The organism is Variovorax sp. UC74_104 (assembly GCF_044055375.1).
In the GTDB taxonomy this organism is placed as follows: domain Bacteria; phylum Pseudomonadota; class Gammaproteobacteria; order Burkholderiales; family Burkholderiaceae_C; genus Variovorax.
Map to the genome: position 1 here is coordinate 2,983,717 of NZ_CP171978.1, position 54,892 is coordinate 3,038,608.

Consider the following 54,892-nt stretch of genomic DNA (forward strand, 5'->3'; position numbering starts at 1 on the left):
ATCCGCGACCAGCCGCTGCCCTTCCTCGGCGCGATGCTGGGCGCAATGGCTGAGGCCACGATGGTCTTCGTCGCGCAGACGAAGAGCAGGAAAGGGCGCGCCGACTACTGCGAAGCCGGCTTCGAAACCTTCTGGCGCGGCATCGTCGTCGCCTGATTCCACGCACGCAGATTCCCACGAAAGAAAACCGCACCATGCCCAAGCTCAAGCGCCGCCATTTCGTCCTCGGCACCGTGGGGGCCGTCGGCGCCCTCGTCGTCGGCTGGTCGGCCACGCCGGTTGCCTCGCGGCTCGTGCCGGCGCAACCATTGCCCACCGCGCCGGGGCAGGTCGCGCTCAATGGCTGGGTCAAGGTGGGCAGCGACAACACGGTCACGCTGATGATGTCGCAGTCGGAAATGGGGCAGGGCACGCACACGGGCCTTTCGATGCTTCTGGCCGAGGAGATGGGCGCCTCGCTCGAACAGATCCGGCTGGAGACGGCCGGCTCCGACGCCATCTACAACAACCAGGCGGCGATCCTCGACGCGCTGCCCTTCCGGCCGGGCGACGAAGGCGCGATGAAGCGCTCGACCGAGCATGTGATGGGCAAGCTGCTGCGCGCGATCCCGGGGCTTTCGGGCACGGGCGGATCGTCGAGCATCACCGACCAGTGGATGCCGCTGCGCGAAGCCGGCGCGTCGGCGCGCGTCATGCTCGTGGGCGCCGCCGCCGCGCAGTGGCAGGTGCCGGCGGCCGAATGCCGCGCCGAGGCCGGGCGCGTGCTGCACCAGGCCAGCGGCAGGAGCGCCACTTTCGGCGAACTGGCGCCGAAGGCCGCGCAGCAGCCGCTGCCGGCGCAGGTGGCGCTGAAGAAGCCGGCCGACTTCAAGCTCATCGGCCAGCCCGCTCGGCGCATGGACGGCGCGGCCAAGCTCGATGGCTCCGCCACCTTCGGCCTCGACGTGCTTGCGCCGGGCCTGCTGTACGCGAGCATCGCGATGTGCCCGACCACCGGCGGCCGCGTGGCGAGCTTCGACGCCGCCGCCGCGCAGAAGCTGCCCGGCGTGCGCAAGGTGATGGCGCTGGAGCCGGTCGGCGCCACGCTCATCGGCACCGGCGCCACGCCCGGCGGCGTGGCCGTGATCGCCGACACGCCGTACCACGCGATGCGCGCGGTGAAGTCACTCGTCATCGAATGGGACCACGGCCCGGCCGCCAGTCTTTCCAGCGCGGAAATGATCGATCGCCTGTCACAGACCCTGCGCACCAGCCCCGGCAACGCCCGGCTGGACGACGGCGACGTGGCCGCCGCGTTCCGCTCGGCCGCCAAGACCATCGAGGCCGAGTACCGCGTGCCCTTCCTGGCCCACGCGACCATGGAGCCGATGAATTGCACCGTGCAGTTCAAGGACGGCAAGGCGACAGTCTGGGCGCCGACGCAGGCGCCGGGCTTCACGCGCAGCGCGGCGGCCAAGGCGCTGGGCATCGACGCGGACAAGGTCGAACTGCACGTGACCTACCTCGGCGGCGGCTTCGGCCGGCGCTACAGCACCGACTTCGTCACCCAGGCCGCCACGCTGGCGCGCGAGACCGCGGGCGCGCCGGTGCAGCTCTTCTGGTCGCGCGAGGAAGACATGGCGCACGACTTCTACCGGCCGGCCTACGTGGCGCGCTGCAGGGCGGGCTTCGACGCCGCCGGGGCGCTGGTCGCCTGGCAGACCACCACGGCCGGTTCGAGCATGGGCGCGCCCTCGCTGATGGACACAGCCACCGACGGCGCCTGGAACACGGCCTACGCCTTTCCCAATGCGCGCGTGGCCCACGTGCCGGTGGAATCGGCCATGCCCACCGGCGTGTGGCGCTCCGTCGCGCATTCGCAGAACGCCTTCTTCGTGGAGAGCTTCATCGACGAATGCGCGGCCGCCGCCGGCAAGGATGCGGTGGCCTTTCGCGCCGCGCTGCTCGCGAAGGACGAGCGGCACATGCGCGTGCTGAAGCGCGTGGCCGAGCTGTCGAACTGGGGCCAGCCGCCCGCGGCGGGGCCCGATGGAGCGAAGAGGGCGCGGGGCCTCGCGATCCATCGCTCCTTCGGCAGCATCGTCGCGCAGGTGGCTGAGGTGTCGGTCTCGCCCGAGAAGCAGGTGCGCGTGCACCGCGTGGCCTGCGTCATCGACTGCGGCGTGGCCGTCAACCCGAACCTCGTGCGCCAGCAGATGGAAGGCGCCATCGTCTACGGCCTCTCGGCCGCGCTGCACGGCGAGATCACGGTCGAGAAGGGGCAGGTGCAGCAGAGCAACTTCCACGACTACATGCCGCTGCGCATGAACGAGTGCCCCGTCATCGAGATCGACATCGTCGCCGGCAGCGAGGAGCCCGGCGGCGTGGGCGAGCCCGGCACGCCGCCCATCGCGCCTGCGGTGGCCAACGCCGTCTTCGCGCTCACCGGCCAGCGGCTGCGCAGCCTGCCGCTGCGGCTTGTCTGACTCCCGACATTCGTACCTTCCATCCAAGAGAGAGACGCCATGACCACCACGATCACCGTCAACGGCAAGACCACCACCGTCGATGCGGAGCCCGATACGCCCCTGCTGTGGGTGCTGCGCGGCGAGATGAAGCTCGTCGGCACCAAGTTCGGCTGCGGCAAGGCCCTGTGCGGCGCCTGCACGGTGCACCTCGACGGCGAGGCGGTGCGCTCCTGCGTCACGCCGATCGAGGCGGTGGGCGCCCGCGAGGTCACCACCATCGAGGGGTTGAAGGGCAAGGAGGCCGACGCCCTGCGCCGCGCCTGGACCGAGGTCGACGTGGTGCAGTGCGGCTACTGCCAGAGCGGCCAGCTGATGTCGGCCTGCGCGCTGCTCAGGAAGACGCCCAGGCCCAGCGACGAGGACGTCTCCAGCGCCATGAGCGGTAACATTTGCCGCTGCGGGACCTACCCGCGGATCCGGGCCGCGATCCACCTCGCGGCCGGGTCGACTGCGAGCTGACGGGCCGGTTTTTGGCCAGGATGGGGCCGAAAGCCGGGGGAAGAGCGCGGTAACGCTTTTTGCTGCGTGGCTGTTTACAAAAATTAAGAAAATTTCCGTATTCATCGAAAAAGTCGCGAAATAAAATTTTTACGGAAACAGGGGATATGAAGCTTTTGTACTCCGCCGTACCATCCGCGCGGCCTGCTTCCGGCCTCCCCCAGTTCCCGACTTTCGATGACTTCCCCAGATCCCTCCCGGACACGAGCGTTGTCCGTGGCCGATACGCTGCGTGACCGCATCTTCGACGGCGAGATCGCTCCCGGCTCCCACTTGATGGAAATATCGCTGGCCACCGAGCTCGGCGTCTCGCGCACGCCGGTTCGCGGCGCGATGGCACGGCTGGCGGACGAGGGGCTGCTGGTCTACCTGCCCAACAAGGGCTTCCAGGTGAGGCGCTTCAACGCGAAGGACGTGCACGACGCCTTCAGCGTGCGCGCCACGCTGGAGGGCATGTGCTGCCGGCTGATCGGCGATGTCGGCCTCGACGGCACGGCGCTGGCGCAGTTGACGGCCATGCTCGACGAGCAGCACGAACTGCTGCACCACACCGGGGAATGGTCCGAAGGCCGCGGCGCGCGCTGGCAGGACCTGGATCAGGCCTTCCACTACAAGCTGCTGGCGCTGGCGGACAACCGCTGGCTCACCGAGGCGGTGCAGCGCGCCAGCCAGCTGCCGATCATCTTCGACAGCAAGCTGCGGCCCCACAACCGCGAGGCCTCGATGCTGCTGCACCGGCACGAGCAGGCCCTTCAGGCGTTCGCGGAGCATTGCCGCATCGTCGAGGCGCTGGGCCGGCAGGAGGCCGCCGCCGCCGAGGCCGCCATGCGCGACCACGTCAATGCCAATCGCGACCTGCTGGTGCTCTACCTGAGCCAGAAGAACCCGACCCGCGTTCGGGCGCTGGTCTGAAAGAAGCTCAGGCGCTCCCCTGGCCGCCGCGCGCGGCCGGCGCCGCCAGGTAGGCCCCCGACTCGAAGAGCTGCGCCTCGGCCTGGTCGATGCGTTTGATCACCGGCTTGCCCGCGCGGCTGGCCAGCAGCTCGACCAGCGCTTCCGTCACCGCCACCCCGGCTGCGACCGAGGGGAAGAAAGAAGGGCTGTTGATCGTGAAGAGCAGCGTCTCGTCCGCCAGCAGCGACAGCGGCGACGTCACGCTGTCGGTGATGGCGACGATGCGGCAGCCGGCCGCCTTTGCGGCCTGCGTTACCTGCAGCGCCTCGCGCGAGTAGGGCGCGAAGCTCGCCACCACCAGTGCGTCGCCCTTGGCGAAGGCGCGCTGCTGCATCTCCAGCGAGCCCCCCTGGCCGTCGACCAGATGCACGCTGGCGCGGAAGATCCGATACACGTACACGAACGAGAACGCGATCGGAAAGCAGGCCCGGAACCCGGCGGCGTGCACGGTGGGCGCCTTCTCGATGAGCGCGCAGGCCTTCTGCAACGCCTGCTCGCTCTGCTGGTGCGTGGCCTCCAGGTTGCGCCGCTGCACCTCGAACATTTCGCCAGTCAGTGTCTGGTCGCTGGCGCGGCCGACGAGCTGCTTGGCCCGGCCGCCGTAGGTCTCGGAGCCCAGGCCCATGTCGGCGGCGAAAGCCTCCTTCAGCTGCGGCCAGCCCTCGAAGCCCATGTGCTGCGCGAAACGCACGAGCGTCGCGGGCGTGCTCTGCGAACGCGTGCCCACGTTGCGCATCGAGCCCGTGACCACCTCGTTCGGATGGTCGAGCACGTAGCGCGCCACCTGCTGAAGGGCGGGGCTCAGTTCGTTGAAACGCTGGCGGATCTGCTCTTTGGCGCCCATGGCGGTGTCTCTCTTTGGCCTGTCTGGAACAAATGTACCGGAGGCGTGGAACTCTGGAGGTTGACGGAACAAATGTTCCAAACAATAATTCGGCGGAAACGTTAGTTCCAAACCCCCATCCATGACACACGTCTTCCACCGCCATCTCCGCCAGACCCCGCCCGTCGCCGTGGGCTCCCAGGGCATGTTCATCCGCGACGCCGAGGGCCGCGAGTACCTCGACGCCTCCGGCGGTGCGGCCGTGTCGTCGCTCGGCCATGCGCACCCGGAGGTGATGGCCGCCATGCACGCGCAGATCGACAAACTGGCCTACGCCCACACCAGCTTCTTCACGAGCGAAGTGGCCGAGCAGCTGGCCGACGAGCTGATCGGCTCCGCGCCCGAGGGCATGAGCCACGTCTACCTGGTGAGCGGCGGCTCCGAGGCGGTGGAGTCGGCGCTGAAGATGGCGCGGCAGTACTTCGTGGAAATCGGCCAGCCGCAGCGCACGCACTTCATCGCGCGCCGCCAGAGCTACCACGGCAACACGCTGGGCGCGCTGGCCGTGGGCGGCAACGCATGGCGCCGCGAACCCTTCGCGCCCATCCTCGTGCCGGCCACGCACGTGTCGCCCTGCTACCCCTACCGCGAGCAGCTTGCCGACGAGAGCGCCGAGCAGTACGGCCTGCGCCTCGCGGCCGAACTGGAGGCGGCCATCGTCGCGCAGGGCGCCGACCGCGTGATCGCCTTCGTCGCCGAGACCGTCGGCGGCGCCACGGCCGGCGTGCTCACGCCGGTGCCGGGCTACTTCAAGGCGGTGCGCGCGGTGTGCGACAAGTACGGCGTGCTGCTGATCCTCGACGAGGTGATGTGCGGCATGGGCCGCACCGGCTCGCTGCACGCCTGCGAGCAGGAGGGCGTGGTGCCCGACCTCATGACCGTCGCCAAGGGCCTGGGCGGCGGCTACCAGCCGGTGGGCGCGGTGCTGGCGCAGCGCCGCATCGTCGAGGCGATGTCCAAGGGCAGCGGCTTCTTCCAGCACGGCCACACCTACCTCGGCCACCCCATGGCCTGCGCCGCCGCGCTCGCGGTGCAGCAGGTGATCCGCCGCGACGGCCTGGTCGCCAAGGTGCGGGAAGACGGCATCGCCTTCGGCGCGATGCTGGCCGAGGCGCTGGGCTCGCATCCGCACGTGGGCGACATCCGCGGGCGGGGCTTCTTCTGGGGCATCGAGCTGGTGGCCGACCGCGCGAGCAAGGCGCCTTTCGATCCGGCGCTGAAGATCAACGCCACCATCAAGAAGGACGCCATGTCGCGCGGCCTGCTGTGCTATCCCTTCGGCGGCACGGTCGACGGCCGCCAGGGCGACCACGTGCTGCTGGCGCCGCCCTTCATCGCCACCCGGGCCGATCTGCAGGAGATCGCCGCGCGGCTCGCGGCCTCCATCGACGCGGTCACGCGTGCCGCGGCGCGCTGAGCGCTCCCTTTTCCGTCCGTTCGTTTTCCCCCAACCATCGTTCCGAGGAGCGTTCCATGCCCAAGCTTCGTCCGCTGTTTTCCTTCGCCGCCGTGCTTGCGGCCGTGCTCATGCCCTTTGCCGCCGCCCAGGCGCAGGAGAACGACACGCTCGCCAAGATCAAGGCCAGCGGCTCCATCACCTTCGGCTACCGGGAGTCGTCCTTCGGCTTCTCGTACCTCGACGCCAACCTCAAGCCCATCGGCTACAGCATCGAGATCTGCAACCGCATCGTCGAGGCGGTGAAGAGCGAGCTGAAGATGCCGGCCGTCGAGATCAAGTACCAGGCCGTCACCTCGGCCAACCGCATTCCGCTGGTGCAGAACGGCACGGTCGACATCGAGTGCGGCTCCACCACCAACCTCGTCGAGCGGCAGAAGCTGGTGGCCTTCTCGCCGGACATCTTCCGCTACAACGTGCGCATGCTGGTGAAGGCCGATTCGGGCATCAAGAGCATCGCCGACCTCCAGGGCAAGACGGTGGCCACCACCAGCGGCACCACCTCGTTCCGACTGCTGCGCGAGGCCGACCGCGGCCGCAACCTGGAAGTGACCAACCTCGCGGGCAAGGACCACAGCGACTCCTTCCTGCTGGTGGAAAGCGGCCGTGCCCAGGCCTTCGTGCTCGACGACATCCTGCTGGCAGGGCAGATCGCGAACGCGCGCAACCCCAAGGACTTCGTCATCACCGGCGAGAGCCTGCGCACCGAGAACCAGTCGCTGATGTTCCGCAAGGACGACCCGGCCTTCAAGGCGCTGGTCGACCGCGTGGTCTCGGGCATGATGAAGTCGGGCGAGATGGAAAAGCTCTATGCGAAGTGGTTCATGTCGCCCATTCCGCCCAAGGGCATCAACATCAACTACCCGCTGAATGCCGAGACGAAGGAGGCCTTCGCCAATCCTTCCTCCAAGGGCATCTGAACGATTTCCCCTGAGCTCATGACCCGCATTGCCCTGATCCACGCGCTCTCGCACTCCGTCGCGCCCATCAACGAAGCCTTCGCGCGCGACTGGCCCGAGGCCGTGCGCATGAACCTGCTCGACGACAGCCTCTCGGCCGACCTGGCGCGCAATGGCAGGGGGCTCGACGACGCCATGCACGAGCGCTTCCAGCGCCTGGCGCAGTACGCGGTCGACACGGGCGCGCAGGGCATCCTCTTCACCTGCTCGGCCTTCGGGCCGTGCATCGAGGCGGTGGCGCGGCGGCACGCGGGCATTCCGGTGCTCAAGCCCAACGAGGCCATGATCGACGAGGCAGTGCAGGGGCAGGGCAGGCTGGGCCTCATCGCCACCTTCGCGCCCACGCTGGCGTCGATGCCGCCGGAGTTTCCTTCGGAGGTCGCGCTAGAAACCGCGCTTGCCGAAGGCGCGCTCGACGCCCTGAATGCAGGCGACACGCAGCGGCACGACGCCCTGATCGCCGCGCAGGCGGTCGCGCTGCGGGAGCGCGGCTGCACGCGCATCGCGCTGGCGCAGTTCAGCATGGCGCGCGCACGCGCGGCCTGCGAGGCGGCCAGCGGCCTGCCGGTGCTCACCACGGTCGACAGCGCGGTGCGCGCGCTGCGCCGGCGCACCGCTTCGGGCTCAGCGTAGGCGAGAGAACTCGATCACCGAGAACAGCGCCGTCATCGCGATCTGGGCTGCGTCGCTGCGCCCCAGGTTGCGGACCAGGCCGGTCTCGCGGTCGGTCGCTTCCAGCCCCTGCGACAGGCGCCGGTAGATGTCCGCCGAGGGCATGCACGCCGAGGTGCCCAGCGCGTCGCAGTACGTGTCGGCGAGCACGCCCGCGAGCTGCTCGCTCTGCTCGTTCGACAGCTTCATCGGATCGCCCGCGAACACCACGGCGATGCAGTGCATCAGGTAGGCCTGTGTCTCGAGCGAGAACGACTGCTGCCGCACGTAGCACTCCACGGCCGACCAGAAGAGCGGCTCGGAGGTGCGGCGCCAGCTCTCGAGCACCTTGCGCGCCTTCGCCACCAAATCGGCATGCGTGTCGCCGGGCTCTGTGGGGCGCAGCGCCAGGCCCTGCAGGGTGAGGGCGGCCTCGGAGCCGGCCGCGCCGAGGATGAAGCTCCAGAACTTCCAGCGCGCGTACCACTTCTTGTCGTGCGCGGGGTCCAGCGGCTCGAGCAGCCAGAAATCGATGGTCTGCACGGCGTCGCCGCGCTGCTCGGCCACGTTGCCGTCGCCCAGGTCGAGTGCCGCCATGCCCGACTGCATGCGGTCGGCCTCGATGTGCCCTTGCGCGACGATGCCCGCGCTGGAGCCCGAGCGGTCGATGTCGAGCAGCCGCTGCATCAGCTGCTGCAGTTCGTGGGCCGATGCGCCCGTGGCCTCGACCACGCGCCGCATCGAGGCGCGCTGCTCGCATTCGAGGTCCTGGGCGTTCTTGCGGCGGTCCTCGCCGTGATCGTCGAAAGTCGACGCGTGTTCTTCCAGCCTGTCGCTGCGCGTGAACGTTCGCATTACCGATGACTCCTGCGGGCGTCTCACACACACCCTGATACGTGACTGTGTGTCAATGCAGGGGGCCTGAACATCACCGAAACAGGGGATGCTGAGCCGGGGCTGACCTGCCCCCTCGTGATAATGGCTGCACTTGAAAAGGAGTACGCGTGGATATTGTTTTGCTGGTCAAGGCCGCCGTCATGGGCATCGTCGAAGGCCTCACCGAATTTCTTCCCATCTCTTCGACAGGCCACCTGATCCTTGCGGGCTCCCTGCTCGGCGGCTTCGGCGACAACCGGGGCAAGGTCTTCGAGATCGCCATCCAGACCGGCGCGATCTTCGCGGTGATCCTGGTCTACTGGCAGAAGATCCGCTCGACCGTCGTCGCGCTGCCCCGCCAGCCCAAGGCGCAGCGCCTGGCGCTCAACATCTTCATCGGCTTCCTGCCCGCGGTGGTGCTGGGCCTGCTGTTCGGCAAGGTCATCAAGGAGCACCTGTTCATCCCGACCGTGGTGGCCAGCACCTTCATCATCGGCGGCTTCATCATCCTGTGGGCCGAGAAGCGCCCGCCCGGGTCGGTGCGCGTCGAGCATGTAGACGACATGACGCCATGGGACGCGCTCAAGGTCGGCCTGGTGCAGTGCTTCGCGATGATCCCGGGCACCAGCCGCAGCGGCTCGACCATCATCGGCGGCATGCTGCTGGGCCTGTCGCGCCAGGCGGCGACCGACTTCTCGTTCTTCCTGGCCATTCCCACGCTGATCGGCGCGGGCCTCTACAGCATCTACAAGGAGCGCGCGGCGCTGTCGATGGGCGACGTGCCGCTGTTCGCCGTGGGCCTGGTGTTCTCGTTCATCAGCGCCTGGCTGTGCGTGCGCTGGCTGCTGAAGTACATCAGCAGCCACAGCTTTATTCCCTTTGCCTGGTACCGCATCGCCTTCGGCATCCTGGTGCTGGCCACCGCGTGGACCGGCACCGTGGTCTGGGCCGACTGATCCTGCTTCAGTTCGCGGCGCCCAGCAGGGCGCTCGCGGCCCTGGCTTCCTGCCGCACCGCAGCGGCGATGGGTCCGTCGATCGACGGATCGAAGCCGCCCGTGGCACCCAGCGCGGTGATCACGGCGCAGACCCTTCCCGCGTAGTCGTACACCGGCGCCGCCACGGCGCTGATGCCGCGCAGGTAGGTGTCCTTCACGCTCGCGCAGTGCGCCTGGCGCACCTCGCGGCGCAGCTGGCCGATCGGGTCCTTCGCATCGAGCTGCGCGCGCATCTCCGGCGTGGCCTCGCCCAGTTCCTGCTCGGCCAGCGCGACCACGCGCGATTCGTCGAGCAGCCCCAGGAAGGCGCGGCCGGTGGCCGACCACAGCATCGACATCACCGAGCCGGCGCGCACGTTCACCGTGACCGGCAGGCCCGGCTCCTCGAAGCGCACGATGGTCGGGCCCTTGTTGCCCATCACCGCCACGAAGCAGGTCACCTCCAGCGATTCGCGCAGGCGGATCAGGCAGGGCTCGGCCGCGCGGATCGGGTCGGCCTGGCGCATGGCGGCCAGGCCGATCTGGATGGCTTCCGTGCCCAGGTAGTAGTGCTGCGAGACGGCGTCCTGCAGCACCAGACCGGCTTCCATCAGGCTCGCGAGGTAGCGGTGCACCTTGGCTGGGCTCTCGGCGACGTGCGCCGACAGCGCGGTCAGGCTGCTGCGTCCGCCCAGGTGCGCCAGCCCCTTGAGCACCGACATGCCGGTCTCGGCGGACTGCACCCGCTGGCGGCGTTCGCGGGCTGGGGAGGAGAGGGAGGGATCGGATTCCGGAGGCTGCTTCATGACGGCTGGATGTTAGGTGCTCTACCGGTAAGGCCGGGTAAACCCGCGATCCGTGAATTACGCTATGCGTATGATAATTACGCAATACACAAAATCCCTCACGGAGACTCCCTCATGAAGAAGCACATCGCCCGCTGCCTCGCTGTTCTTTCGCTGGCTGCCGCGGCCGCCAGCGCCGGCGCCCAGCAGGCCTATCCCGCCAAGCCGATCCGCTGGATCGTTCCCTATGCAGCCGGCGGCGGTTCCGACTTCCTGGCGCGCACGGTTGCGCAGACGCTGTCGACCCAGGTCGGGCAGCCGGTGCTGGTGGACAACAAGCCCGGCGGCAACACCGCGCTGGCCGCTTCCGAGACCACGCGCGCCGCGGCCGACGGCTACACCGTGCTGTCGGCCGACAACGGCACTCTGGTGTTCAACCCCGCGCTCTACAAGTCGCTGAGCTACAACCCCACGAAGGATCTGGCGCCAGTCACGCTGATGGGCAAGTTCCCGATGATCCTGGTCGTCGGCGCCAACTCGGGCTTCAGCTCGGCCAAGGACTTCATCGCCCAGGCCCGCGCCAAGCCGGGCGGCATCAACTACGCCTCGGCCGGCGCGGGCAGCCCGCACCATCTGGCGATGGAGCTGCTGAAGGTGGAGGCCAAGCTCTTCATGGTCCACGTGCCGTATCGCGGCGCCGCGCCGGCGCTGGCCGACGTGGTCGGCGGGCAGCTGCCGGCCATGATGGTCGACCTGGCCGCGAGCTCCGGCTTCATCAAGGGCGGCAAGGTGCGCGCGCTGGCGGTGGCCAACCCAACGCGCCTGCCGCAGCTGCCCGACGTGCCCACCTTCGCCGAGCTCGGCTACAAGAATGTCGAGGCCGCCGCGCTGGTCGGCGTGGTGGTGCCCTCGGCCACGCCCGCTGACGTGGTCAGCACGCTCAACCGCCAGCTGGTCGCCGCCATCAACGAGCCCTCTGTGCGCACGCGCATGGTCGACTTCGGCGTGGAGCCGGTCGGCAACACGCCCGCGCAGTACGCCGCGCTGCTCAGGAGCGAAACCGAGCGCTGGCACAAGCTGATCCGCGACCTGAAGATCACCCTCGACTGAAGCTGCCTGCCATGTCCGATACCGTCACGCCATCGCGCGCCTCCGGCTGCCCCGTCGCGCACGGGCCGCTGTCCTCCGAGCGCACGCCCACCGGCTGCCCCGTGAGCCAGCGCGCCGCCGGTTTCGACCCCTTCGAGGACGGCTACCAGCAGGACCCGCCCGAGTACGTGCGCTGGGCGCGCGAACAGGAGCCCATCTTCTACAGCCCCAAGCTGGGCTACTGGGTGCTCACGCGCTACGAGGACATCAAGGCGGTGTTCCGCGACAACATCACCTTCAGCCCGTCGATCGCGCTCGAGAAGATCACGCCCACGGGCGAGGAGGCCAACGCGGTGTTGGCTTCGTACGGCTTCGCGCTCAACCGCACGCTGGTCAACGAGGACGAGCCCGCCCACATGCCGCGCCGCCGCGCGCTGATGGACCCCTTCACGCCCGAGGCGCTGAAGCACCACGAGCCCATGGTGCGCGAGCTGGCGCGCGAGTACGTCGACCGCTTCATCGACGACGGCCGCGCCGACCTCGTCGACCAGATGCTGTGGGAGATCCCGCTCACGGTGGCGCTGCATTTCCTCGGCGTGCCCGAGGAAGACATGGACACGCTGCGCAAGTACTCCATCGCCCATACCGTCAACACCTGGGGCCGCCCGAAGCCCGAGGAACAGGTGGCGGTGGCGCACGCGGTGGGCAACTTCTGGCAGTACGCCGGCAAGGTGCTCGACAAGATGCGCCAGGACCCCGACGCACCCGGCTGGATGCAGTACGGCATCCGCAAGCAGTTGCAGCATCCCGATGTGGTGACCGACTCGTACCTGCACTCGATGATGATGGCCGGCATCGTCGCCGCCCACGAGACCACGGCCAACGCCACCGCCAACGCGGTGAAGCTGCTGCTGCAGCACCCGCAGGTGTGGCGCGAGCTGTGCGAAGACCCGGGGCTCATTCCCAACGCGGTGGAGGAGTGTCTGCGCCACAACGGCTCGGTGGCCGCATGGCGCCGCATGGTCACCAGGGACACGCAGGTCGGCGGCGTCGACCTGCCGGCGGGCTCGCGCCTGCTCATCGTCACCTCGTCGGCCAACCACGACGAGGGGCATTTCTCGGATGCCGACCTGTTCGACATCCGCCGCGACAACGCCAGCGACCATCTCACCTTCGGCTACGGCTCGCACCAGTGCATGGGCAAGAACCTGGCGCGCATGGAGATGCAGATTTTCCTGGAGGAGTTCACGCGCCGTCTGCCGCACATGCGGCTTTCCGAGCAGCGCTTCACCTACGTGCCGAACACCTCGTTCCGCGGGCCCGAGCACCTGTGGGTGGAATGGGACCCGGCCGCCAACCCCGAGCGCAAGAACCCGGGCCTGCGCGACGTGCGCGTGCCGGTGCGCATCGGCGAGCCCTCGGCGCATTCCATCGCGCGGCCGGTGGTGGTGCAGGGCGTGACGCCGGTGGCCGAGGGCATCGTCAGGCTGCGCCTCGTGTCGCCCGACGGCAAGCCGCTGCCGCGCTGGACGGCCGGCGCGCACATCGACGTCGAATGCGGCACGCCCGAACTCTCGCGCCAGTATTCGCTGTGCGGCGACCCCGACGACGCGGGCGCCTTCGAGATCGCCGTGCTGCACGAGCCCGAGGGGCGCGGCGGCTCGGCATGGGTGCATGCGAACGTGAAGCCGGGTGACCGGCTGCGCATCCGCGGCCCGCGCAACCACTTCAGGCTCGACGAGTCGCTGAAGAAGGCCATCTTCATCGCCGGCGGCATCGGCATCACGCCGGTGAGCGCGATGGCGCGCCGCGCCAAGGCGCTGGGCATGGACTACGAGCTGCACTACAGCGGCCGCAGCCGCCGCAGCATGGCCTTCGTCGACGAACTCGCCGCGCTGCATGGCGACCGGCTGCACCTGCACGTCGCCGATGAAGGCCGGCGCAACGACCTGCAGGCGCTGCTCGCGCAGCCGGTGGCCGGCGCGCAGGTCTACGCCTGCGGCCCGCTGCGCATGCTGCAGGCGCTGGAAGACTGCTGCGCCGCGTGGCCCGAGGGTGCGCTGCGCGTGGAGCATTTCGAATCCACGCTGGCCACGCTCGATCCATCGAAGGAACATGCCTTCGAGGTGGAGCTGAAGGATTCGGGCCTCGTCCTCACCGTGCCGCCCGACCAGACCCTGCTGACCGCGCTGCGCGCCGCCAACGTCGACGTGCAGAGCGACTGCGAGGAAGGCCTGTGCGGCTCCTGCGAAGTGCGCGTGCTCGCCGGCAAGGTCGACCACCGCGACGTGGTGCTCACACGCGTGGAGCGCGAAGCCAACACGAAGATGATGGCCTGCTGCTCGCGCGCCTGCGAAGGCCGGCTGGTGCTCGAACTCTGAGGTCTCAGCCGGCGAGCGGCATCCGCAGCGCCACCCGGGTCTCGCCGGGGCGTGAGTGCAGGTGCAGCTCGGCGCCGAGTCGGCGGGCCCGCGTGCGCAGATTGCGCAGTCCTGCGCCCGCTGTCTGGTCATCGACCGCGAAGCCGCGCCCGTCGTCGCGCACGCTGAGCTGAAGCTCGGCGCCCGCGCGCTCCACCGTCACGTCCACGCGGCGGCTCGCGCTGTGCTTGAGCACGTTGGTCAGCGCCTCCTGCAGGAAGCGCATCAGGTCCAGGCTCTGCGACGGCGGCAGCTCCAGTGTCTCGATGCCCGACACCTGCCAGCGGCAGTCGATGCCGTTGGCGTCGAGCAGTTGCGCGCTGCGATGGCGCATCGGCACCAGCAGTTCGCCGAGCGCGCGGGCGCCGTGGTCGTGGCCGGTGGCGTCGATGATCAGCCGCAGGTCGTCGCGCAGGCGCTTGAGCATGACCAGCAGCTCCGGCGCGCTGAGGTTCTCGGGCTTGCGCTCCAGCGTCGCGATGCTGCCCACCAACATGCCGCCGAGCCCGTCGTGCAGGTCGCTCACCAGGTTCACCCGCTCGCCGATCCGCGCATGCGCCAGCTCCAGCGCATGCTGCTGCGCCAGCGTGGCGGCAAGCTCGGCCTTGGCCGCGTTCACTTCCTCGATCAGCTCGGTGTTGAAGTTCTCGATGCGCCGCAGGCTCTGCGCGAAGCGCGCGGCCTGCGTCAGCGCCATGCCCAGCAGCAGCACGTACGACGACATGTTGGTGTAGTAGACGTTGCTGTCGATCACCTGAGTGAACACCAGCAGGTCGTGCGCGCCCGTCACGGCCGAGATCGCCATGAACGGCGCGATGGAGCGCACCGGGCTGCCGCGGTGGCGCCAGCCGTACACGAGGGCGTAGCTGTTCACCGCGATGATGGTGAGGCCGCCCACCAGCGTCCAGATGGCCCGGTGCACCGCCAGCGACGGCTCGGGCGCCAGCCACAGGTCGAGCACGCCGGCCAGCGCCACCAGCGCGGCCGCGCCTTCGAGCCGTGGCAGGCGGCGCCCGCAGTAGCGCAGCACGAAGAGCAGGTAAGACACGCTGAACACCAGCAGCAGCGAGGTGTTGAGTGCCTGCCAGTGATGGTTGGAGCTGAAGGGCCAGGGGCTGGTCGCGATCTGGTTGTAGGCGAACAGCAGCCACAGCACCGACATCACGGCGAACCAGCCGTAGGCCGTCTCGCGCCGGCGCAGCCACCACCAGGCGGCGAAGAAGGCCGAGACCGCCGCGCTGACCGCGAGGCCAAGCACCTGCAGGTCGCGCCGCACCAGCCGCTCGCGTTCGAATCGCGACTGCATCGCCGCCGGCTCGCCGACCTCGACCGGCCCCAGCCCCGCCTGGTAGGGCGCCAACCCCGAAACGCGCACCAGCAGCGTGTTGGTGCCGGGCTTCAGCAGAGGCGGTGCCAGCAGCCAGTAGCGCGGCGTGTTCCAGGCGCGCGTGAGCGGCTCGACCAGGCTTTCGTCGCGCGAGATCGTCGTGCCGTTGAGCGACACCTCGCCGGCCATGTTCAGGTAGTTCAGCAGCAGGCCGGCTTCACGCAGCTGTTCGGGCTGCTCCCATGTCAGGCGGTACCAGACCACGCCGTCGAAGCCGGGCCAGCGGGTGGCCCAGCTGTCGGGCAGGGCGACGGGCGTCCAGCCTTCGGCGGGCGGGGCGGTGTCGTTCCAGCCTGCGCCGCGCGCGGCCTCCACGCGCAGCGCGGGAGCGGCGGCGTCACCGGCCGCGAGGGCCGAGAGGGCCGGGCAGGCCGCGAGAAGAAGCAGGACGACCGCGCCGGTCAGCGCAGCAAGCCATGCCTTCGCGCTTCGAAGACGGCTTCGGTGCGCGAACTGACGGCGAGCTTGCGGTAGATGTTCTTGGTGTGGCATTCCACGGTCAGTCTGGAGATCGATAGCGACTCGGCCATTTCGCGGTTGCTCAGGCCCTGCGAGACGAGCTCGAGTATCTTGCGCTCCCGGCGCGTGAGCGCGGCCGGTGCTTCTCCGGAGGGCTGTGTCGCCGTCTCGGCCGGCGGCGGCGGCTGGTGCGTCGCCACCCAGGCGAGGATGTGGCGCGCGATGCTCGGATCGATGGGCGCGCCGCCCTGCTCGATGCTGCGCAGCGCAATGCCCAGTTCGACGTCGTCGCGCTCCTTCAGCAGGTAGCCGATGGCGCCGGCGCGCAGCGCCGCGAAGATGACCTCCTCGGTGCGCCAGGCCGAGATCACCACCGCAGGAATGGCCGGCCGGTTCGGCCTGCAGCCAGCCGATCAGCTCGACCCCGCTGCCGTCGGGCAGGCCGATGTCCACCAGCACCACGCCGTAGTCCCGCCCGTCGAGCAGTTGCCGGGCGCCGGCGACGCTGTCGGTCACCGCGATGCGGTTCTCGTCGCAGCCGAGGGTGGACAGCACGTGGCGCAGGCGCTCCTGCATGGCCGGCTCGTCCTCGACGATCAGCGTGGGGCTCAGCGAAACGGGTTCGGCGTCTTCGACAGGGAGAGAGGACATGCGGCGGAATCTTCGGCCGACCTGGCGCGGCGAGTGGAACGTATCTACCAATTTTCCCGTTTGCTGCCGATTACTGCCGATTACTGCCGCGCCGGCCTGCACATGATCAGGTAGGCCGAGTTCGTGACCGGCTCCCGGTGCTCCGCCGCGCCCCGGAAACCCAGCCGCTCGTAGAAGGCCACGCTGCGCGGCGTGAAGGTCTCCAGGAAGCAGGGCACGCCCGCCGCGTCGGCCTCGGCCAGGGTGGGTGCCAGCAGTTGCGCGCCCAGCCCGCGCCCCTGCGCGGCCGGCGAGATGCCGAGGATCGACAGGTACCACGCTTCAGGCGGCACCACGTCCGGCGAGCGCGCGGCCATGAAATCGACGATGCGGCGATAGTTGCCGTGGCCGCGCGGGCCGAGCGTGGCGGCGAGGTATTCGCCCTTCGCCGCCGACTCGGCCGCGTCGACCGCTTCCGCGCGAGGCAGCAGCCAGGCCGCCGCGCCCAGCCGGGCATCCTCGGCCGTGAGGTAGCGGCCGGTGCGCGATGCCTCGCCCAGCGAGTAGGCGAAGTAGTCGGCGAGCACCGCCTTGCGGGCCGCCATGTCGTGCTCGAAATCGACGGAGATCGCCAGGTAGAACGGATCGACGATCAGGGCGTCGGCCAGCGCGGGCGCTGGCGGGAAGTCGGGCTGCATGCGGAATCGGCAGGGTTGGGGAATGACCCGGGCGATTCTAGGGAGCCGGGCCTGGCCCCGCGTCAGTCCAGCGTGATGCCCCCGCTCAGGTTCAGCACCGCGCCGGTCATCGCGCTGGCGCCTTCCGAGGCTGCGAACAGTGCGGTGGCGGCCATCTGGTCGAGCGAGGGCAGCCGCTTCACCAGCAGGCCGGGTGGCTTGGCTGCGAGCATCTGCTCGACCGTGAGCCCCATGCTCTCCGCCGCCGGGCGGAACACCTCGCGGGCGTGCGAGCCTGCGGTCACCGCCTCGGGAATGGCGTGCGAGCGGATGCACACGGTGCGGATGTTGAACGCCGCGAGCTCCCCCGCCATGTGACGCGAGAGCGCCTCCACGCCCGCGCAGGCCACCGCGTGGCCCAGGTAGCCCGGCCCCGGCAGGCGCGAGGCCGGCGTAGACACCGAAAGAACCACGCCGCCGCCGCGCCTGGCCATGTGCGGCGCCACGGCCTTTGCAGTCAGGAAGCAGGCGCGGATGTAAGCCTGTACGGGCAGGAAGAAGTCTTCCAGCGCCAGCGCCGATAGCGGCGTGCCCTGCACGTGCATCACGCCGATGGCGTTGAGCGCGATGTCGATGCCGCCGGCGCGTTCTGCAACTTCGGCGGCATGGCGCAGCATGGCCTGCTCGTCGAGCGCATCGACCACGGCCGCCTCGGCCCGCCCGCCCTCGGCCTCGATGGCTCGCGCCGCCGCCTCGAGCCTGGCCCGGTTCCGCCCCGTGACGAACAACCTGGCGCCTTCACGCGCAAAGGCGCGGGCCACCGCACCGCCGATGGCGCCGCTGCCACCGTGAACCACCACGCACTTGTCCTTGAATGCCTGCGACATCGTCTTTTCTCCTCGGATTGCCGCCCGCGACATGCGGGCGTTCCAACCAAGGACGCGGGGCGGCGGCCCGATCCGACATCGCCGGCAGGTTTTTTTCCGTCAGACCTGCGGAATGCGCGCCGGGATCACGCCTGGGTCGTACCAGGTGATCGGCCGGATCTCGAACACGCCGCCCTCGAAGGCCAGCCGGTGCGCGGCATGCGTGGCTTCCTCCACCGACTCGCACTCCACGACGTAGATGCCCATGAGCTGCTCCTTCGTCTCGGCGAAGGGGCCGTCGGTGACCAGCGGATGCAGGTCGCCCGCGCGGCGCACCGTGCTGGCCACGTTGGGCATCAGCCGCAGCACGGTGCCGAGCTTGCCCTGTCCCTGCAGGTCCTCGCGCAGGTCGGTGTGGCGTTCGAGCATTTCCTCTTCGACGCCGGGCTCCCAGGCGGCCACCGTGGATTCGGAGCCGTAGATGAGGATGGAATAGAGCATGGTCTTCCTTTTCTTTTCGTGGTTCGTGGCGGGCGGGTCGGTTCGGGTCAGCCGGGCGTGCCGAGACGGTCGAGCATCGCTCGGATGTGCGCGGCCTCGGCGGCGGTGCGGGCCATGCCGAGGGCGCGCGCGAATGCGGCGCGGGCTTCGTCGGCGCGCTCCAGCTGCATCAGCAGCGCGCCTCGCAGCCCGTGGAAGTGGAAGTAGCCGTCCAGCGCGCCGGCCAGCGGCTCGGTCAGCGCCAGCGCGGTTTGGGGCCCGTGCAGCTTGTGCACCGCCACCGCGCGGTTCAGCGTGACGACAGGGGAGGGCTGCAGCGCTTCGAGCGCGGCGTAGAGCCGGTCGATCTCGGCCCAGTCGGTGTCCTGGGCGCGCGCGGCCTGCGCGTGGGTGGCGGCGAGGGCGGCCTGCAGCTGGCAGGGGCCGGGCCTGCGCTGGCGCAGCGCGCCTTCGACCAGCGCCAGGCCTTCGTCGATGAGCGCGCGGTTCCAGCGCGCGCGGTCCTGGTCTTCGAGCAGCACGACCATGCCGCCGGCATCGAGCCGCGCGGCGGCGCGCGCATGCTGCAACAGGAGCAGGGCGAGCAGGCCCATCAGTTCGGGCTCGCCGGGGAACAGTTCGAGCAGCAGCCGCGCGAGGCGTATCGCCTCTTCGCACAGCGCGGCGCGCACATGCTCCTCGCCGCCGCTGGCCGAATAGCCTTCGTTGAAGAGCAGGTAGACCGTGGTGCCCACGGCTGCCAGCCGCTCGTCGCGCTCGCGCCGGCCCGGCGTGTCGAAGGGAATGCCGGCCGTGGCCACGCGCTTCTTGGCGCGGGTGATGCGCTGCTCCATCGCGCTTTCGCCGACCAGGAAGGCGCGCGCGATCTCGCGCACCGACAGGCCCGAGACGATGCGCAGCGCCAGCGCGATCTGCTGCGTCAGCGGCAGCTCGGGGTGGCAGCAGACGAAGAGCAGGCGCAGCACGTCGTCGCGGTAGTGCGCCTGGTCGAGCTGTTCGACGAGCGCGGCTTCGGTGTCGTCCAGGTCGGAGATGAGCGCGTCGTCCTCGGGCAGCGGCTTGTGCTGGCCGCGCCGGCGCACCTCGTCGATCGCCGCGTTGCGCCCCACGAAGATCAGCCAGGCCAGCGGGTCGCGCGGCGGGCCGCTCTCGGGCCAGTGGCGCAGGGCGCGCAGGCTGGCTTCCTGGAAGGCTTCCTCGGCCATGTCGAGCTCGCGGAAGTAGCGAAGCAGCGCGGCCACCGCGCGCGGGCGCGAGGCGGTCAGCGTGGTGGCGATCCAGGCGGTGTCGGTCATGCGGTGCGCTTGTTTGTCCTTCGTTCCTGCTCACCCAAGGACGGATGAGTATGCGTCGCGCCGACACGCTCGGCAAAATCGGACGCACTTTCCTCACCGAACAAGAAATGGAGCACTGCGAATGACGCTGGCAATGAGCTGGAGCGAATGGGCCGACCACGACGGCATCGGCCTGGCCGAACGGGTGCGCAAGGGCGAGGTGACGGCGACGGAACTGGCCGCGCAGGCGGCTGCCGGCATCGCGAGGCTCGACCCTCAGCTCGACGCGGTCGTCGAGGTCTTCGACGACGTGGTGGCCGATCCGCTCAAGGACGGCATGAACCCCGAAGGCGTTTTCGCCGGGCTGCCCTACCTGATGAAGGACCTGGGCCCCACGTTGAAGGGCCGCCTGCAGGAGTTCGGCTCGATGATGATGCAGGGCCACCGACCGGCGGCTGACAGCTTCCTCACGCAGCAATTGCGCAAGGCGGGGCTCAACATCGTGGGCCGCAGCACGACGCCGGAGTTCGGCGTGTGCAGCTCGGCGGAGAACGCCTTCCATGTCACGCGCAACCCGTGGGACCTCGAATACACCACCTGCGGCTCCTCGGCCGGCACGGCGGCGATCGTGGCCGCCGGCGTGCTGCCGCTGTCGCATGCCACCGACGGCGGTGGCTCCATCCGCATTCCGGCGGGCGTGAACGGCAACATCGGGCTGAAGGTGTCGCGCGGCGTGTTCTCGCTGGCGCCGGGGCTGTCGGATCTTTCGGGGCTGGTGTCGATCCAGGGCTGCCACAGCCGCACCGTGCGCGACACGGCCGCCTTCGTCGACCACTGCCGCGGCGGCGCGCCCGGCGAGTTCATGCCCTTCTGGTCGCCGGCCGAGCCGTACAGCGAGCTCATCAAGCGCGATCCGGGGCGGCTGCGCATCGCGCTGTCGCACGAGTGGGGCGACTTTCGCGCCACGCCGCATTTCGTGGCCGAGCTGGAGCGCACGGGCAGGTTCCTCGAAGAGCTGGGCCACCATGTCGAATGGGCGCTGCCGGAGGTGGACTTCCGCACCGCCTTCGACGCCCAGACCACCTGCTACATCAGCAACTTCGCGCAGGTCATCGACGGCCACCTGCACCGGCTGGGCCTGGAGCGCCCGCCGGCCGAGCTGCTGGAGCCGATCAACATCAAGATCTGGGAAGCCGGGCTGCACACCTCGTACACCGAGCGCGCGAAGATGCAGGCGGTGTTCAACACCACCTCGCGCGCCTTCGGCGATTTCTTCCAGCGCTGGGACATCATCCTCACACCGATCACCGCGCTGCCCACGCCCAAGGTGGGCACCAGCGAATACCTCACGACCAGCACGAACCCCTCGGTATACGACTGGTTCGCCAACCTCTGGCAGAACTTCGCCTACACGCCGCTGGCCAACCTGTGCGGCATGCCGGGCATCTCGCTGCCGATGGCCGAGCAGGAAAACGGCCTGCCGCTGGGCATCCAGGCGCAGGCGGCTCAGGCGAACGACGGGCTGCTGCTGCAGCTGGCCGCTCAGATCGAGCGGGCGCTGGGCGGCAAGTGGAACGCGGGGCGCCGGCCGGGCGTGCACGTCACGCAGGCGTGACGGGGGCCGTCGGCTGGTGGCTCAGAGCAGGTTGCGCAGCGCGGCCTCGATGGCCGCCGCGGTGGCCAGCGGCTTTTCCATGGGGAAGAGGTGCGTGCCGTCCAGCATGGCGATGCGACCCTTGGTGACTTGCTGCGTCATCGCCATGCCCACGCGCTTCATCTCGGCCGACTGGCGCCCGCCGATGAAGGCGGCCTTGCACTTGAGCGGGTGCGCGCGCAGCAGGGCGCCCAGGTTGTGGGGCAGGGTGTTGTAGATGGCGGTTTCGACGTCGCGGTCGAAGCTCAGCGCGCGAGCATCGTCGGCATCGAAGGTGCCGTGGTCGATGTAGTCGTGCAGCACCTGCTCGTCCCACTTCGCGAAGGCCTTCTTGCTGCGGAAGTGCTCGAACACGGCCTCGCGGTGTTCCCAGCTGTTCCTGCGCTTGCGGCTGATGGCGCCGGGCGACACGCTCTTCATGAGCGGCGTGCGCTTGACCACGTTGAGCGTGTTCGCGCGCCAGCCGCCGAGGATGGGCGAGTCGATCAGCAGCACGCCGCGCGCCAGTTCGGGGTGCAGCGCGGCGCACATGAGGCTCAGGAAGCCGCCGAGCGAATGGCCGATGAGGAATACCGGGCCGCCGGCGCGCTCGGCGCGTGGCTTGGCGAAGTCGGCCAGCTGCTGCACCAGGTGCGGCCAGTTGTCGGTGACGGGGTACTTCGGGTCGTGCCCGAATTTCTCGATGGCGTCGACCTCGAAGCCGCGGTTGCGCAGGCTGTCGAGGACGACTCGGTAGGTGCTCGCGGGAAAGCTGTTGCCGTGCGAGAAGACGACGGGCGGCACTGGATTAGATGAGCTTTTCGTCGGGGGTCGAGATCTTGCGCAGCGGGCTGTGGCGCGTGGCCGGCATCTTCAGGGGATGCTCGGTCTGGGCGTCGTCCCACACCGGGTCCTCGATGCTGTCGAACACCTCGCGCAGCTTCTGGCCCCAGCTGTTGTGCACCATGCGGTAGTAGGGGTTGTCGGCGTCGATGCAGATCACGCGGTCGGTTTCGAGCTTGTTGGCCTCGTACACCACCAGGTCGAGCGGCAGGCCGACCGACAGGTTCGACTTCATGGTCGAGTCCATCGACACCAGCGCGCACTTGGCTGCTTCGTCCAGCGGGGTCTCGGGGGTGAGCACGCGGTCGAGCACCGGCTTGCCGTATTTCGACTCGCCGACCTGGAAGTAGGGCGTCTCGGTGGTGGCCTCGATGAAGTTGCCGGCCGCGTAGACCAGGAAGAGGCGCATTCCCTCGCCCTTGACCTGCCCGCCGAAGATGAAGGAGACGTTGAAGTCGAGGCCCGCATGCTTGAGCGCCTCGGCATCGCGGTCGTACACGTGGCGCACCGCCGAGCCCAGCACGCGGGCGGCGTCGAACATGCTCTTGGCGTTCCAGATGGTGATGGGCGCGCCCTGGCTGCCGTCCTCGCGGGTTTCGCGCAGCTCCTCGATCTGGAGGATTTCGCGCACCGACTGAGAGATGCTCAGGTTGCCCGACGACAGCAGCACCATGACGCGGTCGCCCGGCTGCTCGTAGACGATCATCTTGCGGAAAGTGCTGATGTGGTCCACGCCCGCGTTGGTGCGCGAGTCGGACAGGAACACCAGTCCGGCGTTGAGTTTGATGCCTACGCAGTAAGTCATGGGTTCAGGTTCATCTGGCATGAACTGTGCCAGGTCATGCGGCGCCGAGTTCACGTTTGTTCAGCTTCTGGAGGGCATACAAGGCATCGAGCGCCTCGCGCGGGCTCATCGTGTCGGGGTCGAGCGCGGCCAGCGCGGATTCTACGGCGCTGGCCATGGGTGTTTCGGCCACCGGGGGCGGTGCGAACAGGTCGACCTGTGCACGAGTTTGCGCATGCTGCGATTCAAGCGCCTCCAGCGCCTGCCGCGCATGGTTGACCACCGCCGCGGGCATGCCCGCCAGCCGCGCCACCTGGATGCCGTAGCTCTTGCTGGCTGGGCCGGGCTGCATTTCGTGCAGGAAGACGATGTCGCGGCCCGCCTCGGTGGCGCTCACGTGCATGTTCACCGCGCCGTGGTGCGTGGCCGGGAACTCGGTCAGCTCGAAATAGTGCGTGGCGAACAGCGTGAAGGCCTTGCTGCGGTCGTGCAGCTGCGCCGCGATGCCGGCGGCCAGCGCCAGGCCGTCGAAGGTGCTGGTGCCGCGGCCGATCTCGTCCATCAGCACCAGCGACTGCGCCGTGGCGCTGTGCAGGATCTGCGCCGCCTCCGTCATCTCGAGCATGAAGGTCGACTGCGCGTTGGCCAGGTCGTCCGCCGCGCCGATGCGGGTGTGAATGGCGTCGATGGGCCCGAGCCGGCAGGCGGCGGCCGGCACGTGCGAGCCGATGGAAGCCAGCAGCACGATGATCGCCACCTGCCGCATGTACGTCGATTTACCGCCCATGTTGGGGCCGGTGATGACCTGCATGCGCTGCTGCGGCCCGAGCTGCGTGTCGTTGGCGATGAAGCCGCCTGACGACTTCTCGGCCAGCCGCGCCTCCACCACCGGGTGGCGGCCCTGCTGGATCTCGATGCAGGGATGCGACACGAAGCTGGGCGCGCGCCAGTGCAGCGTGTGCGAGCGCTCGGCCAGCGCGCACAGTGCGTCGAGCGTGGCGAGGCCGCCGGCCAGCTGCGTGAGCGCTGGCACCGAGGGCTGCAGCGCGTCGAGCAGCTGCTCGTAGAGCCACTTCTCGCGGGCCAGGGCGCGGTCCTGTGCGCTCAGGGCCTTGTCCTCGAAGGCCTTCAGCTCGGGCGTGATGAAGCGCTCGGCGTTCTTCAGCGTCTGGCGGCGGCGGTAGTTGTCGGGCACCTTCGACAGCGCGCTCTGCGTCACCTCGATGTAGAAGCCGTGCACCCGGTTGAACTGCACCCGCAGGTTGCTGATGCCGGTGCGCTCGCGCTCGCTGATTTCGAGCTTGAGCAGGAAGTCGTCGCAGTTCTCGCTGATGGCGCGCAGTTCGTCGAGTTCTGCGTCGTGGCCGGTGGCGATCACGCCGCCGTCGCGCACCAGCGCGGACGGATCGGGCTTGATGGCGCTGACCAGCAGGTCCGCGCAGCCCGGGGGCGGCGCGAGCCGCTCGGCGATCTGGCCCAGCAGCGCGGACGAACCCGGCAGCAGCGGCGCGAGCTGTTCCGCCTTCGCGAGCGCGAGCCGCAGCGCCAGCAGTTCGCGCGGACGCACCTGGCGCAGCGCGATGCGCGCGGCGATGCGCTCGACGTCGCTGGTGTTCTTGAGCTGTTCGCGCAGCGTGCGCCAGGGCGCGGCCGTGGCGCCGAGCACGGTGGCCTGCAGCGCGCCGATGGCTTCGAGCCGACCCTGCGCCTCGGAGCGGTCGCGCCGCGGCGAGAGCAGCCAGCGCTTCAGCAGGCGGCTGCCCATGCCGGTCATGCAGGTGTCGAGCAGCGAGAACATGGTGGGCGAGTCTTCGCCGCGCAGCGTCTGCACCAGTTCGAGGTTGCGCCGCGTGGTGGGCGGCAGCTCGATCAGGTCGCCGTCGCGCTCCACCGACAGGCGCTGCACGTGCGAGAGCGCGCGGCCCTGTGTGTGCTCGGCATAGCCCAGCAGCGCGGCGGCCGCGGCATGCGCGTTGGGGAGAGCATCGGCGTTCCAGGCGGCAAGGCTGTTGCTGCCCATCTGCTCGGCCAGCTTGCGCTCGCCCAGGCCGCCGTCGAACTGCCATGCCGGGCGCACCGACAGCGTGAAGGGCGTGGCGGCGCGCGCGGCCTTCAGGCGCTGCTCGAAGGCGGGCGTCACCTCGGCGCTGTAGAGCAGTTCGCTCGGGCCGATGCGGGCGATCCAGGCTTCGAGCGCGTCGGAAGGGCACTCGGCCAGCCGCAGCTCCGCGCCGGTCACGCTGAGCCAGGCCAGGCCGCAGAAGTTGCGCGCGCCCGCATGCACGGCCAGAAGCAGCGAATCGGCCTTGTCGTTGAGGAGCTCCGAATCGGTCAGCGTGCCGGGCGTGACCACGCGCACCACCTTGCGCTCGACCGGCCCCTTGGCCGCGCCGACTTCGCCCACCTGCTCGCAGATGGCGACCGATTCGCCCAGCTTGATGAGGCGGGCCAGGTAGGTGTCGACCGAGTGGAAGGGCACACCGCACATCACCACCGGCTGGCCGGCCGACTGGCCGCGCTGGGTGAGCGTGATGTCGAGCAGGCGCGCGGCCTTCTCGGCGTCGGCCCAGAAGAGTTCGTAGAAATCGCCCATCCGGTAGAACAGCAGGGTGTCCGGATGGTCGGCTTTCAGGCCCAGGTACTGGGCCATCATTGGCGTGTGCCCAGAGAGGTCTGTCTTGTTCATTTCAGTCAGTGGCTTGCGATCCATGCCGCCGGGCTCCGGGGCAGGTTGGGGACATTCGTAGGCATTCTCCGCGCGGCGCTCCGTTCAGCCGGCCCGGTGGCCGCGCTCGAGCGGCCACTGCCTCGTCTTGAGCATGAAAAGCTCGAAGAGGCCGGGCGCCATCGAGCGGTCGCCGGCCTCCCACTGCTGCCATCCGCGCAGCGAGGCCTGCACCGTCTGCGCGGCCTCGGTCTGCGTGAGGCCGGCAGCCATGCGGGCGTCGCGGACGGCGGCGGGCGAGGGGCTGGAGGGCTTGTTCGGGGAGGGCATGAAGGCATGGCGCATGGGGCCTGCGCGCACGGGTGAAAGTGCCGCGGGCATTCTACGTTCAATGCGCGTATCGCCAGCCCGTGCGCCGCACCGGAACTGTCCAAGGCCGAAGCGGGATTCCGTCGGTGCGGTGATCTATAGAGCGCGGCTTTGCGTACGACGGAGTCAACCACCGCCGACCACCTGCCATGCCAAGAGCCTCCAGCACCTCCGCCGCCATCCATTGGGTCGAACAGGGTCTGGTGCCCGATGCCGCCGTCCGGGTGGGCGTGCGCAGGCTGCTGCGGCAGCGGCTGGTCGAGCTCGACAGCGGCAACCCCGAGGCCGTGGCGCGCCATTCGCAGGCATTCTTCGAAGAGCTGCGCAATGCCCCGCTGGCCTTGCTGCCCGAGAAGGCCAACGAACAGCACTACGAACTGCCGGCCGAGTTCTTCGCCGCCGTGCTGGGGCCTCACCGCAAGTACAGCTGCTGCTGGTGGCCCGAAGGGGTCGACACGCTGGAGCAGGCCGAGGCGGCCGCGCTGGCCGAGACCTGCGCCCGCGCCGGCCTGGCGGACGGGCAGCGCATCCTCGAGCTCGGCTGCGGCTGGGGTTCGCTGAGCCTGTGGATGGCCGAGCGCTTTCCGGGCTCGCGCATCACGGCGGTGTCCAACTCGCATTCGCAGCGCAAGTTCATCACCGCCGAGGCGGCGGCGCGCGGCCTGGGCAACCTGGAAGTGATCACCTGCGACTTCAACGACTTCGAGACGGCCGAGCGCTTCGACCGGGTGGTGTCGGTGGAAATGTTCGAGCATCTGCGCAACTGGCCGCGCGCCTTCTCGAACGTCGCGCGCTGGCTCGATCCGCAGGGGCGCTTCTTCATGCACGTGTTCGTCCACCGCGAGGCGCCGTACCCCTTCGAGGTGCGCGATGCGAGCGACTGGATGAGCCGCTACTTCTTCTCGGGCGGCATGATGCCCGGCGACGACCTCGCCCTGCGCTGCCAGGACGACCTGCGCCTGCTGAACCAGTGGCGCTGGAACGGCCGCCACTACGCGAAGACCTCCGCCGCCTGGCTGTCGCGCATGGACGCCCGGCGCGACGAGCTCATGCCGCTCTTGGTTTCCGTCTACGGAGAGAGCGACGCGCCGATCTGGTGGACGCGCTGGCGCCTTTTCTTCATCTCGGTGGAAGAGCTGTTCGGCTATGCCGAGGGCGGCCAGTGGTGGGTCGCCCACTACCTGTTCGAGAAGCGCTGATGCCGGCGCGCGCCCTGGCTCTTGCCCCGGCACTTGCGATAGCGCTGGGGGCCGGCGTGGCCTGGGCGCAGGAAAGCGGGGTTGAAAGCGCGATCGAGGAGGGTGAGTGGAACTTCACCGCCACGCTCGACGGCAAGCCGATCGGCACGCATCGCTTCGTGGTCGGCGGCAGCGCGTCGGCACGCACCGTCGACAGCCGCGCCCAGTTCGTGGTGCGCCTGCTCGGCGTATCCGTCTACCGCTACCGTCACCAGAACGAGGAGCGCTGGGCCGGCGACTGCCTGCGCGAGCTGCGCTCCGACACCGACGACGACGGCACCCGGCAGCAGGTCGCGCGCCGCTACGACGACGAGTGCCTGATGAGCTTTGCCTACTGGAACCCCAGGCTGATGAAGCAGCAGCGCCTGGTCGATCCGCAGACCGGCAAGCTCGAGCCGGTGCGCTTCGAGCCGCTGCCCGGCACCAACATCGAGGTTCGCGGCCAGCCGGTGCGGGCGCGGGGCTGGCGCCTGCAGGCCGCGCAGCAGCGCATCCGCATCTGGTATGCCGCCGACAGCGGACGCTGGATCGGGCTGGACGCCGAGACCAAGGGCGACCGGCAACTGAGCTACCGATTGACTTCCACTTCCGGCGCACCATGAAACCTTCCGCCCGCACCTTGTCCATCGCCTACCTGTGGGCGCTCGTGAGCTTTCTGCTGCTCGATGCGGTGTGGCTGTCGCTCATGGGGCCGCGCCTGTACAAACCGGCGCTCGGCGACCTGATGGCGTCCGACGTCGACTGGCTCGCGGCGGTGCTGTTCTATGCCATCTACCTGGCCGGCCTGCTGGTTTTCGCCATCTCGCCGGCGCTGGCCGAAGGAGCCGCGGGCGCGGCGCTGCGGCGGGGCGCCTTCTTCGGGCTGGTCGCCTACGCCACCTACGACCTCACCAACCAGGCCACGCTGCGCGGCTGGCCCTGGGCGATCACCGCTGCCGACCTGGTGTGGGGCAGCTTCGTGAGCGGCGTGTCGGCGTGGGTGTCGGCGCGCCTCACATCCCGACGAGCGAACCCAGCACGCGCGCGATAGCGCTGTCGAAGCGCAGGCGGCCGTCCAGCGATGCGAGGCAAATGCACTCGCTGCCATCCTGGACCACGGGCTGGTGATGGATCTCGCCGTCCGCCGTATCGAAATCCCCGGGCCCGAACAGGGCTCGCCCGTCATGGAAACGGCCGTGCAGCACCTGGGTCAGCTCCTGTCCCTGGTGCGTGTGCTGCGGCAGGTACTTGCCGGCCGCGATGCGCAGCAGGAAGACGTTCGCATCCGGCGCCTCGGGCACGCTCACCCGGCTCCAGCGCATGCCCGGGGCGATCCAGCGCCAGGGCGTGGCGCTGCAGTGGGCGAGCGCGCTCGGCCAGCGCGCACCGGGCGGCAGCGGCGGCGGGGCACTGGCCCGCACGGGCGCAGGGCGGGCATGCTCCAGCGCGTCGATCGAGGCCAGGGTGCGCGCCAGCGCATCGTCGGCCATGGGCGCGGCTTCCATCTCGTCGAGCAGGATGCCGCCCAGGGCATCGAGCGTGCGCGCACGCTCGCGGCACAGCGGGCAGAGTTCCAGGTGGCTGGCCAGGACCAGCCGTGCGCCGGCAGGCAACTGGCCGGAAGCCCGGGCCAGCAGCAGGTCGTCGTCGGGGTGGTGTCGGATATCCATCATCAGCGTTCCAGCAGGCGGCGCAGCTGAGCGACCGCCAGGCGCACGCGCGACTTCACCGTGCCCAGCGGAATGCTCAGCTGGGCCGCGATGCGGGCATGCGGTTCGTCTTCGAAATAGGAAAGGTGCAGCACCTGCTGCTGCTCGGGCGGCAGCTGCCGAAAGGCGCTGCGCAGGCGTTCGTTCAGGCGCGAGGCGTGCAGCCCGTCGTCGAGCGAGGCGTCGTCCGCCTGGAGCAGGTCGAAATCGAACTCCTCCTCGGACGACTCTACGCCCTGGCGCCGCCGCAGCGCGTCCACGCGCAGGTTCCGCGCGATGGTGAATATCCAGGTCGAGACGGCGGCCTGCGCCGGATCGAACAGCGCGGCCTTGCGCCACACGCTGACCAGGGCTTCCTGGGCCAGCTCCTCGGCCTGCAGCTCCGGGCTGCCGATGTGCATCAGGTAGTGCTTGACGCGCGGCGCGAAGTGCGAGAACAGCCGGGCGAACGCCTCCCTGTCCTGCCGTTCGGCCACGGCGGCCAGGGCCTGCGCCCAGAGGTCGTCGGAGCGGCGCGGCTGCTTGAAATCGGTCACAACAACAGTCAAGTTGGGCGCTCGGCGGCCGCGGGGCACCGGAATGCCCGCAGGTTGGGTGGATGGGTCGGGAACGGCGGCCATGCTAACCCTTACGCAATCGGGCCGCGATCGGATCATCGCCGCAACGCGCCATGGTCCAAACGGTAATTTCCTGCGTACAAGCTCCAACACCTGGATACGCACCATGCCGCCCTTCGATCCCCAGCCCGCCCAGCCCACCGTCCTCGCGACACCCACTTCGCAGGGCCAGGGCCAGCGCATCGCCGTCGTCGGCACCGGCATCTCGGGACTTTCCTGCGCCTGGCTGCTGTCCCAGCGGCACGAGGTGACGGTGTTCGAGAGCGAATCGCGCCTCGGCGGCCACAGCAACACGGTGGACGCGCCCGGCCGCGAAGGCCCGGTGCCGGTGGATACCGGCTTCATCGTCTACAACGAGCCCGCCTATCCGAACCTCAGCGCCTTGTTCCGGCACCTGGGCGTGCCGACCGCGGCTTCGGACATGTCGTTCGCCGTCAGCCTGGACGCCGGCCGGCTCGAATACGCCGGCACCGACCTGCGCGGCCTGTTCGCCCAGAAGCGCAACCTGGCGAGCCCGCGGTTCTGGGCCATGCTGCGCGAACTGCTGCGCTTCTACCGCGAGGCGCCGCGCGACGCCCGTGAAGCCGGCGATCAGGCGCTGGACGACTACCTCGACGCCCGCGGCTACGGCCGCGCATTCCGCGACGACCACCTCTATCCCATGGCCGCTGCCATCTGGTCCACGCCGGCGGCGCGGGTGGGGCGCTATCCGGTGGCGGCCTTCGTTCGCTTCTGCGAGAACCACGGCCTGCTTCAGATCAGCGACCGGCCGGTCTGGCGCACCGTGACCGGCGGCAGCCGCGAGTACGTGCGGCGCCTGAGCCGGCCTTTCGCCGAGCGCGTGCACCTCGACCAGGCCGTGCTCGAACTGCATCGCGAGCCGGATGGCGTGCGGCTGCGCACGACCGAGGGCTGGTGGCCGCAGCGAATCGACCAGGTCGTGCTTGCCACTCACGCCGACCGGTCGCTGGCCCTGCTGCCCGACGCATCGAACACCGAACGCGCGCTGCTGGGTGCCTTCCCCTACAGCCGCAACCTGGCCGTGCTGCATCGCGACCCGGCCCTGATGCCCGCGCGCCGCGCCGTGTGGTCGAGCTGGAACTACCTCGGCACGCGCGGCAGCGGCGCAGCCCCGACCGTGACCTACTGGATGAATCGGCTGCAGCCCCATCTGCCACAGGGCCCGGCAGCCGACCCTCTGTTCCTGACGCTCAACCCCCTGACCGGCCCGCGGCCCGAGCACCTGATCCGCACCGAGGTCTACGACCATCCGCTGTTCGATGCCGCCGCCATGGCCGCGCAGCGCCACCTCTGGAACCTGCAGGGCCAGCGCCGCACCTGGTTCTGCGGGGCGTACTTCGGCTCCGGCTTCCATGAGGACGGCCTGCAGGCCGGCCTGGCGGTGGCCGAAGCGCTGGGCGGCGTCCGCCGGCCGTGGAGCGTGCCGGAGGAATCCGGGCGCATCCATCTGCTGCCCGGGATGCAGGCCGCGCAGGCCGTCGAATCATGAACGGGCAGGGCGGCTCGGCGCTCTATGTCGGGCGCGTCATGCACCAGCGGCTGCGGCCCAGGCGCCACCGGCTGGCCTACCGCATCTACAGCGTGCTGGTCGACATCGACGAGCTGCCGCAACTGCACGAGCGGCTGCGCCTGTTCTCGGTGGACCGCTTCAACCTGTTCAGCTTCCACGCCGCCGACTATGGCGACGGCTCGGGCCGCGACCTGCGCGCCCAGGTCGAGGCGCGCCTGCGCGAGGCCGGCCTGCCCACGGGCGGCGCGATCCGGCTGCTGACCTTGCCGCGGCTGCTCGGCCATGTCTTCAACCCGCTCAGCGTGTGGTTCTGCCATGCGCCGGGCGGCGCGCTGCGGGCGATGGTCTACGAGGTCAACAACACATTCGGGCAGCGGCACAGCTATCTGATCCCCGTTGACGACGCGGCCGCCGCTGTCATCGACCAGCGCTGCGACAAGCGGATGTACGTCTCGCCCTTCAACGGCATGGACCTGCGCTACCGCTTCCGCATCGCGCCGCCTGGCGAGTCGGTGTCGATCGGCGTGAGCGTGCACGATGCCGACGGCGCCGTGCTCAATGCGCGCCAGGACGGCCAGCGCACGCCGCTGAGCGACCTCGCGCTGCTGCGCGTGTTCCTGACTCATCCGCTGCTGACCCTGAAGGTCGTCGTGGCCATCCACTGGCAGGCACTGCGCCTGTGGATCAAGCGCGTGCCCCTGCATCCGCGTCCGGCAGCCCCGGAGCGCGACATCACCATCGTTTCCACGAGCGAGACTCCATGAGCCTGACCACGCCCTCCGCCCCCGTTCTCGACACCGCGCCGGCCTTCTCGCCGCTGCGGCGGCTGCTCGCGCGCACGCGCTTCGGCCGGCTGGCGCTGACGCTGCCCGGCGGGCGTTGCATCGAAGTGGCCGGCCGCGAGCCCGGCCCGCATGCCAGCCTGCGGCTGCTGAGCTGGCGGCCGATCGTGCGGCTGCTCATGCAGGGCGACCTCGGCCTGGCCCTGAGCTTCCGCGACGGCGAATGGGAGAGCCCCGACCTGCTGGCCCTGTTCGAATTCGGCCTGGCCAACGAGGCGGCCTGGGGCTCGCTGCTCAAGGGTCGCGGCCCCTCGCGCTGGCTGGCGCGGCTGCTGCACCTGGCGCGCAGGAACAGCCGCAGCGGCAGCCGGCACAACATCTCCTTCCACTACGACCTGGGCAACGAGTTCTACCGGCTCTGGCTCGACGACAGCATGTTGTATTCGAGCGCGCTCTTCAGCGAGGAAGCCGACGACACGCTGGAAGCCGCCCAGGCGCGCCGCCTGGATGCCATCCACCGCATGCTCGACACCCCGAAAGGCGCCGATGTGCTCGAGATCGGCTGCGGCTGGGGAACCCTGGCCGCGAGCCTGGCCCGCCGCCACGATGCGCGCGTGACCGGGCTCACGCTGTCTGCCGAGCAGCTGGCCTTCGCCCGCGAGCGCGGCCAGGAATGGGGCGTGGCCGACAAGCTCGACCTGCGCCTGCAGGACTACCGCGACGTGCAGGGCCGGTTCGACCGCATCGTGTCCATCGAGATGATCGAGGCCGTCGGCGAGGCCTACTGGCCCACCTACTTCGCGACCCTGCGCGACCGCCTGAAGCCCGGTGGCGTCGTGGTGCTGCAGGCGATCACCATCGCCGACGAGCATTTCGAAGGCTACCGCCAGGGCGCCGATTTCATCCAGCACTGCATCTTCCCGGGCGGCATGCTGCCCAGCCCGGGCGTGCTGCAGGAGCAGGCGCGGCGCGCGGGGCTGGTGATCGAGTCTTCGCGCTGCTTCGGCCCGGACTACGGGCGAACGCTCGCCGAGTGGCGCAGGCGCTTCCTCGCGGCGTGGCCGCAGATCGAGCCGCTGGGCTTCGACGCGGCGTTCAAGCGGCTGTGGACCTACTACCTGTCGTACTGCGAGGCCGGCTTTCGCTCCGGGCGCATCGATGTGGGGCTGTACCGGCTGCGCGCGGCCGATGCCTGAAGGCGGCGCGGGCGGACGGTGGCCCGGAGCTCCAGGTGTGATCGTCGCCAGGCGCTCGGGCCGGAGGAGTCGAAGCCGATGAACTCGCTGCCGCGCCGATACGGCCCCGTGTTTCTCAACCTCGCGGTGTTCCAGGTGGCCTGGTTCGCCTGCGTGCTGGGCGCCGCGCGCGGCGCGCCCGGCTGGGGCGTGGCGGCCTGCATCGGCGCCGTGCTGCTGAACCTGTGGTTCAGCGATGCGCGCCGGGACGAGCTGCTGCTGGCGCTGTGCGCGGTGCTCCTGGGCCTGGCGTGGGACACCGGCATGGCGCGCGGCGGCGTGCTCGTCTATGCCTCGCCCGGGCCCTGGCCGGGCCTGGCGCCCGCGTGGATCCTGGGGCTGTGGGCGCTCTTCTCGACCACGCTGCGTGGGCCGTTGCGCTGGCTGCATGGGCGCTGGCTGCTATCGGCCGTGGTCGGCGGCGTGGGCGGTGCCTTGTCTTACGCGGCCGCGGTGCGCATGGGCGCCGGACAGTTTCCCGACCCCACGCGGGCGATGCTGGTGCTGGGCGCCGGCTGGGCCGTGATGACGCCGCTGCTCGTGGAGCTGGCGCGCTGGCTGGGGCAGCGCGCAGCCCGCCGCATGTTGCGCTGAATCGGCTGAATCCGCCGAGTCCCGCTGCCTTCGAGCCGCATGGCGCTCAGCCAGCCGGCCATTCTTCCTGGCTGATCCAGCAGTTGCGCCCGTTCTCCTTGGCCCGGTACAGCGCATGGTCGGCCGCCTCGACGAGCCGTTGCTCCGGCTCGTGCAACCGAGGGCCCTGCAGGGTCGCCACGCCGATGCTGACGGTGACCTGTCCATGCGGACTCTCGCTGTGCGTGATGCCGAGCGCGCGGACCTGTTCGAGCAGCAGCTCGGCGACTTTGCAGGCGCCCTGCAGGCCGGTGCTGGGCAGGACGATGGCCAGCTCCTCGCCGCCGTAGCGTGCGACCAGGTCGCCCGGGCGCCTGATGCTGCGGCTCAGCGCCATTGCGACGGCCCGCAGGCACTGGTCGCCGGCCACGTGGCCGTATGCGTCGTTGAAGCGCTTGAAGTAGTCCAGGTCCAGCAGCAGCAGCGACAGGGCCGAGCCTTCGCGCGCCGCGCGCCGGGATTCCTGCGCCAGCACCTCGTCGAAGCTGCGGCGGTTGGCCAGGCCGGTGAGCTGGTCCTGCGTCGCCAGCACTGCAAGCCGCTGGTTGGCCTGCAGCAGGTCTTCGCGCGCGGCCAGCAGCGAAGCCTCGGCCCTGATCCGCCGCCCGATGTTGATGATCAGCCGCCAGCCCACGGCGGCCACTGCCGCCAGCAGCGCGCCCACGACGCCGACCGTGAGCAGCGCCTGGTGCCTCCAGGCCTGCAGCGCCTGGTGGCGGCCGACCGCCACGGTGGTCAGCACCGGGTAGCGGTCGCTCTTGCGGAAGGCGTAGAGCCGCTGCGTTCCATCCACGCTGGAGCGGAACGACGCGGTGCCCGACGTGCCGCCGAAGTGGCGCTGGAAGTTGGGCGAGCCGGAGAAATCGAGTCCGATGTCCTGCTCGCGGTAGGGGTAGAGCACCAGCATCTTCCCGTGGTAGGTGCTCAGGCCGATGGTGCCGCTGCCGGGCAGGGTGATGGTGCCGAATGCGCGCAGGAAGTTCTGCAGGCCCAGGCCGATGACGGCGACGCCGGCGAATCCGCCCGTGTCGTCTTCCAGGCGCCGGCTGACCGTGATTCCCCATTCGCCGGTGAAGGGGTTGCGGATCGGCGGGCTGATGAGGACGTCGTTCGAGCGCGTGTCGCGGTGGTGGATGAAGTAGGGCCGATCGGCGCTGTTGGTGCCCGGCGGGATGCGGCCCCTGGAGTGCATCAGCCAGTCGCCCCGGGCATCGAGCAAGGCGACGCCGTCGAGCGGGTCGAGCAGGCTCTTCTGCCGCTCGACCAGCGACTGCACGCGCTGCAGATGCTCCGCCTCCCAGTCTGGCGCCTTCAGCGTCTCGGCCACGCTCTGCAGCAGCATGTCGCTCTGGGTGAAGATGCCTTCGGCGTAGATGTTCAGCGCCTTGGCGAGGTTGAGGTTGTTGGTGTCGGCCGCCGCCAGCGTCTGGTCGCGCGCTGCCCACAGCTGCCAGCCCGTGGCCGCCGACACCGAGACCATGACGGCCGCGAGCAGGACCTTCGCAAGGCGAACGTCGCGCTTCACTTGAGCAACTCCTCGAACGAACCGGTTTCCATCCCTTGCTCCCCTTATTCGTCTTCTGCGTTGCGGCGTCTGTTGTCGTGGTTGTTGTTGCGTGCCGCTGTGCCGTCGGCCGGTTCCCGTGCCGGCCAGGCATGGCGAACTCTATCCGACCTGCCTGAAGCGCTGGTGGCAGGCGCAGCGGGAGTCTCGTGGCACCATCGATGGTTTCCACCCATGTGAACTCCCCGGGGGCATCGATGCTGATCAACTGCGTCGCCTACGAAAACGGCTCCAAGCTCGCCGACATATCGGTCGAGGACATCAGCGACTACATCGGCCGGCCCGGCTGCTTCGTGTGGGTGGCGCTCAGCGATGCCTCCGACGAGGAGCTTCGCGAGATGCAGAAGGAATTCGGCCTGCATCCGCTGGCGGTGGAGGACGCCCACCACGGCCACCAGCGACCGAAGATGGAGGAGTACGGCAACTCGCTCTTCGTCGTCATGCATCTTGTGGAGCCCTCGGAGGAGGGCGAGCACAGCATGAACGTGGGCGAGGTCGACGTCTTCGTCGGCGCCAACTACGTGCTGTCGGTGCGCAACCGCAGCAAGCAGGGTTTCCTGGGCGTGCGCGAGCGCTGCGAGCGCGAGCCGGAGCTGCTGCGCCACGGCGCGGGCTTCGTGCTGTATGCGCTGATGGACGCTGTGGTCGACCGCTACTTCCCGGTCATCGACGCGCTGGAGGTGGAGCTGGAATCCATCGAGCAGCAGATCTTCGGCCAGGGCGGCGCGGCGCGCGACAAGATCAAGCAGCTCTACGACCTGAAGCGGCGCAGCATGATCCTCAAGCGCGCGGTGGCGCCGCTGGTGGAGGCCGCCGGCAAGATGCACGGCGGGCGCGTGCCGCAGATCTGCATGAGCTCGCAGGAATACTTCCGCGACGTGGGCGACCACCTGGTGCGCATCAACGCATCGATCGATGCCATGCGCGACACCATCGCCACGGCCATACAGGTGAACCTGTCGATGGTCACCATCGAGGAGAGCGAGGTCACCAAGCGCCTCGCGGCCTGGGCCAGCATCTTCGCGGTGTGCACCGCCTTCGCGGGCATCTGGGGCATGAACTTCGAGAACATGCCGGAGCTGAAATTCCGCTACGGCTACGGCATTGCGCTGGGGCTGATCGTGAGCACCTGCGGCTATCTCTACTACCGGTTCAGGCGCGCGGGCTGGCTCTAGGAGCCTCGGACACCTGCGCTGCTAATGCCCAACTAATAAACATGTAGACAATCAAGTCCCTTATGAAAAGGGACTTCACGCAGCGCTTCGGCTTCCTCGTCAAGAGCGTGGGCAAGCTCTACGGCGAGGAGTTCGACCGCCTCGCGCGCGAGCGCATCGGGCTCACCAGCGCGCAGTGCCGCCTGCTGGGCGCGCTGGCGATGCACGGCGACGAAGAAGAGCCGCTCTCGCAGGCCGAACTCGCGCAGCGGCTCGACCTCACGCCCATGGCCGTGGCCGGCCTGTGCGACCGCATGGCGGCCGCCGGCTGGATACGCCGCGAGCCCAGTCCCACCGACCGCCGCGTCAACCGGATCCACCTGGAGCCCAGCGCCGAGAAGGCGCTCGACAGCGCCCTGAGCATCAGCGACGGGCTCAACGCCCGCGTGATGTCGGTGCTGTCGCAGGCCGAGCGCGCGCAGCTGCTGGGCCTGCTCTCCAGGGTGCACGGCAGCCTCGTGGAGATCACCTCCGGCGAAGGCCGCAAGCCGTGAGCGCCGCGCCCGGAACCGCCGTGCCGCACCGCGGCATGATCACCATCTCGATCATGCTGGCGACCATCATGCAGGCGCTGGACACCACCATCGCCAACGTGGCGCTGCCGCACATGCAGGGCAGCCTGCAGGCCTCGCAGGACCAGATCACCTGGGTGCTCACCTCGTACATCGTGGCCTCGGCCATCGCGCTGCCGCTCACCGGCTGGCTGTGCGGCCACTGGGGGCGCAGGCGAGTGTTCATCATCTCGGTGATCGGCTTCACCGTGGCCTCGGCGCTGTGCGGGCTGGCGACCTCGCTGGTGGGCATCGTGGCGGCGCGGCTGCTGCAGGGCGTGTTCGGGGCGGCGCTGGTGCCGCTGTCGCAGGCGGTGCTGCTGGACATCAACCCGCGCGAGAAGGTCGGCCAGGCCATGGCCATCTGGGGCGCGGGCATCATGGTCGGGCCGATCCTCGGGCCGCTGCTGGGCGGCTGGCTCACCGAGAACTTCGACTGGCGCTGGGTGTTCTTCTTCAACCTGCCGGTGGGCGTGTTCGCCTTCTGGGGCATCGCGCGCTACCTGCCAGAGAGCCGGCCGCAGGGCGAGCGGCTCGACATCTTCGGCTTCGTCACGCTGAGCATCGCCATCGGCATGCTGCAGCTGTTCCTCGACCGCGGCGAACAGCTCGACTGGTTCGAGTCGTGGGAGATCAAGCTCGAAGCGGCGGCCGCGCTGGTGGCCTTCTGCTTCTTCGTGGTCCACACCTGGACGGTGCAGGGCGTCTCATTCTTCGACCGCGACCTGCTGAAAGACCGCAACTTCGTCACCGGCCTGCTGTTCGCGTTCATCGTCGGCATGATCCTGTTCGCGACGATGGCGCTGCTGCCCAACTTCCTGCAGGGCCTGATGGGCTACCCGGTGGTCTACACCGGCGAGGTGACGGCGCCGCGCGGCGTGGGAACGATGATCGCGATGATCATCGTCGGGCGGCTGGTGCAGCGCATCGACGTGCGCGCGATCATGGCGCTGGGCTTCGGCCTCACGGCCTTCTCGCTCTACCAGATGACGCGGCTCACGCTGCAGATGGACAGCACGCTCATCGTGGTGTCGGGCTTCATCCAGGGGCTGGGCATCGGCTTCACCTTCGTGCCGCTGTCCACCGCCACCTTCGCCACGCTGGCGCCGAGGCTGCGCAACCAGGGCACGCCCATCTTCAGCCTGCTGCGCAACATCGGCAGCAGCGTGGGCATTTCGATCGTGCAGGCGCTGCTCACCGAGGGTTCGAGCAAGGCGCATGCGCAGATCGCGGCGACCGTGGCACCCGGCAACGCGGCGCTTGCGACCCTGCCGCAGATGATGTCGCCCGACACCGCCACGGGGCTCGCGCTGCTGAACGCCGAGGTGACGCGGCAGGGTGCGCTGATCGGCTACCTGGACGACTTCGCCATCATGATGATCATCACGGTGCTGGCGATTCCGCTGCTGTTGCTGATACGTAGCCCGAGGCGCAGCGCGGCGGCGTCGGGGCCTGCCGAAGTGCCGCACTGACCTGCATTTCTCCCTCCCCCGCTGGGGGAGGGCAGGGGGTGGGGGCAAGCGGCGCCTCCATCGGGCGCTCTGCTTGCCCCCATCCCAACCTTCCCTCAAAGGGGGAAGGAGCAAGTCAATTCACTCGTCGTGCGAATCGTGCGTGGCCACCGCTCCGCGGCGCCAGTAGCCCGAGGCCCGCGTCCACTTCGGGTTCGCGCCGCGCTCGCCCACCAGATGCGCGCGCAGCGCCTTGGCGATGGCCGATTCGCAGCCCACCCACGCGTGGAAGTCGCCGGCCGGCAACTGCATGGCCTTCAGCGCGTCGAGCAGCACGGGGCTCAGGCCCGGCTCGGCGCCGCGGCGGTGCACCCACTTCAGCGTGAGCTCGGCGTGCGTGTCGAAGGGAAGCTCGTCGGCTTCGCTGTCCACCTCGGCCAGCACCACCACGCGCGTGCCGGCGGGCAGCTCTGCAAGGCGCCGCGAGATCGCGGGCAGGGCGGTGTCGTCGCCGATCAGCAGGTGCCAGTCGAACTCCGTCGGCACGATGAACGAGCCGCGCGGGCCGCCAACGCCGAGGATGTCGCCGGGTTTCGCCTGCTCGGCCCACTGCGTGGCGGGGCCGGCCTCGTGCAGCGCGAAGTCGATCTCGAGCGTGCCCGCGGCTGCGTCGTAGCGGCGCGGCGTGTAGTCGCGCATGGTCGGGCGGCCGTCGGGCCACACCGGGCCGTCGGGGCCGGCCATGGGCAGCGCGAGCTTGCCGGAGGCGTCGGGAAAGAAGATCTTCGCGTGGTCGTCGAAGCCCGGGCTGGTGAAGCCCGCGAGGTCGTCGCCGGCGAGCGTGACGCGGATCAGGTGCGGCGTCACGCGCCGCACGGTCTTCACCGCGAGCTTGCGAAAGCGCAGCTCGTGGCGCACCCGGCGGGGCGTGCGGTCCGGCAGGGTGGGTGCCGTGGACGCTGGTGATGTACTGAAGTCAGTCATTGCGGAAATCCTGTTGCGAGACAGGGTTGGTTGGGATTCGGGTTGCGCTCGGCCCCTCAGATCCTTTCGATCTGCTGGGCCGCGGCGTCGAGCACCGCGGCGAATTCGTGGGCCTGCTGATCGGTCAGCGGCGCGCCCGTCAGGCGCATGCGCATCGCGAGCTTGAGGTTCTCGATGGCGCGCGTGACCTGCGGCGGGCGTCCGCCGCGCGGGCCGGCGCCGTCTACGCCGCCGCTCATGCGGGCCATCATGGCGTCGGCCATCTCGCGGTTGGCCGCGAGGAATTCGCGGCCGCTGTCGGTGATGCTGTAGCTCTTGCGGCCGCTGCCGTCGGCGGTGTCGACGCTGAGGTAGCCCATCTCCTCGAGCAGCGTGAGCGTGGGATAGACCACGCCGGGGCTGGGCGCGTAGCTGCCGCCGAGGCGCTCTTCGATGGCCTTGATCAGCTCGTAGCCGTGCGAGGGCTTGTCGGCAATGAGCTGCAGCAGCACGAAGCGCAGGCCGCCATGGCCGAACACGCGCCCGCCGCCACGTCCGCTGCGATGCCCGCGGCCGCCGGAAAGACCGTCTTCATGCTCGCCGCGGGCGACGCTGCAGTGGTGATGGCCGTGGCCGAAGTGGAAATGTCTCATGGTGGGTGTCCTTCTTGAAGTATGTCTGAATTATTTTAGATATATCTAAAACTTAGTCAAATCGATACCCAAGACGAAGGGCGGGCCTCTTCCTGGCCAAGGCCAGAATTCATCAGATGTCCGGACGTCCGTTCTGGTTAACATCTGCCCTTCCTCGGGGCTGCGGCGTGCCTGCCACGCCAATCCGGCGCCAGTTCGCCGCGCGTGCGGCCCCACCATTTGTCAACCTGCCTGGCATCCGCCGGATGCATGGGCGCTTAGAACACAGGGAGTTTCAATGGGGATGATGGACACGCTCGGCCACGCGTTGATGGACAACGACAAGCTTCACTTCGACACCGCCGAGGCGCCCTCGGGCCAAGAGCAATGGCTGGTCACGCTCAGCGCGCCTTTGTCCGCCTTCAACGGCGACTTCGTGAACGCGGTGGCCACCGGCAAGGACAACGACGTGCTGCGCGAAGGCATCGCCGACGTGTGGAGCGTGCACGACCGCGCCAGCTTCGAGCAGACCGCCCGATGGCTCGTCGAGGAAGGGCAGCGCTCGGCCTACCGGCCGCTGTGGAACGCCATCGCCGCGATCGACACGGCAACGCAGGAGACGCCAGCGGTCCTGCGCATGGTTATGGATGCCTTCTTCCCCTCGTTCTTCCAGATCAAGGCGCGCAAGAGCCTGGACTACCGCGAGCTCTCGGCGCAAAGCGGCAAGCCGATGGCGGACCTGGCCCAGCTGATGGCGGGCAGCCGCAGCTGGGTGGATGAGCTGCGCAAGCATTTCAAGGCCTCGCCCGCCGACATATCCAGCCTGGTCGCGTGGGACGCCGTGCGCCTGGCCAGCCTGTCGCGCTGGGCGGTGCAGCTCGGCTACATCGAGCGCGCGGAGTTCGCGGGCTTTGCCGGCGGGCTCACCAGGCAGGTGCGCGAGGCCTACGCCGGCTGGCCGCAGGTGAGCGCGGCCTACATCGCCGGCGGCCTGATCTGGAAGTATTCCGATGCGCGCGAAGAGCACCTGCTGCGCACCAACCGCCTGCTGCTGAGCGACGCGCGCAGTCCCTATCGCAGCGTGCCGTTTGCCGGCTGAAGCGGCGGCCGGTCGGTTGCCCGCCCGGACTCGGTTGGCGTCGTCGATGCCGCCGGCACCGGCAGGTGCAGCAGCAGGCTGGTTTCGCCGGGCTGCGAGCGCACGGTGAGCGTGCCTCCCAGCGCAACGGCGCGCGTGCGCATGTTCGCGAGGCCCTTGCCGGCGAACGCTGCTTGCGTGTCGAAGCCGCGGCCGTTGTCTTGCAGCTCGATCTCGATGGCTCGCTCTTCGGAGCCTTCCACCAGCCTCGCGCCAAGGCTGGCCTGCGTCGCCTGCGCATGCGCCATCAGGTTGCCGAAGGCTTCGAAGAGCAGCATCTGCAGCTGGTGCGATTCGCGCGCGGTCCAGCCCGTCATGGTGGGCAACGAGTCCACGTCCCAGCGCAGATCGATGCCGGCCGCCTGCAGACGAGGGCCGAGGCGGTAGCGCACGCTGCCGAGCGCGGAGGCCACGTCGCCTTCGCACCCGTGCATGGCGTCCACCGTGAGCTTGAGCTGGTCGACCGCGTCGCGCAGGTGCAGCGCCACGTCGTTCATGGCGGCGCCGGGCTGCTGGGCCATCTGAAGCAGGCCGACGAGCTGGCCGCCCAGGCCGTCGTGCAGGTCCTGCGTGAGGCGCTGGCGTTCTTCCAGCGCGCCGCGCGCCTTCTCGCCCTCGCGCTCGCGGGCGAAGACGGCTTCGAGCGCCGCGTTGCGCTCGGCCAGTTCGGCTTCGAGCGATGCGTTCATCTGCGCCACGGCGCGCATGTCCTTGCGCATGCGCTCGGCGATCACCCAGGCCAGCGAGATCGCGAAGCCCACCCACGCGAAGCGGATCCACGGCACCACCGCGTAGGCGTCGGGCGATGTGCGCATCACCCAGTTGTCGCGCGCGGCGCTCAGCACCACCAGCACCACGGCCACGCCCAGCACGCGGTGCTCCAGCACCGAGCTGCGCACCGCCACGCGCACGACCATCACCACCATGCCCAGCCCCGCCGTGAAGCACAACAGGTTCCACGCCGGCATCAGCCACAGCAGCGGCAAGGTGATGCCCAGCGTGGCCGTCACCGGCGACAGCAGCGCCAGCAGGCCCAGGAAGCGCGCGAGCCGCGTGTCTCCCTTGCCCACCACAGACAGCGCGAAGCGGCACAGCAGCGGCACAGCCGCCTGGAACGCCGCCAGCGGCACCACGCCCCACCAGGGCCAGGGCAGCGGCGCATGCGTGAAGAGCACCCGCGCCGTCTGCACCGACCAGAAAAGCTCGCCCAGGCCGTAATACAGGTACAGCGATTCGCGCTGCCGCAGCCACACCAGCAGCGACAGCGCCCCGAGCACCCCGCTCACGATGGCGATGAAGCGCCCGCCGCTGATCTGCCAGAACAGCGCGTTCTCATACAGCGGCAGGAGTTCGGCCTCCGTGCCCGCCACCACCGGCGAGAGCCCGCCCTGGCGCGCGGGCTGCGCGGCGATGACGATTTCCACGCGCTGCGAAGAAGCGGAGGAGGCCGGCAGCGCGAAGTACTGCGGCGTGAAGGAGGCATCGTCGTACGGCCCCGGCGGAAAGGTGCCGAAGCGCGCCAGCTCGTGGCCGTCGACCAGCACCCTGAAGCTGTTGCCGATGCGCGGCACGAAGAGCGCCTGCTGCACCTTCGGGTCGGTAACGGGAACATCGAACGCGAAGCTCGCCTCGCCATCGACCGCGCCTTGCCGCTGGTCCCAGTTGTAGGGCAGTTGCACCGCGTGCGGCTCCGGCGGCTGGGCGGTGGGGTGATCGCCATGCAGGGTCAGCGTGAGCTGCGCCTGTTCGACGAGCGTGGCGGCCTGTGCGCGGAAGCTCCAGCCGGTGCCCAGCAACACGAGCACCAGCAGCGCCAGCAGGCGCAGTCCAAGCATTTCTTGTTGTTGTCGTCGCATGACGCGTACGACTTTAGCAATCTTTTTTAACAATTCGGGGCAGGAATTGCCCGCCCTCGCTAGAAAGCAACGCCTCAGGGCTTCAGGCCTTCGCCTCGATGATCGGGTCGAGCTTGGCGCGCAGGCGCCGCACCGCCAGCTCGTGCCGCAGCGTCTGCGCCCCGCGCCCGTAGGTGGCCGCCTTGCGGATCAGCCGCAGCTGCTCGCGCTGCAGGTGCGTCTTCAGGCGCCTGGCGCGCCAGCCGTAGGTCCAGCCCATTTCGCGGCGCACCTTGTAGCGCTGCATGGGCGCGCCCAGCCGCACCCATTCGTCGTCGCGGATCAGGTCGCGCTCGGGCACGAACCAGGCCGCCAGCGCATGCAGGTAGGTGCCGTTCTCGCGCGCGGCCACCTGCCAGAAGAGCCCCGCCACGATGATCGCGGGCAGCCCCTTGATCACCAGCATGACGGCCATCTCGCCGTAGCCGCCGTCGAACAGGTCTTCGAGGAAGGGCGAGTTCCAGATGAAGTGCATCGCCCAGGCGAGAACGAAGCACAGCACCGCCACCGCGATGCGCGCCGCCATCGGCCGCCGCGGATGCAGCAGGAACCACGCGACGCCGAAGGAGGCGATGGTGGTGTAGGCCGCGTGGCTCCACAGCCCGCTCAGCAGCCCGCGCGTGAACAGGTTCAGCAGCACCGGATAGACCTGGTTCTCCAGCGGAAAGTGGATGGAGGAGCGCACCGTGTAGCTCAGGTTCTCGATCACCTGGAAGCCCAGCCCCGCCATGGCGCCCACGATCAGCACCGACAGGTAAGTCTGGAACTGGTTGCGCGCCACCAGCACCAGCAGGATCACGCCCATGAGCTTCAGGAATTCCTCGGTGACCGGCCCCGCGATGGCCGGCCCCCACACCGCCACGAACTCCGGCGACACCAGCTTGGCGCACAGGCTCTGTATGGCGATGTTCGCCGGCGCCGCGAAGTACACCGCCCCCAGCCCGCCCCACGCGAAGGCCAGCACATAAGCCTCGGGCGGATGCTGCTCCAGCAGGTCGAGCGTGCCGAAGGCCAGCACGAAAAGCAGCGTGTAGATGCCCCACACCGTCAGCCCCAGCAAGGCGGTGACCGGCACCACCCGCAAGCCCATCGAGAACATGTAGGCCAGGTAGAAGAGCCCGTTGACGATCAGCGCCACCAGCACCCAGAACGCCACGCGCCGCGGCTGGAAGAAGGAATCGGTGCCCACCGGCCACGCGCCGGTGTCCTGGTTGGTGGGAATGCCCTGGTCGTTCGGCTCGAAGACGGGGGCGTTCACTGCGGCGCCTCCAGGTCCATCGAGTCGAGCATGCTGCGCGCGTCAGCCAGCGCCTCTTCCATGCCGTCGCTGGCGCCGTAGAAGTCGATCTGCACCAGCGACTTGCGCCGCTGGTCGACCACCTGCCAGAAGCGGCCCGCCAGCTTCGAGCCGTAATACGCGAAAGTCTTGCCCTGCAGGCCCCAGGAGGTGATGAAGTCGGACACGTCGCCGTCCATCTGCAGCCGCTGGCCACGCTCCATCAGCCGCTGCTGGCGCACCAGCGGGCCGTCGGGCCCGCCCGCCCACGGGAAGGTGGAAACCAGGAACTTGTGGCCGCCCTTGAAGAGCATGAGCGACTGGCCCGCCTTGGAGCGCGACACGTCCATCTCCCACCCCTCGGCCGGCACGAAGCGGGCCTGGCCCGCCTCGACCGTCTTGCCCGCGGAAGAGGGCGGTTGCCCGGGGTGTGGCGGTCCCAGTACGTGAGGCCGCCCACGTAGGCCGCAATGGCGAGGAGCACCGCCAGCGCCCCCGGCCAGGTGCGATACGGTATGCGGCGTGAGGGCTCGTTCATCCTTTGATCGTGCCACACGAATGCCCGCGCCCGGGCGCCCGCGCCAGGCGATGCGGCATACTCCCCACCCCCTCAAACTCAGCAGAATTCCACTGAATGGACAAGGAAGTCGACCCCCGCGTACTCACTGTGATCGACGAGATGCGGCTCTCGGGCCCGCGGCTCACGCCGGTCGAGATCGTCGCCAAGATGGGTGTGTTCGACGCGCGCGACAAGCCATTCGAGCACGCATGGCTGGCCACCGGCGACAACGTCATCGCCACCATCTGGGCCGAATGGGTGAACGTGGCTGCCAACGGGCGCTGGTTCTATCTCGAGTCGCTCGACGTGCATCACCGCGCGGGCGGCGGCGAGCGCAGCGCCCAGCAGGTGCAGCGCGCCAAGGACCGCCTTGCGCTGCTCAAGCGCAGCCATGACGCCGGCAACGGCTTCCGCGCCTTGCTGCAGACCAATCGCATCGCCATCCTCGAAGTGGAAAGCAGCAAGGACGCCAAGGTGTCCACCCGCGTGCGCGACGACGACGAATGGCACGTCGCGAGTTGGGAGCCCGACCACAAACTCGCCGTGCTCGTACGCGGCCCGCGCGGCTGGGTGCCCAGCGAAGCCGAAATACAGGCTGCCCGCGAACGCGGCAACGTGCCGCAGAAACTCTCCGCAGCCGCCAAGGCTGCAGACGACGAAAAAGCCACGCCCCAGGCCGTGCAGGCCGCCGCCCTCGAATACGTGGTGAAGCACTTCACCGGCTACGGCTACAAGGCCGAGACCATGACCGGCAAGGGCTTCGACCTCGAAGTCTCCAACGCCAAGGGCCAGACCCTGCTGCGCGTGACCGTCAAGGGCACCGCGCCCGGCGTGCCCAGCTTCAAGCTCAGCAAGGAAGAAAGCGACTGCTCCCAGCGCGAGCCGCTGTGGCGCCTGCTGGTGGTAACAGATGCCGGCAGCGGCGTGGCCCAGCACAAGATCTACAAGCCGACCGAAATCAGCTCGGCGCCGGGGTTCGATCCCTCTTGACCTGAGGCTGCGCGGCCATTGCCCAACTGTTGTAAACAAGCCCTGAGGGAGTAACCAGACTATTCATCGCCTTCGCGGAAGATTACATTTCGCGGAATTGTCACAAGGCGATATGACCGAGAGCAGCCAAAAGACGTCCCATTCGATGATCTACCTGCCCGTATCGGGCAAGTTCTTCATCGCGTTGATCGGCTCGGTTGCTTGGGTTGCTTTCTCTATCTGGGCCGCACAGGCCTGGATGGCCGACCTGACCACCCATATCGGCATGGTGCTGGCCGTTTTCCTGGTCTATGGCATCGCCATCGTTCCGGGGTTCATGAATGCGTTCCTGGCCATCAGCCTGCTTCTGGACAAGAGGCCGCCGCATTCCCCGCTCTCCGTCTATCCGCCGATATCGATCCTGATCGCCGCGTACAACGAGGAAGCCTCCATCGAGGAAACCCTCGTCAGCATCGAGCGGCAGCACTACCCCGGCGAACTGCAGGTCATCGTGATCAACGACGGCTCCAGGGACGGCACCGCCACCGTCGTCGAGGGCGCCTGCGACCGGTATCCGTGGATCACCTTCGTCGACCTGAAGCAGAACGGCGGCAAGGCGCGTGCGCTGAACATCGGCTTCAAGCAGGTGCTGCACGACATCGTCATCACCGTCGATGCCGATTCATTCCTCTACAAGGGCGCGCTCACCAGCATCGTCGAGCGCTACCACTCCGACCCGCCCAACACGCGCGCCGTTGCCGGAAAGATCCTGGTGCGCAACTCGCGCTACAACTGGATCACCCGCTGCCAGGAGTGGGACTACTTCCACGGCATTGCGGCCATCAAGCGCGTGCAGTCGCTCTTCCAGGGCACGCTGGTGGCGCAGGGCGCGTTCTCCCTGTACGACCGCGACGCGCTGGAAGAGGTCGGCGGCTGGCCCGAATGCGTGGGCGAAGACATCGTGCTCACCTGGGCGCTGCTGAAGGCCGGCTACCGCATCGGCCACTGCGAAGATGCCTGCCTCTTCACCAACGTGCCCACCAGCATCCGCCAACTGGTGAAGCAGCGCCAGCGCTGGGCGCGCGGCATGACCGAAGCCTTTGCCAAGCACCCGGGCATTCTTCTGCAGCCGCGGCTTTCGACCTTCTTCATCTACTGGAACCTGCTCTTTCCGTGGCTCGACCTGGCCTACACCATCGGCTTCATGCCGGGGCTGGTGCTCGCGCTCTTCGGCTATTTCTGGATCGTCGGCCCCATGACCCTTGCGCTCATACCGGCCGCCTTCGCGCTGAGCCTGCTGATGTTTTCCATCGAGCGCCGCATGTTCAGGCAGACCGGGCTCGTCGTGCGCAAGAACTTCCAGGGCTTCTTCATCTACGTGCTGCTCTACAGCCTGATCCTGCAACCGGCCAGCGTTCTCGGCTATCTGGACGAGATATTGAAAAGACCCAAGTCCTGGGGCACCAAATGACCCGGGCATCGATGAAACCGATGAGACGACATTCGGCCGCCGCCCTTGTTTTCATTCCAGCGCTCGCGCTGCTTGCCGCCGCTTCCTGCCAGGCGCAGGAAGAAGAGAAGCCCAAGACCATGGCCTTCGGCCCCGAGTTCTACCTGACCAACGACAGCGACCACTTCCAGTCGCGCCGCGTGTCGGTCGAGTTCTTTCCGGCTTTTGAAAATGCCGACCGCTTCCTCGGCTTCAGGCTCGGCGACTACCGATACAAGCAGGACAGCTGGAAAAGAAGCGGCCAGAAGCTCACCTTCCTCGCGCGCGACATAGAAACCCGAACGGCCGACGGCGGTTCCATGGAAGCCGGCGTGTTCGAGCAGGGCGGCCACACGCTGCTCACGCTCGACGGCAGCTACCGCATATCGCCCACCAAGAGCACGGCGCTCGAATTCCTCATCACGCGCGACTGGGTCGAAACCCCGAAGTCGCTCGACCGGGGCATCGACTTCACCTTCGTCGGCGTCGCGGCCGACCAGCGCCTGGGCGAGCACGTCACCCTGGTGGGCCTCGTCGCGCAGCAGTACTTTTCAGACGGCAACCGCCGGGACCACGGCCGCCTGCGGCTCATCTACCAGCCATCGCTCGACCTCGGCCTCACGCTGCAGGCGCGCTACCGCACCTACCGAAGCACCCACGACGACGTCGACAGGGCCTACTTCAACCCCAAGAACTACAGCGAGTCGATGCTCGCCATCGGCTGGCGCCACCGCTTCCAGGGATGGACCGCCTCCGTGACGGCGGGCCTCGGCAACGAGACCATCAACCACGACACGAGCCAGCCCACGAGGCTCCTCGACGTGAGCCTGCAAAGCCCGGTGAGGGGCGCGCATGTGTTCCGCTTCGGTGCGGGGTACAGCCGCAGTACGACGTTTGCGGGGCCGAGCTATCAGTACCGGTATCTGCGGGGGGAGTGGATCATTCGGTTCTGAGGCTTTGCCGGCTGAGATACCGCCGCCCCGGCACTGCTCAGACGCGCGGTGCCCCGAAGCCTTGGCACTCCCTGCTACTCCCATGGAGGCAACTGCTCCAACAGGAACTCGTACAGGCACTTCGCGGCTCGTGGCAGCTCGCGATTCGCACGTTCCAGCCACATCTCGGAGGAGGGCAGCGCAGGAAAGCCATCTTCCGGCCCCAGGCTGCGAATTTCCGCCACCTCGCTGATCGTCGCTTCCTGGAAGACTCCGACTGCCAGCCCGGCAAGGACGGAAGCCCTCAGCACTTCCACGCTCGAACTCTCCTGCACGACCACCCAGCGCTTTCCGGCGGCCGTGAGCGTCTCTTCCGCCCATCGCCTGAGAAGCGAACCCTGCGGAAGCAATGCCAACGGAACGGGCTGCTTGAGATGCGGCGCCGCTTTTCTCGAAACCGCCCACACCACCGGGTCCTTGCGCAGCAGCACGCCGTTTCCTTCGCCTCCGCGGAAGGCGTTGATCGTGAGATCGAACGCAGGCCCCAGCTTTCGCTGCATCTCGTCTGCCACGCCCACTTCCAGGTCGATGTGGATGGCCGGATAGATGGAGGAGAACTCGGCCAGCAGCGAAGGAAGCACCCGCGTGGCGTAGAAGTTCGTCGCGCCCATCCGGACCTTGCCGCTGACGACGCCGGGCCGAAGCTTCTCCATGGTCTCGTTGTTCAACGCCAGCAGGCGACGCGCGTAGTCGAGCAGCACCTTGCCTTGCTCCGTCAGCTGCAACTGCCGCTTGGGCTTCTCGAACAGGTCGCAGCCGATGCAGTCTTCGAGCCGCGCGATCTGCTGGCTGATTGCAGCTTGAGTGCGATGCAGGTAGCGCGCTGCGGGCGTGTAGCCGTTGCACTCGACCACTGCAACAAAGGCGCGCAGCAACTCGGGCGCGAGCAGGCGCCCTCTGAGCATGTCTTTGCGGCCCGCAAGCTCGCTATCTGCACCTGAGCGCGGTGCCGGGTTTGATTGGTCTTCCCGTTTCATTTGTCTGTTTTCCCCGGCCGCTGACTGGTGATACACGAGAGATCAGTTTACGTGCGCCAAAGGCTCCTGAAATCAGCCGCTGAAAGGCTCGATCACGAGTCGTTATGCGCCCCATAAGGACTATTTGTTTGCCCGCGTCGACACACGTCAAATAGGATTCCCCGCGAAATCTTGCAGCCAGGCTGTTCTTGAAGGCGGTAATGAATGATCAATAAAACGGTGATCCTGTGCGGCGGACTTTTCTGGGCTGCGACTTCCTCTTCAGCAACAGCGACACCGCTCGACAGGTTCATCGCAGATCGAGAGTTCTGCGCGTACATGGTGTCGCCGCCAGAGAACGACTCGGAGGAGTTCTTGGCGCGATACCAAGCCGCGCTGCGTGCCGCAATTTCTTTCGTCAGCGCGAAGAAGAAAACGAAGACGCAGACGCAGGCAATATTTGAAATCAGGGCCAAATGCGATGCGGCCTTGAATTCAATGCTTCACTACAGATAGAGCTATCCAGGAATTTCACTGAGAGGCGGCTCTTTATTCAAGAGCCGTCTACCAGGGTACGCTGCAATTGGTGGGGGGATTGATAGGTGCATCTTCTCTGGCTTTGTCTCGATAGAACCTTCAGGCCAGCCGCTCACAAGCCTTCGAGATACCGCTTCAGCACCGAGTTGAACTGCCGTGGCGCCTCGAGCACAGTCAGATGCGCAGTGCCCTGAAGTACGAAGCTCTCGGCCCCGGGTATGCGTTGCGCCAGCACGCTGCATCGCTCCTGCAGAAGCGGCAGGTCAAGATCGCCCCACAGCACGAGCGTGGGTGCCCGAATCGCTTCTAAGCGCTCCCAGGCTGAAGGCTCTTCGGTTGCCGCGCCGGGGTGTGCGGACCGCAGGGCCTTGTCGTTCATCGACAGGAAGAGCTGGCGCGCGTCGCCTCTTACTCGCCCTGCCGGGCTCGAAGGGGCCGTCCAGCCACAGGCGCGCCCGTAGGTCGTTCTTCGCATCCAGATCGCCCAGCGCCTCGGCAGCGCTGATCGCGTCCATGATCGCCTTCACCGGTTCGCCATGATGCGGGGCGGGCGCGCCGCTCACGCCCGGCGTGGCAAGAACGAGCCCGATCACCCGGTCGGGCCGAGCCAATGTTGCATCGATGGCAACACGACCGCCCAGTGAGCAGCCGACCAGCACTGCCTTGTCGTAGCCCAGTGAATCCATCACCGCCCAGAGATCGGCCGCGTTGGAATGAGGCGTCGCGTGCAGCGTGCGCGAATCGCCGAAGCCCCGTCGGTCGTAGCGCGCTACCGTGTGCGCCGGCGTCAGCGCGGCCCATTGGCCGTGCCACATGCGCCGGTCCGCAACGTTGGCGTGCAGAAAAAGAACAGGCATGCCGGTGGCGCCGTCGTCCGCCTGGTGCTCGACCGCAAGCGACGCGCCGGGCACTTCGATCCATTGCAGTTTGCTCATGCTCGCGACGATAGTGATCGAAGGCGGTGTTGACCAGCCAACGAGACTGTCTTCAGCCTCCAACTGTCAGAGCTTTGTGTCCCGCCGCAGCGCCCCGGCAGATATCTCGCCGATTCGAGAATTTCTCGACGAAATCTTTTTCTCTTGAGCGGCTTCGCTTCTCTAAAGTGAATGCCCCTGTCGCAAGACGCCCCTCCTAGTGGGCGACGACCACCGATCGTGAAAGGAGCTCCCCCAACAGTTGACCCACTGACCTGATGAACCGCCCACCTCACGGCGGGTTGCCGGTGCTCCTCGGTGCACTGGTGCGAACGTGAGGCACAAAAGGCGACGGCCAGGGCGCGCAAACACCCTGACCGTCTGACCACATGACGTGCACTAACTTTTCAGAGAAAGCACACCACATGGCTGAGCGAATTATGGCCGGGCGTCCTACGCCCAAATCTTCCCGCCGCAGCGGCAGCAACAACAGCAGCACCACCACGCGCGGCACCACCACCAAGCCCACGGCGCCCACCCCGACGCCCGACGAGGCAAGGGAACTACTCGAAATCAAACTGGCGCAGCTGAACTCGCTGCTTTGGTGCTGTTATGGCGACGGCAACGGGTGGTTCGAGGAAGCGGGGGAGAAGCATCGGGACAACATGCTCTGGATTGCTGCTGATTTGGCGAGGGAGGCGGAGATGTTGTTGGAGGTGAGTGGGAGGGGGGGGCCGGATCGACCGATGTAACGGGCATCCCACAAAGACGGGATGCCGTGGACTCTCCCTCTCCATTACCGTGGCGATGAGGAGGGCCCAGTGCTGATCCCAAACTCGTTCTCTCTATCGGCACAGATGCCCTGATGTTCGCGTCGTCCGTGGCGCCTGTTGGGGCGATTTCTAGTTTTGATATCCCCTCGACAACTTGGCCGCCACCCAATGTGCGCTTTTTGGTCCTCCCATCGGAGGCAGATCGCCATCGCGGCACGATGTGTGTACTTATGCCGCGCGGTGATTGCTATCGCAACGGTAAGCGGACGAGTTCACGATGATCGGCGCACAGGTACTCGCCTCGCGTTTTGCTCCTCACCGGAAGCTATAGCGAGAGATCGGTGTCGCCACAACTAGACTACGATGTGCTATGGATCAATATGTAACAAGTGCGATTTAGGCTGCTGTTGAAGAGGAAAAATTGACTACGGAACAAATTGTTCTTCCATTCTTGAAATGGGCAGGTGGCAAGCGATGGCTGACTCATCTTTCCAGTTCGATGACTTCTAGCGGAACCTATATCGAACCTTTTGTGGGCAGTGGTGCAATGTTTTTTGCCATCAAGCCTAAAAAGGCCATGCTAAGCGACGCTAATCGTGAGTTGATCGAGGCCTATAAGTCCGTACGCGACGATCCAATCTTGATAGAGCATTTATTGCGCGAGCACCAAGCTGCTCATAATAAAGAGCATTACTACCGTGTCAGGAAAAATATTCCACTCGATGCGGTGGAGCGCTCGGCGAGATTCATATACTTGAACCGAACGTGTTGGAATGGCCTTTATCGCGTTAACAAGCGAGGTGAATTTAATGTGCCAATTGGGACAAAGAGCGCAGTATTAATGGCTTCGGATAATTGGAGTGGGGCTGCCGCGCTTTTGAGAAAAGTGCAATTAATCGCGGGCGATTTTGAGCAGGCAATTGACAAAGCTGTCTCCGGCGACTTGGTATTTGCAGATCCTCCGTACACTGTAAAGCATAATTTAAATGGATTCTTGAAATACAATGAATTTATATTTAGCTGGGAGGATCAATTGAGGCTATATGCGTGTCTATTGCGCGCGAAAAGGCGTGGGGTGAAGGTCGTTTCGACAAATGCAGCCCATCAGTCGATTTGGGAGCTGTATAAAGAGGAGTTTGATATTGAGTATTTGAGCCGAGCTAGTGTGCTCGCAGGAAAAGCCTCGGCGCGGGGCCGATATGAGGAATTTCTGATTACATCCAATCATGAATAATCCAAGCACGGAAAGCTTTGAGGGCGAGAGGAAGATACACAGCATTCGAAAGCCAAAGATTTGGCTTTTAGGGGCGTATTTCCAAAAAGAGTATTCTGGGCGAATTGTTGCTTTTTACGAAGTGCTCTTCAGTTTTATTATAGGGACATTGCCTTTTTGGATTGGCGGGATTGTGTTGGTGGCTAGGGGGAAGGGGTTGCCAGTGTCTGGAGATGGTTACTTCCTTGAGCAGTATTGGAACGCTACTCGCTCAACAATTGAGCGAGGGGAGCTTTTAATTTTTGCAATTTCTTTTCTTAGCCCAGCACTATGGTTAGCTGCGCATGAGCCTGAGGGAGGTGCTACTTTGCCGCATAGGCGGCCGATTATGGTGGGAACCCTGCTGATCGCTGTGATTGCAACCGCGCTTTTTGCTCTTATTCAAGCGCAGTTGGATCTTGATATGCCAGCTATATACAAAATCTCGCTTTGGCTTACAGCTGTAGCGGTTCTGCTGATGTATCTTGCACTCACTTATCACGGGTTTAGGACGCCGAAAATGAACTTGAACGAGACGGATCTACGAAGACCTCAAAATAAGTTCATGGACGAATTTGCTAAGCATCGGGGGCAATCATGAGCCAGATAACAATCTCGGCGACGAGTGAAGAGCCGATTAGCTTTGATATTCAAGCGATCCAAGTGGATCAGCCTATGGGAAGCTTTTTCATAGCTTCGATTCCGCATAATCGACTTTATAATATTGCGTACTTTGACGTTAGAAGAATGCTTAAAGAGAGAGACGTCGAAGAGTACCTGGGAATACAGCGCCCCTTGAGTGAGGCGCGTGCTCAGGAACTAAAACAATACGTTCGTACAGTGGATGCGTGTTTCCCTACGGCGATTGTTTTGGCTGTTGATCGGCGGTGTGCTTCCTACGATCCTACTAGTGGAAAATTAACGCTAAAAAACTATCTTTCCCCGGAGGAGGGTGAGCAGGCAATAGTCTATAGGCAGATCGCGAAAGTGCTTGACGGTCAACATCGAATTGCTGGTTTGGAAGATTTGCCTGCTGATTATAAATTTGACCTCAATGTAAGTATTTTTGTTGATATTGAATTGGAGGATCAGGCGTATATATTTTCAATTGTCAATTTGGCTCAAACAAAAGTGAATAAGAGTCTGGCGTATGATTTGTTTGAGTTGGCGAATTCTCGAAGCCCCCAAAAAACATGCCACAACATTGCTGTTTTGCTGGACAGGAATGAGGAAAGTCCTTTCCATCATCGAATAAAAAGATTGGGTTCTGCCACGCCAGGGCGAGTTAATCAAGAAGTTTTGACTCAAGCTACGGTGGTTGAAGGTCTAATGCCGTTTATATCCAAAACTCCAATCGTGGATCGAGATAGATTGAAGCGCGAGGGGAAAATTTCGACTCCTACTCGGGATGAGTTGAAGTCGATGCCATTACGAGGTCTTTTTGCTGATGAAAAAGATCTAATAATCGCCGATATTTTTTGGAACTACTTTTCTGCAGTGAGAAATACGTGGCCCCGCGCTTGGGGGTCCTCTGAAAAAGGCATGATCTTGAATCGAACGAATGGGTTTAGAGCGTTGATGCGTGTTTTTCGGCCGCTTTATGCTGACTTGGTAAAGCCTGGCGAAGTACCTCCCACTTTTAAGTTCGAGGAGCATCTGAGAAAAATATCTTTACGTGACGAGGATTTTAATACGGAGAATTTCAAGCCGGGCAGCAGTGGTGAGGCTCAACTGGCTGAATCCATGCTGTCGGGGATGGGGCTCCGGAGTGCGTAGGGTTAATTAAAAGCCGCATAAAAATATCGCAGCATGCTCTGTGGTATTTTTAATTGCGGCTTGGGTTGAATTAAAAGAGGTTGTTTTGATTGAAAGCGATGAGAGAAAGACTGGGAATCCCTGCT

The 54,892-nt window shown here is 67.3% G+C and carries 52 protein-coding genes and 1 pseudogene (1 of these 53 cut by a window edge); 29 read left to right on the forward strand and 24 right to left on the reverse strand.

The annotated features are described in order from the left end of the window. The 4 genes from ACHMXA_RS13865 to ACHMXA_RS13880 all read left to right on the forward strand — a co-directional run. A protein-coding gene (locus tag ACHMXA_RS13865) for a TetR/AcrR family transcriptional regulator (RefSeq protein WP_395321002.1) crosses the window boundary here: on the forward strand, positions 1-156 show its end. 426 nt of this gene lie to the left of the window's left edge; only the last 156 of its 582 coding nucleotides appear in the window; the start codon falls outside the window, past its left edge; it ends in the stop codon at positions 154-156. Between the two features lie 38 nt (positions 157-194). Continuing rightward, entirely contained in the window at positions 195-2,465 is a 2,271-nt protein-coding gene (locus ACHMXA_RS13870; RefSeq protein WP_395321004.1) for a molybdopterin cofactor-binding domain-containing protein, read from the forward strand. 39 nt (positions 2,466-2,504) lie between these two features. Further along, the gene (locus tag ACHMXA_RS13875; protein WP_395321006.1) at positions 2,505-2,966 is read left to right on the forward strand and encodes a (2Fe-2S)-binding protein; all 462 of its coding nucleotides are present in this window, start codon (positions 2,505-2,507) and stop codon (positions 2,964-2,966) included. Positions 2,967-3,221: 255 nt separating this feature from the next. Next, entirely contained in the window at positions 3,222-3,917 is a 696-nt protein-coding gene (locus ACHMXA_RS13880; RefSeq protein WP_395321008.1) for a GntR family transcriptional regulator, read from the forward strand. A 7-nt stretch (positions 3,918-3,924) separates the two neighbouring features. Here ACHMXA_RS13880 and ACHMXA_RS13885 read toward each other — a convergent pair whose 3' ends face one another. Further along, a complete protein-coding gene (locus tag ACHMXA_RS13885; RefSeq protein WP_395321010.1) occupies positions 3,925-4,803 on the reverse strand; it encodes a MurR/RpiR family transcriptional regulator in 879 nt (292 codons plus the stop codon). A gap of 121 nt (positions 4,804-4,924) precedes the next feature. Here ACHMXA_RS13885 and ACHMXA_RS13890 point away from each other — a divergent pair, with 121 nt between their 5' ends. Genes ACHMXA_RS13890 through ACHMXA_RS13900 form a run of 3 tightly spaced genes read left to right on the forward strand, consistent with a single transcriptional unit; the run spans position 4,925 to position 7,890 of the window. Continuing rightward, on the forward strand, positions 4,925-6,259 hold the full coding sequence (locus tag ACHMXA_RS13890) for an aspartate aminotransferase family protein (protein ID WP_176664924.1): 1,335 nt from the start codon (positions 4,925-4,927) through the stop codon (positions 6,257-6,259). A gap of 56 nt (positions 6,260-6,315) precedes the next feature. Further along, the gene (locus ACHMXA_RS13895; protein ID WP_395321012.1) at positions 6,316-7,218 is read left to right on the forward strand and encodes a transporter substrate-binding domain-containing protein; all 903 of its coding nucleotides are present in this window, start codon (positions 6,316-6,318) and stop codon (positions 7,216-7,218) included. 18 nt (positions 7,219-7,236) lie between these two features. Next, positions 7,237-7,890, forward strand: coding sequence for an aspartate/glutamate racemase family protein (locus tag ACHMXA_RS13900; protein ID WP_395321014.1), 654 nt, complete (start codon positions 7,237-7,239; stop codon positions 7,888-7,890). On the opposite strand, the gene ACHMXA_RS13905 is transcribed toward ACHMXA_RS13900, so the two are convergent. After that, complete coding sequence (locus ACHMXA_RS13905; RefSeq protein WP_395321016.1) at positions 7,882-8,763, reverse strand: hypothetical protein; 882 nt, start codon at positions 8,761-8,763, stop codon at positions 7,882-7,884. The two genes, ACHMXA_RS13900 and ACHMXA_RS13905, sit on opposite strands and share 9 nt — an antisense overlap. A 149-nt stretch (positions 8,764-8,912) precedes the next feature. Here ACHMXA_RS13905 and ACHMXA_RS13910 point away from each other — a divergent pair, with 149 nt between their 5' ends. Then, positions 8,913-9,740 carry an undecaprenyl-diphosphate phosphatase gene (locus tag ACHMXA_RS13910; RefSeq protein ID WP_395321018.1) on the forward strand — a complete coding sequence of 276 codons (828 nt, stop codon included), beginning with the start codon at positions 8,913-8,915 and terminating at the stop codon, positions 9,738-9,740. Between the two features lie 7 nt (positions 9,741-9,747). On the opposite strand, the gene ACHMXA_RS13915 is transcribed toward ACHMXA_RS13910, so the two are convergent. After that, positions 9,748-10,566, reverse strand: coding sequence for an IclR family transcriptional regulator (locus ACHMXA_RS13915; RefSeq protein ID WP_395321020.1), 819 nt, complete (start codon positions 10,564-10,566; stop codon positions 9,748-9,750). 114 nt (positions 10,567-10,680) lie between these two features. Between ACHMXA_RS13915 and ACHMXA_RS13920 the strand changes: the two genes are divergently transcribed. Beyond that, entirely contained in the window at positions 10,681-11,655 is a 975-nt protein-coding gene (locus tag ACHMXA_RS13920; RefSeq protein WP_395321022.1) for a Bug family tripartite tricarboxylate transporter substrate binding protein, read from the forward strand. An 11-nt stretch (positions 11,656-11,666) separates the two neighbouring features. Further along, entirely contained in the window at positions 11,667-14,015 is a 2,349-nt protein-coding gene (locus tag ACHMXA_RS13925; protein ID WP_395321024.1) for a cytochrome P450/oxidoreductase, read from the forward strand. Positions 14,016-14,019: 4 nt separating this feature from the next. Here ACHMXA_RS13925 and ACHMXA_RS13930 read toward each other — a convergent pair whose 3' ends face one another. The 6 genes and pseudogenes from ACHMXA_RS13930 to ACHMXA_RS13955 form a co-directional block, all read right to left on the reverse strand. After that, complete coding sequence (locus ACHMXA_RS13930; RefSeq protein WP_395321026.1) at positions 14,020-15,933, reverse strand: ATP-binding protein; 1,914 nt, start codon at positions 15,931-15,933, stop codon at positions 14,020-14,022. Further along, positions 15,843-16,551: pseudogene (locus ACHMXA_RS13935) on the reverse strand (response regulator). Before ACHMXA_RS13935 ends, ACHMXA_RS13930 begins: the two are co-directional and overlap by 91 nt. A gap of 80 nt (positions 16,552-16,631) precedes the next feature. Further along, positions 16,632-17,228 carry a GNAT family N-acetyltransferase gene (locus ACHMXA_RS13940; protein ID WP_395321027.1) on the reverse strand — a complete coding sequence of 199 codons (597 nt, stop codon included), beginning with the start codon at positions 17,226-17,228 and terminating at the stop codon, positions 16,632-16,634. A 62-nt stretch (positions 17,229-17,290) separates the two neighbouring features. After that, on the reverse strand, positions 17,291-18,094 hold the full coding sequence (locus ACHMXA_RS13945) for an SDR family NAD(P)-dependent oxidoreductase (protein ID WP_395321029.1): 804 nt from the start codon (positions 18,092-18,094) through the stop codon (positions 17,291-17,293). Between the two features lie 99 nt (positions 18,095-18,193). Next, positions 18,194-18,574, reverse strand: a complete 381-nt coding sequence (locus ACHMXA_RS13950; protein WP_395321031.1) for a YciI family protein — start codon at positions 18,572-18,574, stop codon at positions 18,194-18,196. 47 nt (positions 18,575-18,621) lie between these two features. Then, entirely contained in the window at positions 18,622-19,869 is a 1,248-nt protein-coding gene (locus ACHMXA_RS13955) for an RNA polymerase sigma factor (protein WP_395321032.1), read from the reverse strand. A gap of 121 nt (positions 19,870-19,990) precedes the next feature. On the opposite strand from ACHMXA_RS13955, the gene ACHMXA_RS13960 reads away from it, so the two are divergent. Continuing rightward, positions 19,991-21,463 carry an amidase gene (locus tag ACHMXA_RS13960; protein ID WP_176664937.1) on the forward strand — a complete coding sequence of 491 codons (1,473 nt, stop codon included), beginning with the start codon at positions 19,991-19,993 and terminating at the stop codon, positions 21,461-21,463. Positions 21,464-21,484: 21 nt separating this feature from the next. Here ACHMXA_RS13960 and ACHMXA_RS13965 read toward each other — a convergent pair whose 3' ends face one another. The 4 genes from ACHMXA_RS13965 to ACHMXA_RS13980 all read right to left on the reverse strand — a co-directional run bounded on the left by ACHMXA_RS13965 (position 21,485) and on the right by ACHMXA_RS13980 (position 26,103). After that, on the reverse strand, positions 21,485-22,285 hold the full coding sequence (locus ACHMXA_RS13965) for an alpha/beta fold hydrolase (RefSeq protein ID WP_176664938.1): 801 nt from the start codon (positions 22,283-22,285) through the stop codon (positions 21,485-21,487). A gap of 4 nt (positions 22,286-22,289) precedes the next feature. Continuing rightward, positions 22,290-23,129, reverse strand: a complete 840-nt coding sequence (locus ACHMXA_RS13970) for a proteasome-type protease (RefSeq protein WP_176664939.1) — start codon at positions 23,127-23,129, stop codon at positions 22,290-22,292. Between the two features lie 34 nt (positions 23,130-23,163). Continuing rightward, positions 23,164-25,794, reverse strand: a complete 2,631-nt coding sequence (gene mutS, locus ACHMXA_RS13975; RefSeq protein WP_176664940.1) for a DNA mismatch repair protein MutS — start codon at positions 25,792-25,794, stop codon at positions 23,164-23,166. Positions 25,795-25,878: 84 nt separating this feature from the next. Beyond that, positions 25,879-26,103, reverse strand: coding sequence for an XRE family transcriptional regulator (locus tag ACHMXA_RS13980; RefSeq protein ID WP_395321035.1), 225 nt, complete (start codon positions 26,101-26,103; stop codon positions 25,879-25,881). A gap of 188 nt (positions 26,104-26,291) precedes the next feature. Here ACHMXA_RS13980 and ACHMXA_RS13985 point away from each other — a divergent pair, with 188 nt between their 5' ends. From ACHMXA_RS13985 to ACHMXA_RS13995, 3 genes are read left to right on the forward strand one after another with little or no spacing between them, the layout of a single operon-like run. After that, positions 26,292-27,341, forward strand: a complete 1,050-nt coding sequence (locus ACHMXA_RS13985; RefSeq protein WP_176664942.1) for a cyclopropane-fatty-acyl-phospholipid synthase family protein — start codon at positions 26,292-26,294, stop codon at positions 27,339-27,341. Further along, positions 27,341-27,982, forward strand: a complete 642-nt coding sequence (locus ACHMXA_RS13990) for a DUF6134 family protein (RefSeq protein WP_176664943.1) — start codon at positions 27,341-27,343, stop codon at positions 27,980-27,982. Before ACHMXA_RS13985 ends, ACHMXA_RS13990 begins: the two co-directional genes overlap by 1 nt. Beyond that, on the forward strand, positions 27,979-28,410 hold the full coding sequence (locus tag ACHMXA_RS13995) for a DUF2177 family protein (RefSeq protein WP_176664944.1): 432 nt from the start codon (positions 27,979-27,981) through the stop codon (positions 28,408-28,410). Before ACHMXA_RS13990 ends, ACHMXA_RS13995 begins: the two co-directional genes overlap by 4 nt. On the opposite strand, the gene ACHMXA_RS14000 is transcribed toward ACHMXA_RS13995, so the two are convergent. Both ACHMXA_RS14000 and ACHMXA_RS14005 read right to left on the reverse strand, forming a co-directional pair. Then, the gene (locus ACHMXA_RS14000; protein ID WP_176664989.1) at positions 28,373-29,029 is read right to left on the reverse strand and encodes a ChrR family anti-sigma-E factor; all 657 of its coding nucleotides are present in this window, start codon (positions 29,027-29,029) and stop codon (positions 28,373-28,375) included. The two genes, ACHMXA_RS13995 and ACHMXA_RS14000, sit on opposite strands and share 38 nt — an antisense overlap. A 2-nt stretch (positions 29,030-29,031) precedes the next feature. After that, positions 29,032-29,604, reverse strand: coding sequence for a sigma-70 family RNA polymerase sigma factor (locus ACHMXA_RS14005; RefSeq protein ID WP_371132170.1), 573 nt, complete (start codon positions 29,602-29,604; stop codon positions 29,032-29,034). Positions 29,605-29,791: 187 nt separating this feature from the next. Between ACHMXA_RS14005 and ACHMXA_RS14010 the strand changes: the two genes are divergently transcribed. The 4 genes from ACHMXA_RS14010 to ACHMXA_RS14025 all read left to right on the forward strand — a co-directional run bounded on the left by ACHMXA_RS14010 (position 29,792) and on the right by ACHMXA_RS14025 (position 33,827). Continuing rightward, positions 29,792-31,195 (forward strand): NAD(P)/FAD-dependent oxidoreductase, encoded by a 1,404-nt coding sequence (locus ACHMXA_RS14010; protein WP_176664946.1) that lies wholly within the window; start codon positions 29,792-29,794, stop codon positions 31,193-31,195. Next, positions 31,192-31,980 (forward strand): DUF1365 domain-containing protein, encoded by a 789-nt coding sequence (locus ACHMXA_RS14015; protein WP_395321039.1) that lies wholly within the window; start codon positions 31,192-31,194, stop codon positions 31,978-31,980. Before ACHMXA_RS14010 ends, ACHMXA_RS14015 begins: the two co-directional genes overlap by 4 nt. Then, entirely contained in the window at positions 31,977-33,194 is a 1,218-nt protein-coding gene (locus ACHMXA_RS14020; protein WP_395321041.1) for a class I SAM-dependent methyltransferase, read from the forward strand. The genes ACHMXA_RS14015 and ACHMXA_RS14020 overlap by 4 nt, the downstream gene beginning before the upstream one ends. A gap of 78 nt (positions 33,195-33,272) precedes the next feature. Continuing rightward, positions 33,273-33,827 carry a DUF2878 domain-containing protein gene (locus ACHMXA_RS14025; RefSeq protein ID WP_176664949.1) on the forward strand — a complete coding sequence of 185 codons (555 nt, stop codon included), beginning with the start codon at positions 33,273-33,275 and terminating at the stop codon, positions 33,825-33,827. Positions 33,828-33,873: 46 nt separating this feature from the next. On the opposite strand, the gene ACHMXA_RS14030 is transcribed toward ACHMXA_RS14025, so the two are convergent. Continuing rightward, positions 33,874-35,391 (reverse strand): sensor domain-containing diguanylate cyclase, encoded by a 1,518-nt coding sequence (locus ACHMXA_RS14030; protein ID WP_176664950.1) that lies wholly within the window; start codon positions 35,389-35,391, stop codon positions 33,874-33,876. Between the two features lie 236 nt (positions 35,392-35,627). Between ACHMXA_RS14030 and ACHMXA_RS14035 the strand changes: the two genes are divergently transcribed. The 3 genes from ACHMXA_RS14035 (at position 35,628) to ACHMXA_RS14045 (ending at position 38,667) form a co-directional block, all read left to right on the forward strand. Then, the gene (locus ACHMXA_RS14035) at positions 35,628-36,605 is read left to right on the forward strand and encodes a magnesium and cobalt transport protein CorA (RefSeq protein WP_176664951.1); all 978 of its coding nucleotides are present in this window, start codon (positions 35,628-35,630) and stop codon (positions 36,603-36,605) included. A gap of 62 nt (positions 36,606-36,667) precedes the next feature. Then, complete coding sequence (locus ACHMXA_RS14040) at positions 36,668-37,138, forward strand: MarR family winged helix-turn-helix transcriptional regulator (RefSeq protein ID WP_176664952.1); 471 nt, start codon at positions 36,668-36,670, stop codon at positions 37,136-37,138. 35 nt (positions 37,139-37,173) lie between these two features. Then, positions 37,174-38,667, forward strand: a complete 1,494-nt coding sequence (locus tag ACHMXA_RS14045; RefSeq protein WP_395321304.1) for a DHA2 family efflux MFS transporter permease subunit — start codon at positions 37,174-37,176, stop codon at positions 38,665-38,667. A gap of 120 nt (positions 38,668-38,787) precedes the next feature. On the opposite strand, the gene ACHMXA_RS14050 is transcribed toward ACHMXA_RS14045, so the two are convergent. After that, positions 38,788-39,630, reverse strand: a complete 843-nt coding sequence (locus ACHMXA_RS14050; RefSeq protein ID WP_176664953.1) for a siderophore-interacting protein — start codon at positions 39,628-39,630, stop codon at positions 38,788-38,790. A 56-nt stretch (positions 39,631-39,686) separates the two neighbouring features. Next, the gene (locus ACHMXA_RS14055) at positions 39,687-40,262 is read right to left on the reverse strand and encodes a PadR family transcriptional regulator (RefSeq protein WP_176664954.1); all 576 of its coding nucleotides are present in this window, start codon (positions 40,260-40,262) and stop codon (positions 39,687-39,689) included. Positions 40,263-40,539: 277 nt separating this feature from the next. On the opposite strand from ACHMXA_RS14055, the gene ACHMXA_RS14060 reads away from it, so the two are divergent. Continuing rightward, positions 40,540-41,340, forward strand: coding sequence for a DUF1266 domain-containing protein (locus ACHMXA_RS14060; RefSeq protein WP_176664955.1), 801 nt, complete (start codon positions 40,540-40,542; stop codon positions 41,338-41,340). On the opposite strand, the gene ACHMXA_RS14065 is transcribed toward ACHMXA_RS14060, so the two are convergent. The 3 genes from ACHMXA_RS14065 to ACHMXA_RS14075 all read right to left on the reverse strand — a co-directional run bounded on the left by ACHMXA_RS14065 (position 41,313) and on the right by ACHMXA_RS14075 (position 44,894). After that, positions 41,313-43,214 (reverse strand): sensor histidine kinase, encoded by a 1,902-nt coding sequence (locus tag ACHMXA_RS14065; protein ID WP_395321046.1) that lies wholly within the window; start codon positions 43,212-43,214, stop codon positions 41,313-41,315. The two genes, ACHMXA_RS14060 and ACHMXA_RS14065, sit on opposite strands and share 28 nt — an antisense overlap. Before the next feature lie 103 nt (positions 43,215-43,317). Beyond that, on the reverse strand, positions 43,318-44,532 hold the full coding sequence (locus tag ACHMXA_RS14070) for a PrsW family intramembrane metalloprotease (RefSeq protein ID WP_395321048.1): 1,215 nt from the start codon (positions 44,530-44,532) through the stop codon (positions 43,318-43,320). Further along, on the reverse strand, positions 44,529-44,894 hold the full coding sequence (locus ACHMXA_RS14075) for a hypothetical protein (RefSeq protein WP_395321050.1): 366 nt from the start codon (positions 44,892-44,894) through the stop codon (positions 44,529-44,531). Before ACHMXA_RS14075 ends, ACHMXA_RS14070 begins: the two co-directional genes overlap by 4 nt. A 290-nt stretch (positions 44,895-45,184) precedes the next feature. On the opposite strand from ACHMXA_RS14075, the gene ACHMXA_RS14080 reads away from it, so the two are divergent. The 3 genes from ACHMXA_RS14080 (at position 45,185) to ACHMXA_RS14090 (ending at position 48,520) form a co-directional block, all read left to right on the forward strand. Continuing rightward, on the forward strand, positions 45,185-46,099 hold the full coding sequence (locus tag ACHMXA_RS14080) for a protein NO VEIN domain-containing protein (protein ID WP_395321052.1): 915 nt from the start codon (positions 45,185-45,187) through the stop codon (positions 46,097-46,099). A 145-nt stretch (positions 46,100-46,244) separates the two neighbouring features. Continuing rightward, positions 46,245-47,549 (forward strand): glycosyltransferase, encoded by a 1,305-nt coding sequence (locus ACHMXA_RS14085; protein WP_395321054.1) that lies wholly within the window; start codon positions 46,245-46,247, stop codon positions 47,547-47,549. Between the two features lie 20 nt (positions 47,550-47,569). Beyond that, entirely contained in the window at positions 47,570-48,520 is a 951-nt protein-coding gene (locus ACHMXA_RS14090) for a hypothetical protein (protein ID WP_395321056.1), read from the forward strand. Positions 48,521-48,594: 74 nt separating this feature from the next. Here the strand turns inward: ACHMXA_RS14090 and ACHMXA_RS14095 are convergent, their stop codons facing one another. The 3 genes from ACHMXA_RS14095 to ACHMXA_RS14105 form a co-directional block, all read right to left on the reverse strand. Then, positions 48,595-49,536 carry a LysR substrate-binding domain-containing protein gene (locus ACHMXA_RS14095; RefSeq protein WP_395321058.1) on the reverse strand — a complete coding sequence of 314 codons (942 nt, stop codon included), beginning with the start codon at positions 49,534-49,536 and terminating at the stop codon, positions 48,595-48,597. Positions 49,537-49,628: 92 nt separating this feature from the next. Beyond that, positions 49,629-49,991, reverse strand: a complete 363-nt coding sequence (locus ACHMXA_RS14100) for a hypothetical protein (RefSeq protein ID WP_395321060.1) — start codon at positions 49,989-49,991, stop codon at positions 49,629-49,631. 324 nt (positions 49,992-50,315) lie between these two features. Further along, positions 50,316-50,987 (reverse strand): alpha/beta fold hydrolase, encoded by a 672-nt coding sequence (locus ACHMXA_RS14105; RefSeq protein ID WP_395321061.1) that lies wholly within the window; start codon positions 50,985-50,987, stop codon positions 50,316-50,318. Positions 50,988-51,391: 404 nt separating this feature from the next. On the opposite strand from ACHMXA_RS14105, the gene ACHMXA_RS14110 reads away from it, so the two are divergent. The 4 genes from ACHMXA_RS14110 to ACHMXA_RS14125 all read left to right on the forward strand — a co-directional run bounded on the left by ACHMXA_RS14110 (position 51,392) and on the right by ACHMXA_RS14125 (position 54,767). Next, positions 51,392-51,718, forward strand: a complete 327-nt coding sequence (locus tag ACHMXA_RS14110) for a hypothetical protein (protein WP_395321063.1) — start codon at positions 51,392-51,394, stop codon at positions 51,716-51,718. Between the two features lie 442 nt (positions 51,719-52,160). Continuing rightward, positions 52,161-52,973, forward strand: coding sequence for a DNA adenine methylase (locus ACHMXA_RS14115; RefSeq protein ID WP_395321065.1), 813 nt, complete (start codon positions 52,161-52,163; stop codon positions 52,971-52,973). Further along, positions 52,966-53,592, forward strand: a complete 627-nt coding sequence (locus ACHMXA_RS14120) for a hypothetical protein (RefSeq protein WP_395321067.1) — start codon at positions 52,966-52,968, stop codon at positions 53,590-53,592. The genes ACHMXA_RS14115 and ACHMXA_RS14120 overlap by 8 nt, the downstream gene beginning before the upstream one ends. Next, positions 53,589-54,767 (forward strand): DGQHR domain-containing protein, encoded by a 1,179-nt coding sequence (locus tag ACHMXA_RS14125; RefSeq protein ID WP_395321069.1) that lies wholly within the window; start codon positions 53,589-53,591, stop codon positions 54,765-54,767. The genes ACHMXA_RS14120 and ACHMXA_RS14125 overlap by 4 nt, the downstream gene beginning before the upstream one ends. Positions 54,768-54,892 lie beyond the last annotated feature (125 nt).

Bases quoted from the DNA above. Each gene is read 5' to 3' on its own strand.
- ACHMXA_RS13870 (WP_395321004.1), top strand. From the start codon at position 195: ATGCCCAAGCTCAAGCGCCGCCATTTCGTCCTCGGCACCGTGGGGGCC.
- ACHMXA_RS13875 (WP_395321006.1), top strand. From the start codon at position 2,505: ATGACCACCACGATCACCGTCAACGGCAAGACCACCACCGTCGATGCG.
- ACHMXA_RS13885 (WP_395321010.1), bottom strand. From the start codon at position 4,803: ATGGGCGCCAAAGAGCAGATCCGCCAGCGTTTCAACGAACTGAGCCCC.
- ACHMXA_RS13890 (WP_176664924.1), top strand. From the start codon at position 4,925: ATGACACACGTCTTCCACCGCCATCTCCGCCAGACCCCGCCCGTCGCC.
- ACHMXA_RS13895 (WP_395321012.1), top strand. From the start codon at position 6,316: ATGCCCAAGCTTCGTCCGCTGTTTTCCTTCGCCGCCGTGCTTGCGGCC.
- ACHMXA_RS13900 (WP_395321014.1), top strand. From the start codon at position 7,237: ATGACCCGCATTGCCCTGATCCACGCGCTCTCGCACTCCGTCGCGCCC.
- ACHMXA_RS13905 (WP_395321016.1), bottom strand. From the start codon at position 8,763: ATGCGAACGTTCACGCGCAGCGACAGGCTGGAAGAACACGCGTCGACT.
- ACHMXA_RS13915 (WP_395321020.1), bottom strand. From the start codon at position 10,566: ATGAAGCAGCCTCCGGAATCCGATCCCTCCCTCTCCTCCCCAGCCCGC.
- ACHMXA_RS13920 (WP_395321022.1), top strand. From the start codon at position 10,681: ATGAAGAAGCACATCGCCCGCTGCCTCGCTGTTCTTTCGCTGGCTGCC.
- ACHMXA_RS13925 (WP_395321024.1), top strand. From the start codon at position 11,667: ATGTCCGATACCGTCACGCCATCGCGCGCCTCCGGCTGCCCCGTCGCG.
- ACHMXA_RS13930 (WP_395321026.1), bottom strand. From the start codon at position 15,933: ATGCCACACCAAGAACATCTACCGCAAGCTCGCCGTCAGTTCGCGCAC.
- ACHMXA_RS13940 (WP_395321027.1), bottom strand. From the start codon at position 17,228: ATGCAGCCCGACTTCCCGCCAGCGCCCGCGCTGGCCGACGCCCTGATC.
- ACHMXA_RS13945 (WP_395321029.1), bottom strand. From the start codon at position 18,094: ATGTCGCAGGCATTCAAGGACAAGTGCGTGGTGGTTCACGGTGGCAGC.
- ACHMXA_RS13950 (WP_395321031.1), bottom strand. From the start codon at position 18,574: ATGCTCTATTCCATCCTCATCTACGGCTCCGAATCCACGGTGGCCGCC.
- ACHMXA_RS13955 (WP_395321032.1), bottom strand. From the start codon at position 19,869: ATGACCGACACCGCCTGGATCGCCACCACGCTGACCGCCTCGCGCCCG.
- ACHMXA_RS13960 (WP_176664937.1), top strand. From the start codon at position 19,991: ATGACGCTGGCAATGAGCTGGAGCGAATGGGCCGACCACGACGGCATC.
- ACHMXA_RS13970 (WP_176664939.1), bottom strand. From the start codon at position 23,129: ATGACTTACTGCGTAGGCATCAAACTCAACGCCGGACTGGTGTTCCTG.
- mutS (WP_176664940.1), bottom strand. From the start codon at position 25,794: ATGAACAAGACAGACCTCTCTGGGCACACGCCAATGATGGCCCAGTAC.
- ACHMXA_RS13980 (WP_395321035.1), bottom strand. From the start codon at position 26,103: ATGCCCTCCCCGAACAAGCCCTCCAGCCCCTCGCCCGCCGCCGTCCGC.
- ACHMXA_RS13985 (WP_176664942.1), top strand. From the start codon at position 26,292: ATGCCAAGAGCCTCCAGCACCTCCGCCGCCATCCATTGGGTCGAACAG.
- ACHMXA_RS13990 (WP_176664943.1), top strand. From the start codon at position 27,341: ATGCCGGCGCGCGCCCTGGCTCTTGCCCCGGCACTTGCGATAGCGCTG.
- ACHMXA_RS13995 (WP_176664944.1), top strand. From the start codon at position 27,979: ATGAAACCTTCCGCCCGCACCTTGTCCATCGCCTACCTGTGGGCGCTC.
- ACHMXA_RS14000 (WP_176664989.1), bottom strand. From the start codon at position 29,029: ATGGATATCCGACACCACCCCGACGACGACCTGCTGCTGGCCCGGGCT.
- ACHMXA_RS14010 (WP_176664946.1), top strand. From the start codon at position 29,792: ATGCCGCCCTTCGATCCCCAGCCCGCCCAGCCCACCGTCCTCGCGACA.
- ACHMXA_RS14015 (WP_395321039.1), top strand. From the start codon at position 31,192: ATGAACGGGCAGGGCGGCTCGGCGCTCTATGTCGGGCGCGTCATGCAC.
- ACHMXA_RS14020 (WP_395321041.1), top strand. From the start codon at position 31,977: ATGAGCCTGACCACGCCCTCCGCCCCCGTTCTCGACACCGCGCCGGCC.
- ACHMXA_RS14025 (WP_176664949.1), top strand. From the start codon at position 33,273: ATGAACTCGCTGCCGCGCCGATACGGCCCCGTGTTTCTCAACCTCGCG.
- ACHMXA_RS14035 (WP_176664951.1), top strand. From the start codon at position 35,628: ATGCTGATCAACTGCGTCGCCTACGAAAACGGCTCCAAGCTCGCCGAC.
- ACHMXA_RS14040 (WP_176664952.1), top strand. From the start codon at position 36,668: ATGAAAAGGGACTTCACGCAGCGCTTCGGCTTCCTCGTCAAGAGCGTG.
- ACHMXA_RS14045 (WP_395321304.1), top strand. From the start codon at position 37,174: ATGATCACCATCTCGATCATGCTGGCGACCATCATGCAGGCGCTGGAC.
- ACHMXA_RS14050 (WP_176664953.1), bottom strand. From the start codon at position 39,630: ATGACTGACTTCAGTACATCACCAGCGTCCACGGCACCCACCCTGCCG.
- ACHMXA_RS14055 (WP_176664954.1), bottom strand. From the start codon at position 40,262: ATGAGACATTTCCACTTCGGCCACGGCCATCACCACTGCAGCGTCGCC.
- ACHMXA_RS14060 (WP_176664955.1), top strand. From the start codon at position 40,540: ATGGGGATGATGGACACGCTCGGCCACGCGTTGATGGACAACGACAAG.
- ACHMXA_RS14065 (WP_395321046.1), bottom strand. From the start codon at position 43,214: ATGCTTGGACTGCGCCTGCTGGCGCTGCTGGTGCTCGTGTTGCTGGGC.
- ACHMXA_RS14080 (WP_395321052.1), top strand. From the start codon at position 45,185: ATGGACAAGGAAGTCGACCCCCGCGTACTCACTGTGATCGACGAGATG.
- ACHMXA_RS14085 (WP_395321054.1), top strand. From the start codon at position 46,245: ATGATCTACCTGCCCGTATCGGGCAAGTTCTTCATCGCGTTGATCGGC.
- ACHMXA_RS14090 (WP_395321056.1), top strand. From the start codon at position 47,570: ATGAGACGACATTCGGCCGCCGCCCTTGTTTTCATTCCAGCGCTCGCG.
- ACHMXA_RS14095 (WP_395321058.1), bottom strand. From the start codon at position 49,536: ATGAAACGGGAAGACCAATCAAACCCGGCACCGCGCTCAGGTGCAGAT.
- ACHMXA_RS14105 (WP_395321061.1), bottom strand. From the start codon at position 50,987: ATGAGCAAACTGCAATGGATCGAAGTGCCCGGCGCGTCGCTTGCGGTC.
- ACHMXA_RS14110 (WP_395321063.1), top strand. From the start codon at position 51,392: ATGGCTGAGCGAATTATGGCCGGGCGTCCTACGCCCAAATCTTCCCGC.
- ACHMXA_RS14120 (WP_395321067.1), top strand. From the start codon at position 52,966: ATGAATAATCCAAGCACGGAAAGCTTTGAGGGCGAGAGGAAGATACAC.
- ACHMXA_RS14125 (WP_395321069.1), top strand. From the start codon at position 53,589: ATGAGCCAGATAACAATCTCGGCGACGAGTGAAGAGCCGATTAGCTTT.